A 57,145-nucleotide genomic window follows, 5' to 3' on the forward strand; every position below is an offset into this window, starting at 1 on the left:
GCGCCACCGCGCCAACGCCGCCCCGTCCTGCTCGAAGGCATACCCGAGCGCGAGACCCAGTGCTGTGGTGGCGACCCCGTGTCCCCGGTGCTCGGGGTGGACCGCGAAGCCGACCTCGACGCCGCCGTGACCGTCGGGGCGGTACTCCACGGTGCCGGCGCCCTGCCACCCGTCGTCGCCCGCGCGCGTCTCGACCACCCAGCGGCGCGGTGTCCACGGCCGCTGCTCCGCCCAGCCCTGCGACGAGACGGCCACCGCGGCGCGGGCCTGCGTCTCGTCACGGACGGGGACCGCGTCGCCCCACCGGCGCGCCAGCTCGTCCTGCCCGAGCCCGACGAGCATCCGGACGTGCTCCGGGCCGGGAGGCACCAGCCGGACCCCGTCCCCGTCGCGCACCGGCCCTGCCGTCGATGCGGCATCCTCAGCCATGCCCGTTAGCCTAGATGCGTGCCGAACCTCTTCGAGAAGATCCTGCGCGCCGGGGAGAAGTCCGCGCTGCGCCGGCTGGAGACCGTCGCCAAGCAGGTCAACGCGCTCGAGGAGGACTTCGAGAAGCTGACCGACGCCGAGCTGCGCGAGGAGACCGAGCGGTTCAAGGCGCGGCTGGCCGACGGCCAGACCCTCGACCAGCTCCTGCCCGAGGCCTTCGCCGCCGTCCGGGAGGCCAGCAAGCGGACGATCGGCAAGCGGCACTTCGACGTGCAGCTCATGGGCGGTGCCGCGATGCACCAGGGCAACGTCGCGGAGATGCGCACCGGTGAGGGCAAGACCCTCGTCGCGACGCTCCCGTCCTATCTCAACGCGCTCACCGGCAAGGGCGTGCACGTCATCACGACCAACGACTACCTCGCGCAGTACCAGTCCGAGCTGATGGGGCGGGTGCACCGGGCCCTCGGCCTCGAGACCGGCTGCATCCTGTCGTCCATGACGCCTGCGCAACGGCGCGAGCAGTACGCCATGGACATCACCTACGGCACCAACAACGAGTTCGGGTTCGACTACCTGCGCGACAACATGGCGACCGCCCTCAAGGACCTCGTCCAGCGGGAGCACCACTTCGCGATCGTCGACGAGGTCGACTCCATCCTCATCGACGAGGCGCGGACCCCGCTCATCATCTCGGGCCCGGCCGACCAGGCGACCAAGTGGTACACCGAGTTCTCCAAGGTGGTCCGACGGCTGGAGCGCGGAGAGGCCGCGGACCCGCTGCGCGGGATCGAGTCCACCGGCGACTACGAGGTGGACGAGAAGAAGAAGACGGTCGGCGTGCTCGAGCGCGGGATCGAGAAGGTCGAGGACTACCTCGGGATCGACAACCTCTACGAGTCCGCCAACACCCCGCTGATCGGCTACCTCAACAACGCCATCAAGGCGCGCGAGCTCTTCACCCGCGACAAGGACTACGTCGTCATGGACGGCTCGGTGATGATCGTCGACGAGCACACCGGTCGCATCCTGCCCGGGCGTCGCTACAACGAGGGCATGCACCAGGCGATCGAGGCCAAGGAGGGGGTGGAGATCAAGAACGAGAACCAGACCCTGGCCACGGTCACCCTGCAGAACTACTTCCGCATGTACGACAAGCTCGCCGGGATGACCGGGACGGCGCAGACCGAGGCCGCCGAGCTGCACCAGATCTACAAGGTGGGCGTCCTGTCGATCCCCACCAACATGCCGATGATCCGCGCGGACCGCTCGGACCTGGTCTACCGCACCGAGGAGGCGAAGTTCGCCGCGGTCGTCGACGACATCGTCGAGCGGCACCGCGCCGGGCAGCCCGTCCTGGTGGGCACGACCTCGGTGGCGAAGTCGGAGTACCTCTCCGACCAGCTCCGCCGGCGCGGCGTCAAGCACGAGGTGCTCAACGCCAAGCACCACGAGCGGGAGGCCTCGATCGTGGCCGAGGCCGGACGCAAGGGTGCGGTCACGGTGTCCACCAACATGGCCGGCCGCGGCACCGACATCATGCTCGGGGGCAACTCCGAGTTCCGTGCCGTCGCGGCGCTGCACGCGCGGGGCCTGGACCCGCACGACACGCCGGAGGACTACGAGGCGGCGTGGGACAGCACCCTGGAGCAGGCCGAGTCCTCGGTCCAGGCCGAGCACGAGGAGGTCGTCGGTCTGGGCGGGCTCTACGTGCTGGGCACGGAGCGGCACGAGTCCCGCCGGATCGACAACCAGCTGCGCGGGCGCGCCGGGCGGCAGGGCGACCCCGGCGAGTCCCGCTTCTACCTCTCGCTGCAGGACGACCTGATGCGCATGTTCAACGCCGGGATGGTCGACCGGGTTATGTCCACCTCGGGGATGCAGGACGACGTCCCGATCGAGTCCAGGATCGTCTCGAGGTCCATCGCCAGCGCCCAGAGCCAGGTAGAGGCCCAGCACTTCGAGACCCGCAAGAACGTCCTGAAGTACGACGACGTCCTCAACCGGCAGCGCGAGGTCATCTACGCCGAGCGGCGGCGGGTGCTGGAGGGGGAGGACCTGCACGAGCAGGTGCGCCACTTCGTCAACGACGTCGTCGCCGACTACGTCACCAGCGCCGGCGGCAGCGGTCTCGCGGACGGTCTCGACCTGGAGGGTCTCTGGTCCGAGCTGGGCCAGGTCTACCCGGTGGGGCTGACGATCGACGACGTCGTCGCCCGGGCCGGTGGCCGGGCCGCGGTGACCGCCGACCTGCTCGTCGAGGAGCTCACCAGCGATGCGCAGCACGCCTACGACGCCCGGGAGGCCGAGCTCGGCGAGGAGATGATGCGTGACCTGGAGCGGCGCGTGGTGCTCCAGGTGCTGGACCGCAAGTGGCGCGAGCACCTCTACGAGATGGACTACCTCAAGGAGGGGATCGGACTGCGGGCGATGGCTCAGCGCGAGCCCCTCGTGGAGTACCAGCGCGAGGGCTACCAGCTCTTCAGGCCGTCATGGAGGCGATCAAGGAGGAGTCCGTGCGCTACCTCTTCTTCGCCGAGGTCGCGGCCTCCGGGGACCAGCAGGCGCAGAAGCCGCAGTCGCTGACCTTCGTGGCCCCCACGGAGGACGGCGAGGCGCGCACGAGCAGCGTGCGCGCCGACGGCAGCCACCGGGACCAGGCGCCGGCCTCCGGGGCAGCGGCGGGCAATCGGGCCCAGCGGCGGCGTGCCGCCCAGGGCCAGCGCCGCTGACGCCGGACGGGGAGCCGGGCGTCACGTCATCGCCCGTGGTCTCGCGCTCACCCGAGCTCGAAGGCGGTGATCACCCACCGCCCGTCCACGCCGCTCATCCGCACCGCGAGAGCGCGCACCCGGCCGTCCAGGAGGATGACGGCCGACAGCTCGCAGACCCCGTCGGCGGGGTGGCAGGTCAGCAGGGTGCGGACGCGGGGCGGCCGGTGCCGCCCGGCCCGACGTCGGGCCAGCTGCCCTCGCCGGCCGATCCGGTCCCGGACGTCGGGTGACAGCCACCGCGACAGCTGCTCCACCGGACGGCTGCCGGCGCAGACCTCGAGCACGGCACGCAGCATCCGCTCCGCCCAGGCCGAGGCCTCGGGCAGGTCGGTGGTGGGCGTGGCCTGCGGCCCGAAGAAGCTGTCGTAGGCGTCGTGCCGGAAGTCGACGGCCAGTGCCCCCTGCACGTAGTCCTCGGCGGGCGCTGCCGTGCGTCGACCCGATCGCCAGTCGCCACCATCGGCACCCGGCTCGGGCGGCACGACGGGGGTGAGGTGCAGGACGCCGGGCACCGAGGTCGCGCGGCTCATCGCCCCGGTCCCGTCGTGCCGGGCACCACGAGCTCCTGCCCCGGCAGCAGCAGGTCCGGGTCCGGACCGATCACGCCGCGGTTGGCGGCATACCACCGCGGCCACTCCTGCGCGACCTGCACCGCCGTCGCGTCCGCACCGAGGTGTCGCTGTGCGAGGTCCCACAGGGTGTCACCGCGGCGCACCACGTGACGGTCGGGGAGGTCGTCCGCGACCCGGCCGCTGACCAGAGCCACGTCCGCGTGGGCCGGCTGCGTGGGGCCGGAGGTCGGCGTCCACCCGGGCGTCGGGACAGGTGCGGACGACGGCGTCCCCGAGGGCTGCTCGGCGTCCGAGGGGGTGTCCTCGGTCACCCCGGGCTGGAGCACCACCGGTGTCTGCGGCGGTGCGGCGAGCGCCGCTGCCCCGGTGGCCGCGGCGGCCGACGCCGAGATCGAGATGAGCAGCGCGCTCGCCAGGCGGACCGGGGCCGACGGCGTGGTGCGTCGCGTGGCGCCGGTGGTGCCGGGTCGCAGGTGCCAGGTCGCGGCGGCCAGGACCGCTCCGGTCGCCAGCAGCAGCCCGGCGGCGAGCAGGAGCATCGCGCTGAGCAGCGCAGGGCCGAGCGGGCCGGGACCGCCTCCCGGCCACGTGGTCACCGCCCGTCCGAGCAGGCCGGTCCCCGCGACCGTGGCCCCAACCGTGCCCACGAGTCCGCACCCGGCCGGCCCGGCCCCGCGCGTCCGCAGGTCGCTCCCCGACGGATCCATCTCCCCTCCCTCCGACCGTCGGCGACGGTCTGGTGCGTTCGTTTGCGGACGTTTGCGTCCACTGGTGGCACCATAGGTGGCTGGGAGCGGGGGAGTCAAGGGGTGTGGACGGCGCACGTGGCGGTCCGGCGGCGGTGGCACGATGACCTCATGCGGTGGGACCAGCTCTTCGAGGACCTCGAGGCGCAGCAGCACGAGTGGCTGCGCCGTGAGGTCGAGACCGAGGGGCGGATCACCCGGGCCGAGCGCGCCCGGGTCCATCTCGGCGACCGGCTGGCGGCCGACGTCGGACGGACGCTGCGGGTACGGGTCAGCGGGGTCGGCCCGGTCGTGGGGACCCTCGTGGACGTCGGGCCCGACTGGCTGCTGCTGCACGACCCGCAGCGGCGGGAGCAGCAGGAGAGCCTGGTGCTGACCGGTGCGCTCCGCTCGGTGGAGGGACTGACCGGACGCGTGGACGAGCGACCACGACGCCGGTCGCTGCGCCAGGCGCTGCGCGCCGTGAGCCGCGACCGGGCGCCGGTGCGGATCCACGACCGCGAGGGTGACCACCTGAGCGGGACGATCGACCGGGTGCTGGCCGACCACCTGGACCTGGCCCGGCACGCGGACGACGAGGCGCGCCGGTCCGCTGCCGTGCGGGGCACGGTGTCCGTGCCCTACGCCGCCGTGTCCATGCTCCGCCGCCTGTGACCGGACCCCCGCCGACCGGCGACGAAGGGTGTCAGCGAGGTTCCTCGCCCTGGTGCAACGACTCCCGCGTCTCGGCATACATCCGCTGGATGTAGGCCTCGAGCTCGGTGCTCTCCACCCGCCAGACGCCGCGCCCGCCGAGCTTGATGCCGGCCAGCTGTCCGGACCGGACCAGTGCTTTGACCTGCGACAGCGAGACGTTCAACGTGTCCGCCACGTCGGGTAGGGTCAGGAATCGTGGCCCCGGCACACCGGCCTCCTCTCGTCGGTCGTCCGGTCCGATCCTACGGTCGTCGCACCCGGTGCGTGAGGACGGTTGTGGACGACGGCTGCCCTCACCGGCCCGCCCCGGGTTATCGTGCGGGCGAGCCGCACGACGAAGGGGGTCGGGAGATGGGACCGACAGGGCAGGGCGAGCAACCGCGCACGGTGCGCCGGCTGCGTGCGCCCGGGTGGCGCGACCTGAGGCTGCTCGTGGGGCTGCTGCTGGTCGTGCTCTCGGTGGCCGGCGGAGCGCGCCTGGTCGCCGGGCTCGACGACACCCGCCCGGTCTATGCCGCGGCCCGGGACCTCGTGCCCGGACAGCCGCTGGAGGAGGGTGACCTCGTGCCCGTCCAGGTCCGGCTGGGCGAGGGGGCCTCGCACTACCTGGACGCCGGCACCCCGGTCTCCGAGGGCACCTACCTGCTGCGCGGGGTGATGGAGGGCGAGCTCGTGCCGGGCGCGGCGGTCGGCACCGAGCGCGAGGCGCTGGACAAGACGGTGAACGTGCCGGTGGACGCCCAGGCGGTCTCCGGGCTGACCTCGGGCACGCCGGTGGACGTCTGGGTGAGCCGCCGTGACACGGAGGCCGTCGGGGAGGCCTATCTCGACCCCGAGCTGCTGCTCGCGGGCGCGGTCGTCGACCGGGTGGCGGAGGAGTCCGGTGGTCTCGGCGCCCGGATCGGTGGCTCGTCGGTGTCGCTGGTGGTGCCGGCCGACCGCGTGGGCGATGTCATCGGGGCGGTCGACCAGGACTCCCGGCTGACCCTCGTGCCGGCCCCGCGGACGCAGGTGGGGTCGGACGGGTGAGCCGCCCGCTCGTCACCGCGGTGGCGCCCCGGTGGGAGAGCCAGGTCGCGACCCTCCTCGACGGATCGGGCCAGGCGCATCTGGTGCGTCGGTGCGCGGATCTCGCCGAGCTGCTCGGCGTGTGCCGTGCCGGGCTCGCGCAGGTGGCGCTGGTCTCCTGGGACGTGCGCGGGCTGGACCGGGAGATGGTGCACGCGCTCGTCGACGCCGGTGCGCAGGTCGTGGGGCTCCACCCGCAGGGCGACGACGAGGCGGCCCGGGTGCTGCTCCGCTGGGGAGCGCACGCGGCGCTGGCCATGGACGGCTCGACGTCCGACCTGGACGCCTCGCTCGCCGGGCTCGACGACGGTGGGGCCGCTGACAGGGTGGACGGCCTCGCGCCGGGGCAGGGGGTCGAGGAGAGCTCCCTGGAGGTCAGCCGCGCCGCCCAGCAGCACGCTGCCGACGCCCGGGCCGGGGGGCGGCCCACGGGTGGGCGGCTCGGCCGGTGGCGCGGCCGCTCCCGGGCAGGGTCGACACCGGTCACGGAGGCCGACGAGCACGACCTCGACGAGACGGCGGCGACGTCGCCGGACGAGCCTGACGCCCTCCACGACGACGAGCGCGAGGGGGAGGTGGTCGTCGTCTGGGGCCCGCACGGCAGCACCGGTCGGACCACGGTCGCGGTCAACCTCGCCGCCGAGCTCGCCGACCCCGTGCGCCCGGTCGTGCTCGTCGACGCCGACACCTACGGCGCCACGGTGGCGCAGGCGCTCGCGGTGCTGGACGAGTCGCCCGGGGTCGTCGCCGCCGCCACCCGGGCCGCGGACCAGGGGTCGCTGGACGAGACGGCCCTGCTCCGACTGGCCCCGCAGGTCCGTCCCGGGCTGCGGCTCCTCACCGGGTTGCCCCGGGCGGACCGCTGGACCGAGCTGCGGGAGGCGGCCCTGTCCGAGGTGCTGCAGCAGGCCCGGTCCGTCGCACGCTGGGTGGTGGTGGACGTGGCACCGACGGTCGAGCAGGACGAGGAGCTCTCCTTCGACACCGGAGCGCCCCGGCGCAACGGGGCAGCCCTGTGCGCGCTGCAGGAGGCCGACCGGGTCGTCGTGGTGGGCACCGGCGACCCGGTGGGCCTGCAGCGGCTCGTGCGGGCCCTGGACCAGCTGCCGACGCTGACGACGGCGCGGCACCAGGTCGTCGTGACCCGAGTACGGTCCGGACCGGTCGGGCCGGAGCCCGGGCGACGGATCACCGAGACGCTGCGCCGCTTCGCGCGGACCGACGAGGTGCGCCTCGTCCCCGAGGACCGGGAGACGCTGGACGCCGCGCTGCTGCACGGGCATACCCTCGCCGAGACGCGGCCGGGCAGTCCGGCCCGCACCTCGATCCAGCAGCTGGCCCGGGACCTGGACGGAGCCGGGAGCGCCCCGCCCCGTCGCTCTCGCTGGGCCGGGCTGCTGGGCGTCGGACGCTGAAGGTCCGGCGCCCGCGGCCCCGGACATGCTCGCGCACCGCGGATCTGACACCATGGCGGCGTCCGCACCCGGTCCGGTGCGCGACCAGGCCACCACCGGTGACGAGGAGGGCACAGATGACCACCGTGCGCTGCTACCTGCCGCTGAGCGCCGAGAGCCTGGTCCGCCTGCGGGACGAGCGTCGCCTGACCGGTCCGCTCCGCGCGACGGCGGTGACCGAGCAGGCTCGCGCCGCCGAGCCCACCGCTGACGAGGACGAGCTGGAGTATGCCGCGTCCCAGGCGGCGGCGGCCTCGCTCGCCGGCAGCGGCGCGCCCGTGGTCGTCGCGGCGGCGGACGTCCAGGACCGGGACGTCCGGGCGGACGGCGGCGGGTGGATCCACGTCGACGGGGTCCTCGAGCTCGCCCGGGTGGCCGCACTCCACCTCGGGGACGACGTCGTCGCCGGGAGGCGCGAGGCGCTGCCCGTGCCGGGGGAGGACCTCGAGCTGTCCTGGTTCGACACCACCGAGCTCGACCACGTGCTGGAGCTGACCGAGCGCCTCGCGCGCACCGACACCGCCGGCTGAGCCCGGCCACGACCGACAGGAGAGCTGTGCCGATGGATGGCATCGTCGACGTCCCCACCCCGCTGAACGAGCCGGTCCTGGACTACGCGCCGGGCAGCACCGAGCGCGCTGCCCTCGAGGTGGCGCTCGCCGAGATCGCGGCGACCCCCGTCGACCTGCCCCACGTCATCGGGGGCCGGGAGGTCTCCGGCGGCGGCAAGGCCATCGACGTCGTGCAGCCGCACGCCCACGCCGAGGTGCTGGGGACGATGCGGGACGGGACCAAGAAGGACGCCACCGCCGCCGTCGACGCCGCGCTGGCCGCCGGCGAGGGCTGGCGCGCGATGTCCTTCGAGGAGCGGGCCTCCATCTTCCTCAAGGCGGCGGACCTGCTGACCGGTCCCTGGCGGGCCCGGATGAACGCCGCCACCATGCTCGGGCAGAGCAAGACCCCGCTGCAGGCCGAGATCGAGGCCGCCTGCGAGCTGGCCGACTTCTGGCGGTTCAACGTGCACTTCGCCCGGCAGCTGCTCACCGAGCAGCCGCTGCGCAACCCGCGCGGGTCGTGGAACCGCATCGACCAGCGGCCGCTGGAAGGCTTCGTCTACGCGGTCACCCCCTTCAACTTCACCGCCATCGCCGGCAACCTGCCCACCGCGCCGGCACTCATGGGCAACACCGTGGTGTGGAAGCCGGCCACGACCCAGCAGCGCGCCGCCAGCGTGATCATGGAGCTGCTGCAGGAGGCCGGCCTGCCCGACGGCGTCGTCAACATGGTGACCGGCACCGGGCCGGCGATCTCCGAGGTCACCCTCGCCCACCCCGACCTCGCCGGGGTGCACTTCACCGGCTCCACGGCCGTCTTCAACTCGTTCTGGCACCAGATCGGCAGCAACCTGTCGACCTACCGCTCCTACCCGCGCATCGTGGGCGAGACCGGGGGCAAGGACTTCATCGTCGCCCACCCCAGCGCCGACCTGGACGTGCTGCGCACCGCGATGGTCCGCGGTGCCTTCGAGTTCCAGGGCCAGAAGTGCTCGGCCGCGTCGCGCGCCTACGTCCCCGCCTCCGTGTGGTCCCGGCTCAAGGACGACCTGGTGCAGACCACCGAGGGCATGCCCATGGGTGACGTCCGCGACCTGTCGAACTTCATGGGTGCGGTGATCGACGCCAAGGCCTTCGCCAAGCACAAGGACGTCATCGACCGTGCGCACGCCGACGACGGGGTCGAGGTCGTCGCCGGAGGCACCTACGACGACTCGGTGGGCTGGTTCGTCCGCCCGACCGTCGCTGTCGTGGACGACCCCAGCCACGAGATGATGACGACGGAGTACTTCGGGCCGATCCTCGCCGTGCACGTCTACCCGGACGACGGCTGGGACGCCATGATCGACCAGATGGAGTCGGCGACGCCCTACGCCCTCACCGGCGCGGTGGTCTCCCAGGACCGTGCGGCGGTGAACGAGGCGGTGCGGCGGCTGCGGTTCGCCGCCGGCAACTTCTACATCAACGACAAGCCCACCGGCGCCGTCGTGGGCCAGCAGCCGTTCGGCGGCGCCAGGGCCTCGGGCACCAACGACAAGGCGGGCTCGGCCGCCAACCTGCAGCGGTGGGTCAACACCCGGGTCATCAAGGAGACGTTCGTGCCGCCGACCGACTACCGCTACCCGCACATGGGGTGAGGCTGGGGCGCCGGAGGACTCAGTCGCGGGTCAGCCACTCGCGGGCGACGCCCTCCTCGAGCTGCACGAACTCCTTGACCCGTGCCGCCACCTCGCGCTCGATGCGGTGGCCGAGGAAGGGGATGCGGGCCTCGAGGTCGCCGTCCACGACGTGGTCGGTCGTGCCCTCCCCGGCGCGCCGCAGGTGGATGCCGCCGGTGAACGACACCGGCAGGCCCGGCAGCTCCAGGCTCATGGCCCCCTCCCGCTCGCCGTCCGCGTCCGGGGAGCCCCACCGCACCGTCTCGACGACGAGCAGCTGCGGACCCACGAGGGTCTTGGCGATGTCCGGTATGCCGTCGTTCGGGAGGTGCCGACGCGTGGTCACCGTGGTGCTGCCGTCCGCCGCGGGCTCGATCTGGATGGTCTGGTCCAGCGCTCCCGACCGCTCGCAGCGCAGCACCTGGTAGCCGTGGTCGGTCAGCATCTCGAAGGTGCGCTGCGGGTCCGCGGGGTGCGAGATCGTCTCGGTGATCCTCATGGGCTCACGGTACGACCTGAGGTCAGGGTGCGGGCAGCGCGGCGCGCAGGCGTCGCTGGCACCGGTGCAGCCGCCGGAGCACGACGCCCTTGTCGCCCGGCCCGAGCACGCCGCGTCGAGTCCGGTCCGCCACCTGGTCCAGCAGGGCCGCCACCTCGTCCAGCACGCCTGCGCGCGGTGGCGACCCAGGGGACCGGGTGGTCGCCCAGGGCGGGGGTGTGGGCTCGGAGCCGTGCCGCGGCAGCCCGGCAGCCGGCGTGGTCCGGGAGGCGGTCGGTGGCACCGATGGCGCCGACGACGAGCGGCTGGGACGGGGTGTGTCCCGACCGGACGCGGCATCGGCGAGCAGATGCGACACGGCGTCGAGCACCCCCTCCGTCAGTCCGCTGGCCTCGGCCCACCCGAGGTCCGGGGCCAGCCCGCTGATCTCCTCGGCGGCGCGCAGCAGCCGGCCGGGGTCGGCGTCGACCGGGGCCGGGGCCGTGACGTCCGCGGGGTCGGAGGGCCACCGGGGGACGGACATGAGACCACTCTAGGCAGCCGGCCGGGTCCCGTGCGGCGCTCGTCCCCAGACGGGTACCCTGACGGCAGGGGTGCACGCCGTGGTGCGCCCGTGGCCTGATGCCGCGACCTGAAGGAGTGCTCGCACCAGATGACGTCCACCGACACGCTCACCGACAGGTTCTTCCACCACCTGGCCCCGGCCGCGTTGGCCGGGCGGGACGAGGGGCAACGCTCGTCGATGGCAGGGGCGATGGCCCGGCTGTCCGGGGAACGGGCCCAGGGACGGGCCGCGGTGCGCGTCCGCAACCCCACCTTCGAGGACGGCGGCTGGACCAGCCGGCAGACGGTGGTCCAGGTCGTCACCGACGACATGCCCTTCCTCGTGGACTCGGTGCTCGGCGAGATCGCCCGCCACGGACTGGGGGTGCACCAGCTCCTGCACCCGCGCCTCGTCGTCGACGAGGGCTCCGGCGAGGTGCTGGACGTCGACACCGCGCAGGTGGGCGAGGGGCACCGGGTCGAGTCCTGGATCCACGTCGAGGTGGACCGTGTGCCGGACCCGGACCGGCGCGCGGCGCTGCAGCACGACCTCGAGCGGGTGCTCGCCGACGTGCGCCGCGCCTGTCAGGACTGGAAGGCCATGCGGCAGCGGGCCCGGGCCATCCTGGCCGAACTCGAGATCGGTCCACCCGGTCGGTGCCGTCGGACGAGGTCGGCTCCGTCGTCGACTTCCTCACCTGGATCGACGACCACCACTTCACCTACCTGGGATACCGCAGCTATGACCTGGTGACACCGACGACGGGCTCGCGCTCCAGGCGGTGCCCAGCAGCGGTCTGGGCATCCTGCGGGAGACCGGGGCCCAGCCGTCGCCGACGGTGCTGCGGCCCGTCGCGGCCCGGACGGCGCGGGAGCCGCAGCTGCTCACCGTGACCAAGGCCAACACCCGGGCCACCGTCCACCGGTCCGTCCCACTGGACTACCTGGGGATCCGCCGCTTCGACGAGCAGGGCGAGGTCGTCGGGGAGCACCGCTTCCTCGGGCTGTTCACCCAGAGCGCCTACGCCGAGTCGACCCAGCGGCTCCCGATCGTCGGCGCCAAGGTGCAGCAGGTGCTGGAGGAGTCCGGCTTCGCGCCCGACAGCCACAGCGGCAAGGACCTGCTGAGCATCCTGGAGGCCTACCCCCGGGACGAGCTCTTCCAGGCCTCGGTGGAGCACCTGGCGGCGACGGCCGGCGACGTGGTCCGGCTGCTGGAGCGTCCGGCGGCGAAGGTCTACGTCCGCCCCGACGAGTTCGGGCGATTCGTCAGCGCGCTGGTCTACCTGCCCCGGGACCGCTACAACACCGCCAACAGGCTCCGGGTGCAGCGGTTGCTGGAGGAGGCCTACGGCGGCGAGCTGGCGGACTACGCCACCCGGGTGGGCGACGGACCGCTGGCCCAGCTCCACTTCGTGATCTCGGTCCCCAAGGACGCCGACCTGCCGGAGGTGGACCAGGCCGAGCTGCAGGAGCGGCTGGCCGCGGTGACCCGGACGTGGGTGGAGGGCCTGTCGGACGCCGTCGCGGCGCACGTCGAGGACGAGGGGGCCACGGGCGACCTCGTGGCCCGCTACGCCGACGCCTTCCCGGAGGCCTACAAGGAGGACTTCGACGGCGAGGCCGCCTACCTGGACCTGCAGCGGATGGGTGAGCTCCACGGCAGCGAGGCCTCAGCGCGCCCGCACGTCTACCGCGGGGAGGGCGACGGCGCCACCGAGCGACGGCTCAAGGTCTACCGCTCCGACCCGATGTCGCTCACCCACGTCCTGCCGGTCTTTGCCGACCTCGGGCTCGAGGTGACCGTCCAGCGGCCCTACGAGCTCGACGGCAGTGACGACGACGGCTCCTCCGACTACATCTACGACTTCGGCCTGCGGGCGCGCGAGGAGTCGGTCTGGACCGGTGGCGAGCACCGGACGGAGGAGGAGGCGGCCCGCGCCTTCGAGGACGCCTTCACCGCGATCTGGGGCGGGGCCAGCGAGTCGGACACGCTCAACTCGCTCGTGCTCACGGCGGGACTGGACTGGCGGCGCGTCGTCATCCTGCGCACTCTGGTGCGTTACCTGCGCCAGGTCGGCACCTTCAGCCTGGACTACCTCGAGGAGGCGCTGGTCGCCAACCCGCGCATCGCACGGCTGCTCATCGACCTGTTCGCGGCGCGCTTCGACCCTGATGCCGAGGGGGGCGAGCAGGAGCGCGAGCAGCGGACCGCGGACGTCTCCGACGACCTCTACCGCGCGCTGGACGAGGTCGCGAGCCTGGACCAGGACCGCATCCTGCGCAGCCTCGCGGACGTCGTCCGCGCGACCCTGCGCACCAACTTCTACCAGCGCGGCGAGGACGGTGAGCCCAAGGCCTGGGTGAGCCTGAAGCTATGGCCGCGGGAGCTGGAGCTGTTGCCCGAGCCGCGCCCCGCCTTCGAGATCTGGGTGTATGCCCCGCGCGTGGAGGGTAGCCACCTGCGCTTCGGGCCGGTGGCCCGAGGCGGGCTGCGCTGGAGCGACCGGCGCGAGGACTTCCGCACCGAGGTGCTGGGCCTGGTCAAGGCGCAGATGGTCAAGAACGCCGTCATCGTCCCGACCGGGTCCAAGGGTGCCTTCTTCCCCAAGCAGCTGCCCGACCCGGCGGCGGACCGCGAGGCCTGGATGGAGGAGGGCAGGGCCGCCTACCGCACCTTCATCAGCGGGATGCTCGACATCACCGACAACCGGCGCGGCGGCGAGGTGCAGCCGCCCGAACGGGTCGTGCGTCACGACGGCGACGATCCCTACCTCGTCGTCGCGGCGGACAAGGGCACCGCCACCTTCTCCGACATCGCCAACGGGGTCGCGCGGGACTACGGCTTCTGGCTGGACGACGCCTTCGCCTCGGGAGGTTCGGCAGGCTACGACCACAAGGGCATGGGGATCACGGCGCGCGGTGCCTGGGAGTCGGTCAAGCGGCACTTCCGGGAGCTGGGTCTGGACACCCAGTCCGAGGAGTTCACCGTCGTCGGCATCGGCGACATGAGCGGCGACGTCTTCGGCAACGGCATGCTGCTGTCCGAGCACATCCTGCTGGTGGCGGCGTTCGACCACCGGCACATCTTCCTCGACCCGGACCCGGACGCGGCGACCTCCTTCGCCGAGCGTCGACGGCTCTTCGAGCTGCCCCGGTCGAGCTGGGAGGACTACGACACCTCGCTCATCAGCGAAGGGGGCGGGGTCTACCCCCGGAGCCAGAAGTCGCTCCCGGTGAGTGGCCAGGTCCGGGCGCGCCTCGGGCTCCCCGACGAGGTGACCTCGATGACGCCGCACGAGATGCTGCGCGCCATCCTGAGCGCCCCGGTGGACCTGCTGTGGAACGGCGGGATCGGCACCTACGTCAAGGCCTCCACCGAGACCGACGCCCAGATCGGCGACCGCGCCAACGACCCGATCCGGGTGGACGGCCAGGACCTGCGGGTCCGGGTCGTCGGCGAGGGCGGCAACCTCGGGCTCTCGCAGCGTGGCCGCATCGAGGCGGCCGAGCACGGGGTGCACGTCAACACCGACGCCATCGACAACTCCGCCGGGGTCGACACCTCCGACCACGAGGTCAACATCAAGATCGCCGTGACCCCGCTGGTCCAGGACGGCACGATGTCGATGGCCGAGCGCGACGAGCTGCTCGCCTCGATGACCGACGAGGTGGCGGACAAGGTGCTGCGGCACAACTACGACCAGAACGTCCTCATCGGCAACGGCCGCCACCAGCGCGAGGTCATGGTGACCGTCCACCAGCGGCTCATCCGCTACCTGAGCGAGCACGCAGGGCTCGACCCCGAGCTGGAGTTCCTGCCCGACGACGCCGAGTGGGAGCGTCGCGACAGCGAGGGACAGGGCCTGACGAGCCCCGAGTTCTCCGTGCTCGTGGCCTACGCCAAGCTGGGCCTGAAGGATGCGCTCATCGAGACCGAGCTGCCGGACGACCCGGCGCTCGCGGAGTCGCTGCTCACCTACTTCCCGGAACCGCTGCGGGAGGTCGCCGCGGAGCAGATCACCGAGCACCCGCTGCGCCGGCAGATCGTGGTCAACGAGATCGCGAACGCCATGGTCAACCGCGGCGGGGTGTCCTTCGCCTTCCGGGCCGTGGAGGAGACCGGCGCCACGCTCGCGCAGATCACCCGCGCGTTCCACGTCGTCCGCTCCGTCTTCGGGTTGGCCGACTTCACCGCCGCCGTGGAGCGGCTGGACGACACCGTCCCGACCGATGTCCAGACCGAGCTCTACCTCGAGTTCCGCCGGCTGCTGGACCGCGCGACCCGGTGGTTCCTCAACAACCGGTCGCTCTCCACCGGGATGGACGCCGAGATCCAGCGCTTCACGGAGCCGGTGCGACGCATGGTCCCCGCACTGCCGGAGCTGCTGCAGGGCAGCGAGCGGGAGCGTTGGCAGGAGCGCGCGGAGTGGGCCCGTGCCAACGACATCCCGGACGACCTCGCCGCGGTCTTCGCCTCGCTGCTCGACAGCTACTCCTTGCTGGACGTGGTGGAGCTGGCCCAGGACATGGGCCGGGACGTCGACGAGGTGGCGCAGGTCTACTTCGGGGTGTCCGAGGCCTTCCGGATCGATGACCTGCTCACCCACGTCTCGCACCTGCCGCGCGAGGACCGCTGGTCCTCCCTGGCCCGGGGCGCGCTGCGGGACGACCTCTACGGCGTCATGCGGGGCCTCACCCGCACCGTGGTCGAGCGGACCGACTCAGGCGCCTCGGCGCAGGCGCTGGAGCGGGTCCGGGAGTGGATGGCGGAGAACCGGGAGGCGTTGGTGCGGACCAGCCAGGTGCTGCGCACGGTCAGCGCGATGGACCAGCCTGACCTCGCCCCGCTCTCGGTGGCGCTGCGCACCCTGCGCGGTCTGGTCCGGCAGGGCTCGGCCGACTGACCTCTGCGACACTCGCCTCGTGGCTGTTCTGCGGGAGACCCTGTCGCGTTCCTCGATGTCCGGCGCGGACGTCGACTGGGTGCACCGGTTGGTGGGTGACTGGCAGATGCTGGCCGACCTGGCCTTCGCCGACCTGACGCTGTGGTTGCCGGTGCAGCGGGACGACGCCGCGGACCCGCACGTCTCCCCGTGGTTCCTCGCGGCGCACGCCCGTCCTTCGACGGGACCCAACTTCTACCACGACGACGTCATCGGGCAGACGCCCGGCGAGGGCCGGCAGCGGCTCCTGACGCAGGTCATGGACAGCGGCCTGCCGATGACCCCCGACGAGGTCGGCTTCGTCCGGGAGCAGTACGTCCCCGTCGTGCGCACCGGGCGGCCCATCGCCGTCCTGGTCCGGCACACCGACCTGCAGAACATGCGTCAGCAGGGCGGCCTGGAGGTCAACTACCTCCAGATCAGCCAGCAGCTGTTCTCGATGATCGCCGAGGGCGCCTTCCCCATGGACCACACCGCGACCGGGGTGGGCCGTGGCACGCCCCGCGTGGGTGACGGGGTGCTGCGGCTCACGGCGGAGGGGATCATCGACTACGCCAGCCCCAACGCGGTCTCGGCGTTGCGACGGCTCGGGCACACCGACCACGTCAACGGCGCGGACCTGGCGCAGATCGTCTCGGCCCGGCTGATGCCCGGCTCCAGCGTCGACGAGACCGTCCCGCTGGTGCTCACCGGTCGGGCGCCGTGGGGGACCGAGATCGAGACCGGCGCCATGAACCTCACGCTGCGGTCGGTGCCGCTCACCCGGGGCGGCGAGCGGGTCGGGGCGCTGCTGCTCCTGCGGGACGTCAGCGAGATCCGTCGGCGGGAGCGTGAGCTGCTGAGCAAGGAGGCGACGATCCGGGAGATCCACCACCGGGTCAAGAACAACCTGCAGACCGTGGCGGCGCTGCTGCGGCTGCAGTCCCGGCGGCTGGACGACCCGAAGGCGCAGGAGGCGCTCGCCGAGGCGGGACGTCGGCTGTCGACGGTGGCCCTCGTGCACGACACCCTCAGCCAGGGCTTCAGCGAGCGGGTCGACTTCGACGACGTCGCCACCCGCATGCTGCGGGCCACGGTGGAGGTCGCCTCGACCCAGGCCGTGGTGGAGCCGGTGCTCGAGGGGTCCTTCGGCTGGCTGCCCCCGGACGACGCGACGCACCTGGCGATGATCCTGGCCGAGCTCGTCCACAACGCGGTCGAGCACGGCTTCGAGGAGGGGGAGGAGCGTGGCGGGGGCTACCGGGTCGTGGTGAGCGCGCACCGGCACCGGGACAACGAGGCCGGTGAGGACCTCCTCGAGGTGCGCGTCGCGGACAACGGCACGGGGTATGCGCCCTCCGGCGCCGAGCGTCACGGCCTGGGTACGCAGATCGTCGAGGCCCTCATCAGCGACCTGCGGGGACAGATCAGCTGGGAGACGGCGAAGCCGCACGGGACCGTCGTGCGGTTCACCGTGCGGCTTCGCGGGTCCGTCACCGCCTGAGGGTCACGGCCTCGGGCGGGGACGGGGGTCGGTGCGCCTCAGCTGGCGCGGCGGGCGCGTGCCTTGCGTCGCTTGAGGGCGCGGCGCTCGTCCTCGGAGAGCCCTCCCCACACGCCGGCGTCCTGGCCGGTCTCGAGCGCCCACTTCAGGCAGGTGTCGATCACCGGGCAGGTGCGGCAGACGGCCTTGGCCTCCTCGATCTGCTGCAGCGCCGGCCCGGTGTTGCCGATCGGGAAGAAGAGCTCGGGGTCTTCCTCGAGGCACGCCGCGCGGTTGCGCCAGTCCATCAGTGTCTGCTCCTTGGTCGGTGCCCCGGTCGGGGCGGGTCGTCGTGGTCGCCGCCCGCAACCGGATCAGCGGTGCACACCGGGCGGCGACGACACCTCGTTGTCCGTCTTCGAGAGCGGTGCCAGGTCGGGGGTCGGCACCGCGGTCACTGCCTGTGCCAACGCCGGGGCCAAGGTCAGTGTTCCCATCTTCCCATCGCGACACGCCGTAGCACAAGGGTCAACTCGCGCCACCTGGCCGGTCCGGGTGAGGCGTCAATCACACTCGAGACCGCCTGCGTAGGGTGGGTCGGACGTCATCCACCGAGCAGAGGAGTCCCTGTCGTGAGCAGCAGCAGCCCGAGCCTGGCCGTCGTCGGCGCCCGCGTCGTTCCCGTCGAGGGCGAGGTGATCGAGGACGGGACGGTGCTCGTGCGCGAGGGCCGCATCGCGGCGGTCGGTCCGCGCACGGAGGTGGACCTCCCCGACGGCGTCGAGGTCGTCGACGCCGCCGGTGGGTGGCTCCTGCCCGGCCTCATCGACGCGCACGTCCACCTCGGCGTCTGGGAGGAGGGCGAGGGCTGGGCCGGCGTCGACGGCAACGAGGCGACCGACCCGGTCATGGCCGCGGCGCGGGCCATCGATGCCATCAACCCGCGGGAGCAGGGCTTCGACGACGCGCTCGGAGCCGGGGTCACGACGGTCAACGTCAACCCCGGTTCGGCCAACCCCATCGGGGGTCAGGCGGTGGCGCTCAAGACCTACGGTCGCTACGTCGACGAGATGGTGCTCCGCAACCCCTCGGGCGTCAAGGCAGCCCTGGGGGAGAACCCGAAGCGGGTCTACGGCGACCAGCAGAAGACGCCGTCGACCCGGCTCGGTGTCGCGCTGGTGCTGCGCAAGGCCTTCGCCGCCGCCCGCAGCTACCAGGCCAGGCAGGCCGCGTCGGAGACCCCGGTCGACACGGACCTGGTCAGCGAGATCCTGGTGCAGGTGCTCGAGCGCGAGATCCCCTGGCGTCAGCACTGCCACCGCGCCGACGACATCGCGACGGCGATCCGGCTCTCCGAGGAGTTCGGCTACCGCCTGGTGCTGGACCACGGGACCGAGGCCTATCTGCTCGCCGACGTCGTCGCCGAGCACGACATCCCGGTCCTCTACGGCCCGATGATCGTGAGCCGGTCCAAGGTCGAGGTCCGGAACCGCACCCCGCGGGCCCCGGGCATCCTGGACCGGGCCGGCGTGGCGGTCTCGATCATCACCGACCACCCGGTCGTGCCGATCGACCACCTCATCACCCAGGTCGCCCTGGCCGTGCGCGAGGGGATGGACCGTGACGCCGCTCTGCGCTCGGTCACCATCAACCCGGCGCGGGTGCTCGGGGTCGAGGAGCGGGTCGGCTCGCTGGCGGTCGGCAAGGACGCGGACCTGGCGTGGTGGTCGGGGGACCCGCTGGACCTCCAGTCCCGCGTGCTGCGCACCTGGATCGATGGCGTCGAGGTCTACACCTACGACCAGGAAGCGGGCACGGGCAGCGTCCGGCCCCGCTGAGGGCCCCGCCGGGGGTCGACCCACGGGAGGCCCTCGACGTGGACTCGACTCAGTGGCCCGGCGTCACCAGGTCGGGGCGGCGCTCGGCGCGCACGCAGTCGGGGCAGAGCCCATGGCCCGGCAGCCGGTCGAACAGGCAGCAGCCGCGGCGCAGGAAGGCCTCCTCGGGCTGCTGCATGGCCCCGCCGGTGCCCTCGGGCAGCCCGGCCCGCTCGACCACGCGTCCCCCGGGCGCGAGCCCGGGGTGTCCCAACAGCGCCCGCGCCAGCGCCCAGGCGGAGGTGGCGGCAGCCGGTCGCAGGGCGCTGAGCACCCGGGCCGCCCCGACCAGGCTCGACGCCGAGTTGGACCGCAGCACCTGCGCCGACACCGGCCCCACCCGGGCGCAGCCGGCGTCGAGCGCGGCCAGGCCGTCCTCCAGCACGACCTCGCCCACGACGCGCGTCGCCTCGTCGGTGCCGCGGACGGCATACCCCCGGTCCGGGTCCCGCAGCCCGAGCGGGACGGGTCCGCGGTGCCCGGGGCTCGCCACGAGGTTCTCGGCGGCAAGGTCGGGGACCCAGTCGTGCAGCACGGCGCCGGCCATCGTCACCGACCACAGTCGGGAGGCGAGGCCGACCTGCAGCGCCGACATCGCGACCTTGGGATCGACGTCCTCCAGAGGTATGCCGCTGGAGGCGGCGATCGCCGCCCGCACGTCCGCGGCGCGCGCCGCCAGCCGCTCGTGGCTGAGCACCTCCACCCAGGGCAGGGCGTCCCCGTGCTCCCCGGCCGGGTCGGCGAGGGCGAAGAAGCCGCCGAGGTCCTGCAGGCTCGGCAGCAGCCCGGCCGGGGCCGTCGCGGGCATACGGTCGTCCTCAGCCGTCGGTGCGCACCTCGGCGCCCTCCCGCTGGCTCAGCACGGCGCGGGCGGCCGAGAAGCGCGCGATGGGCACGCGGTAGGGCGAGCAGGAGACGTAGCTCAGACCGAGCTCCTCGAAGAGTCCGATCGAGGCCGGGTCGCCGCCGTGCTCGCCGCAGACGCCGAGCTTGAGCTCGGGCTTCGTGCTGCGGCCGCGCTCGGCGCCGATCCGGACCAGCCCGCCGACGCCGTCCCGGTCGATCGACTCGAACGGGTTGTGCGGGATGACCTCGTCGCGCACGTAGGCGCCGAGGAAGCCGCCCTCGGCGTCGTCCCGGGAGATGCCGATGCCGGTCTGGGTGAGGTCGTTGGTGCCGAAGGAGAAGAAGTCGGCGTGCTCGGCGATCTGGTCGGCGACCACGGCGGCCCGCGGCAGCTCGATCATCGTGCCGACGGTGACGTCCAGCTGGGCGCCGGCGCCCTCCAGCTCCTCGGCGACCGCGCGCTCGACCACCTCGCGCTGGGCCTTCAGCTCGGCGGCGTAGGCGACGAGCGGGATCATGATCTCCACGCCGGCCGTCTCGCCCTCGCGCTCGCGCACGGCCAGGGCGGCGCGCACGATGGCGCGGGTCTGCATCTCCGGGATCTCGGGGTAGAGCATGGCGAGCCGGCAGCCGCGGGTGCCCAGCATGGGGTTCTGCTCGTGCAGCCTCTTGACCTGGGCGAGCAGCGTCCGGGCGGAGGCCAGCTCCTCGGCGTCGCCGTCGGTGAGCTCGAGCCGCTGGACGAGCAGCGACTGTTCGACGAGGTCGGGGAGGAACTCGTGCAGCGGCGGGTCGAGCAGGCGCACCGTCACCGGCAGCCCCGTCATCGCCGTGAAGATGGCCTCGAAGTCCTCCTGCTGCATCGGCAGGATCTCCTCCAGGGCCGCGGCCCGCTCCTCCTCGGTGTCGGCGAGGATCATCCGCCGGACGGCCGGCAGCCGGTCGCTGGCCATGAACATGTGCTCGGTGCGGCACAGCCCGATGCCCTCCGCGCCGAGCTCGCGGGCCTTCGCCGCGTCCTCGCCGGTGTCGGCGTTGGCGCGCACCCCGAGCCGGCGCACCTCGTCGGCCCAGGTGACGATCGCCTCGAAGTCCTCGTTGATCTGCGGCGGCACCAGCTCCAGCGCCTCGCCGTAGACCTCGCCGGTGGAGCCGTCCAGCGTGATCTGGTCGCCCTCGGAGAAGGTCCGGTCGCCGACGGACAGCGTCTTCTCGGCCGTGTTGATGCGGATGCCGCTCGCGCCGGCGACGCAGGGCTTGCCCATGCCGCGGGCGACGACGGCGGCGTGCGAGGTCATCCCGCCGTGGGCGGTGAGGACGCCCTGGGCGACGATGACGCCGTGGATGTCGTCCGGCGTCGTCTCGTAGCGCACGAGGACGACCGGGTCGCCGGCGCCGCCGCGCTGCGCCGCGGTGTCGGCGTCGAAGACGATCTCGCCGACGGCCGCGCCGGGAGAGGCGGGCAGGCCCTTGACCAGCGGCTCCTTGCCGTGCTCGGGGTCGATGGCCGGGTGGAGCAGCTGGTCCAGCTGGCTCGGCTCGACCCGCTCCAGCGCCTCCTCCTGCGTCAGCACGCCCTCGGAGACCATGTCGCGCGCGACGCGCAGGGCCGCCGCGGCGGTGCGCTTGCCGTTGCGGGTCTGGAGCAGGTAGAGCGTGCCGTCCTCGACGGTGAACTCGATGTCCTGCATGTCCTTGTAGTGCGCCTCGAGGTCGCGCATGGTCTGCAGCAGCTGCTCGTAGGCCTCGGGCAGCACCTGCTCCATCTCGGCCAGCGACTTGGGCGTGCGGATGCCGGCGACGACGTCCTCGCCCTGGGCGTTGAGCAGGAACTCGCCGTAGAGCTCCTTGCCGCCGGTGGAGGGGTTGCGGGTGAAGCACACGCCGGTGGCCGAGGTGTCGCCACGGTTGCCGAAGACCATCTGCATGACGTTGACCGCGGTGCCGAGGTCGTCGGGGATGTCGTTGGCGCGCCGGTAGACGCGAGCCCGCGGGGTGTCCCACGAGTCGAAGACAGCGGAGATCGCGCCCTTGAGCTGGTCGCGGGGGTCGGTCGGCAGGTCCCGGCCGAGCTCGCGGCGGGAGACGTCCTTGAACGTCTCGACGAGCTCGCGCAGGTCCTCGGTGGTCAGCTCGGTGTCCTGCTCCACACCGCGGCGCGACTTCAGCGCGGTGAGCTCGTCCTCGTAGGCGTGCGGGGCGACCCCCTCGACGACCTCGCCGTACATCTGTAGGAAGCGGCGGTAGGAGTCCCAGGCGAAGCGGGGGTTGTCGGCCTCGGCGGCGAGCGCCTCGACCGTGTCGTCGCCGATCCCGAGGTTGAGGATGGTGTCCATCATCCCGGGCATCGAGACGACGGCACCGGAGCGGACCGACAGGAGCAGCGGGTTGCGTCCCTCGGCATCGCCCCCGAGCGAGCGGCCGGTGCGCTCCTCCAGCCGCTCCAGCGAGGACAGCACGTCCTCCCAGAGGTTCTCGGGCCACTCGCCGCCGGACTCCATCGTGGCGATGCAGGCGGCGGTGCTCACGGTGAAGCCGTCCGGGACGGGGATGCCCAGGCGCTTCATCTCCGCCAGGTTGGCGCCCTTGCCGCCGAGGAGGGAGCGCATCTGCGCGTCGCCCTCGGACATGTCGTAGAGGTAGGTCTGTTCCTGCCCGGCCATCATCGATCGGTCTCCTCGCGGTCTCGGCGGGGCCGCGCTGCCCCGGAGCTTGGTGTCTCGGAGCCTACCGCCCTCCGCGGCCCCCGCCGGAGGCAGCCTCACGGCGACGCTGCACCACCTCGATGACGCGCCCCCGCCTCCTCCAGCGCCAGGTCGGTCGTCTCGATCACCGGGCAGCCCAGGCTCCGCTGGAGCTGGGCGACCTCGTCCAGCTCGTCGAAGATCCTCACCAGGTCGGTGTAGCCGTCGCGATGGCCCTGGGTGCTGCCCATGGCCCGCACCCGGCGGCCCCGAATCTGCTGCAGCCGCTCGGGGTCGATGGTCAGCCCGACGATCTTCCACCGCTGGACGTCGAAGAGCTGCTCGGGCGGCGCGATGCCGGGGACGAGCGCGATGTTGGCGGTGCGGTAGCCCAGGTAGCCGAGATACATCGACAGCGGCGTCTTGCCGGTGCGGCTCACCCCGATGAGCACGATGTCGGCCTCGCGCAGGTGGTTGGACAGGTTGCCGTCGTCGTTGGCGATGGCGAACTCCATCGCCGCGACCCGCTTGAAGTAGTCCTCGCCCACCCCCACCGGGCGCACCACCCGCTCCGGGTCCTGCCCGGTGACCGCGGTGAGCGCCGTCACGGCGGGCTCGAGCAGGTCGGCGTGCGGCACCCCATGCTCCTCGCAGAGCTGGGTCACCCGCAGCCGCAGGGCCTCGTCGACGACGGTGGAGAAGACGACGGTGCGCACCTGGTCCGGACGCATGCGGGCGAAGGAGTCGTGCAGCCCGTCCAACGACGTCTGCCGTGGGTGGCGCACGATGCGGATGTCGTGGTCGTGGAACTGTGCCGCGGCCGCGCGGGCCACGCGGGCGGCGGTGTCGCCGGTGGAGTCGGCGATGATGTGCAGCTCGATCGGGGGGCGCGCCATGGCCCGAGGGTATGCCGTCGGCTCAGACCGGCTCGTTGCGGTCGCCCGGGGCGGGCTCGGTCGCGATCCCCTCGACGTCACCGGCGAGCGCTCGGTCGGCCACCGGGTCGGCCGCCGGCTCGGGCTCCTTAGCCGACGCCTGGGCGTCGGCGAGGTCACCCTGGCCCTGGGGCTCGTCCTCGACGGGCACGCCGGCCTGGGTGTCCTCGTCGGAGTCGATGCTGCCGCCGACGAAGGTGCCCTGCTCGGGTCCTTGCGCATCCTTCGGTTGCTGGCTCATGACGTCAGCCTGCACCGCGCCGCACCCGGCGGCAACCGGGGCGGTCAGAGGCGACCGCGGTGGTGCACGTCCTCGGAGAGCCGGATGACCGCGTAGTAGAGCTCCAGGCTCATCCGGGCGAAGGCGAGGTAGACCAGGCCGATGATCGGCGAGGCGATGATGAGGAGCAGGCCGAGGATGATCCCGGCGCCGCCCTGGAACATCGAGCTGATCCCGGTGATGGCGATGCCGACCGTGAGGATCACCACGAGGACGGTCACGATCATGTAGACGATCTTGACGATGACCGGTGTGACGAAGGTGTCGAAGTTGAAGTCGAAGAGGGCGCTGAGACCCGCTGCGGTGTTCGGGCGCTGGGGCTGGTCCGGGGTGCCGTCCGGCTGCTGGGAGGTCATGGATCCAGCCTAGCGGGGGAGGTGCCGCCACATCACCGTCCCACGCTGCCAGACTTGCGGGTATGCCGGACCAGCCCGCCGACCGGGACCCCGACGCGCCGCCCGTGGTGGCGGTGGTGGGTCCGACGGCGACCGGGAAGTCGGACCTGGGGGTGCGGCTGGCGCTCGCGCTGGACGGCGAGGTCGTCTCGGCCGACGCCTCGCAGCTCTACCGGGAGATGGACCTCGGCACCGCCAAGCTCACGCTGCCCGAGCGGCAGGGGGTGCCGCACCACCAGCTCGACGTGCTCGACGCGCGCGAGGAGGCGAGCGTGGCGGCATACCAGCAGGCGGCCCGCGCCGACCTGGCCGCGATCCGGGCGCGCGGGCGGGTGCCCGTGGTCGTCGGCGGGTCCGGGCTCTACGTGCGGGCGCTGCTGGACCGGCTCGAGATCCCCCCGACCGATCCGCGCGTCCGGGCGGCCTGGGAGGGCGAGCTGGAGGCGAGGGGCGCCGAGGCGCTGCACGCGCTGCTGGCCGGGCGCGACCCGGCGGCGGCCGCACGGATCGAGCCGCGCAACGGCCGGCGGGTGGTGCGGGCGCTGGAGGTGATCGAGCTCACCGGGCGACCGTTCAGCGCCACCCTGCCGACGCGCGAGCTGGTCGAGCCGACGGTGATTCTCGGGCTGCGGGCGGACCGGGACGTCCTGGACGCGAGGATCGCGCGCCGCGCGGCGCGGATGTGGGAGGACGGGCTGCTCAAGGAGGTGCGCGGTCTCGAGCGGGAGGGGCTGCGGGAGGGGCGGACCGCCTCGCGGGCGGTGGGGTATGCCCAGGCGCTGCGCCAGCTCGACGGCGAGCTCGGAGAGGCCGAGGCGGTCGAGGACACCGCGGCCGCGACCCGCCGGCTGGCCCGCCGGCAGCAGTCGTGGTTCGGCCCCGACCCGAGGGTGACGTGGCTCGAGCACGACGCGCCGGACCTGCTCGACCGGGCGCTCGCGGTGGTCGCCGCCGGGTGAGACGGCGGGTCAGGCGCGGGCGACGCGCAGCACCCGGAAGCCCTTGCTGCTCGCCTCCCGGGTGACCTGCACCGGGCCCATCGCCGGAGGGAGGCTGGTCTGCAGCCAGGTCTGCAGCGAGTCGGCGCCGAGGTTCTTCTGGACGACGAGGTAGGCCGCCGCGTCGTCGTGCTCGGCGAGCCGGGGCAGCCAGGTGAGCAGCAACTCGTGCAGCGCCTGCTTGCCGACCCGGATCGGGGGGTTGGACCAGATGAGGTCGAGGCGGGTCTGCGGGTCGACGTCGTCGGGGCGGTCGACCCGGACCTCGCCGCAGTCGAGGGAGGCGGCGTTACGCCGGGCGAGGTCGAGGGCCCGCTCATTGACGTCCACGGCGTGCACCCGGGCGTCGGGCGACTCCAGCGCCAGGGTGAGGGCGAGCGGCCCCCAGCCGCAGCCGAGGTCGAGGAAGGTGCCGGCGGCCGGCGGGGCGGGCGCCTGGTCGAGCAGCACGCGGGTGCCCTTGTCGATCCCGTCGGGGGAGAAGATGCCGGCGGCCGTCACCACCTCGACATCGCGGCCCGCCAGGCGGGTCCGCACGTGCCGCAGGCCGTCGTCGGAGGCCGGCTGGGCGGAGAAGTAGTGGTCGGTCGGCATCGCCGCCAGTCTCCCACCTCGCCCCACGGGTCGTCCCCACCCCTGCGGGTCGCCCCCACCCCCGCGGGGCGCCACCACCCCCGCGGATCCTCGCTCGGCCCCCGCCTACGACGGCGGGGATCGCGACGAAGCGTGGGGCCGCCCACGAAGAGTGTGGCTGGTGACCTCAGCGACGACCCGCATAACCAGACTGCTGCCCGGCTCGGGGATGGCGACGCTCGTCGTGCACACCGTCAGCCTGCGGACCCGGTTCGTGTCCGTCGACCTGGAGCTTATGGACCGGGCTCCGGCCACGGTGCAGGAGGCACGGGCGATCGCCTCGCGCCACCTCAGCGGTGACGCCCTGGAGGCCAATCTGCAGTTCGCCGAGGACCATCTCGGGGAGGAGGAACGCTTCACCTTCACGCCGACGCGCTACCGCTTCGCGGACCTGAGGATGCGAGCACCGCGGGTTCGCGGGCAACAAATCTCTGGCTCCTGGCGTTGCACCAGTGAGAGGCTGCGGTGAGACCACCCAGCCGGGACGACGTGAGCCGGGGCGCGGGCATACCTGCGAGCACCGGACCAGAAGGAGATCATGGCCCAGCCGCACGACGACACCACAGCCCAGCGCCGCCAGCTGCTCGACCGCCGTGCCGAGGCGCTCGGCGAGGACAGTGACATCGACCTGCGCGAGGTGGACTGGGGGTCCTGGGGGGAGGAGACCGCGCGGGACGGTGACCAGCTCGACCGCGAGGAGCGCGCCGCGCTGCGCCGCGTCGCCGGGCTGTCCACCGAGCTCGAGGACGTCACCGAGGTCGAGTATCGCCAGCTGCGGCTGGAACGCGTCGTGCTCGCCTCCGTCTGGGAGGACAACGGGCAGACCACGCTGGCCGACGCGGAGAACTCACTGCGCGAGCTCGCGGCCCTCGCCGAGACCGCGGGGTCGACCGTCCTCGAGGGCGTGATCCAGCGACGGCAGAAGCCGGACCCGGCGACCTACCTCGGCAGCGGCAAGGCCGCCGAGCTGCGGGAGATCGTCGCCGCCGAGGGCGCCGACACCGTCGTCTGCGACGGCGAGCTCGGGCCCTCCCAGCGGCGTGCCCTGGAGGACGTCGTCAAGGTCAAGGTCATCGACCGCACCGCGCTGATCCTCGACATCTTCGCCCAGCACGCGAAGAGCAAGGAGGGCCGGGCCCAGGTCGAGCTGGCGCAGCTGCAGTACCTCCTGCCGCGGCTGCGCGGGTGGGGTGACTCGATGTCACGGCAGGCCGGTGGCCGGGTCGCCGGCGGTGAGGGCATCGGCTCCCGCGGCCCCGGTGAGACCAAGATCGAGCTGGACCGGCGCCGCATCAACACCCGCATCGCCAAGCTGCGTCGCGACATCACCGGCATGAAGACGGTGCGCGACACCAAGCGCTCCTCCCGCCGCACCAACAAGGTGCCCAGCGTCGCGATCGTCGGCTACACCAACGCCGGCAAGTCCTCGCTGCTCAACCGGCTCACCGGGGCGGGCGTGCTGGTGCAGAACCAGCTCTTCGCCACGCTGGACCCGACTGTCCGGCGCACCGAGAGCGAGGAGGGCCGGGCCTACACGCTCTCCGACACCGTCGGCTTCGTGAAGCGGCTGCCGCACCAGCTGGTCGAGGCCTTCCGCTCCACGCTGGAGGAGGCGGCCGACGCCGACGTGCTCCTGCACGTCGTCGACGGCGCGCACCCGGACCCGGAGGGCCAGGTCGACGCGGTGCACGCCGTGCTCGCCGAGATCGACGAGGGTGCCGCCCTGAAGATCCCCGAGGTCGTGGCGGTCAACAAGGCCGACCTCGCGGACCCGGAGGTGCTCGACCGGCTGCGGCGGGCCTACCCGCGGTGGTCGTCGTCTCGGCGAAGACCGGTGACGGGGTGCAGGAGCTGCTGGAGGCGGTCGAGGCGGCGCTGCCGCGCCCGGAGATCCTCGTCGACGTCCTGCTGCCCTACGACCGAGGCGACCTCGTCGCCCGGCTCTACGACGAGGGCGAGATCCTGCGCGAGGAGCACACGGCCGAGGGCACCCGGGTCGAGGCCAAGGTCGACGCCGACCTGCACGGGCAGCTCGGCGCCTACGCCGTCTGAGCCTCCCCGCCCTCTCGGGAGTGACCACGGCAGAGCACAAGCCTCATCGGGATGTTCGCCGATCGAGGTCGTGCTACCCCGACGTCGGTCCGGGGTCCGCCGGGGGTTCGGGCACCCTCTGCCGGGGCTTACACGGTCCGGGTATGCCGCCAACCGTCCGGTTGCTCATCCGGCGAGCTCCACGACTTCGGCGGCACAGCCCCAGCTGAGGGTCACGCCGGCGCCGCCGTGGCCGTAGCAGTGGATGACGTCACCCACCCGCTCGACCCGCACCTGCGGGCGCACCGGTCGCAGGCCGACGGCGTGCCGCAGCACCCGCGCCCCGGCGAGGGCGGGCACCAGCGCGGCGGCGCGCGCGAGGATGTTCTCGGCGGTGGCGGGATCGGGCTCGCGGTCCCGCTCGCCGGGCTGGTCGGTGCCGCCCAGCACGATGTCGTCGCGGGGGGGACGACGTAGGTCGGGCCGCCGGGCGCACCCGGGTCGAGCCACCACTGCTCCAGCCCCACCTGCTCGACGACCACCACCTGGCCACGGACCGGTGACAGGGTCGGGTCGGCGACGAGCCGCTCGGCGCCGAGCCCGGAGGCGTTGACGACCACGTCGACGCCCTCGTCCTCGCTCTCGGGCAGCCGGTCCAGGTAGGCCCGGGTCAGGGTGCCGCCGAGCTGCTCCAGACGCGCCGCCAGCCATCTCAGGTGCGTCCCCATCTCCGCCACGGGCGCCGTGAACCGCCAGCCACCGGCATACCCGGGCACGTCGGTGACGTGGGTGAGGTCGGGGACCGCGTCGGCCCACCACGGGTCGGGCTGTCGCGTGCGAAGCAGCTCGGTGCCGGAGCGCATCGCGACGCCGGTCGCCGGGTCCTGCGCCAGGTCGGCGAGGACGCCGTAGGTCGTGGCGGACCAGGCGGTGACCCGGTCCTGCGGGAGCGCGCGGTAGGGGTACCACAGAGCGGCGGCCACCGCGGAGGTCGTGGCCGGCGGCGGGTCGGCGGCCACGACGTCGACCCGGTGACCGGCCTCCAGCAGCCGGATGGCGCAGGTCAGCCCGACCACCCCGGCCCCGACCACCAGCACCGCTCGCATCGGCGCAGTGTGGCACAGCCCGACCGGTCCGGGCGGGGGAGCGGGAGGACCTGGGCTGGTCAGCCGCCGAAGTCGTCCGAGGCGACCTCGGAGTCGTCCTCGGCGATCGCGCGCACCACCCGCCGGGCGACCTCGTCCGGCTCGAGCCCGTCGGGAAGCTTCGGTGCCTCGCCGTGGATGGCGCGGTCGACCAGCCCGGTCTCGGTGTGCGGCGGCCGCACGTCGATGACCCGCACCTTCGCGCGCCGCAGCTCGGTCGCCAGCGCTCGGTCGAGGGCGGTGAGCGCGCCCTTGCTCGCGGAGTAGGCGCCCATGCCGGCCATCGGCCGCTCGGCGAGGATGGCGCTGAGGTTGACGACGAAGCCCTGCGACTCCTGGACCAGCGGCAGCAGTCGGCGCAGCAGGAAGGCGGGGCCGATGACGTTGGTGGCGAAGACCTCCTCGATCACCTCGTCGGGGGTGTCGACGAGCGCGCCGAAGGCGGCCACGCCGGCGGCGTTGACGACGCCGTCGAGCCCACCGAGGTGCTCCCGGGCGGCCTCGGCGACCAGGTCGCCCGCGCCCGCGTCCACCAGGTCGGCCACCACCACGGGGGCGTCCAGGCCGGTGTCGCGGAGCCGTTGCTCGTCGCGGCCCACGAGCAGCAGGCTGGCACCGTGGTCGGCGAGGTGCTGGGCGATGCGTGAGCCGAGGGCGCCGCTGGCACCCACGACGGCGACGCGCTGGCCGGAGAGGTCACGTGCAGGCATACCTCCACGCTAGACGCGCGGGCGTGGGCCGTCCTGCCGGGGCCTCACCGTGTGGGCTGACGACGGCGCGCGTGTGGCACGCTGGCGGCCGTGAGCACCGCTGAGCACGACCGCCTCGCCGACTCCGACGACTCGCGCGCCGCCTGGCGGCACTGGGGGCCCTACGTCTCGGCCCGGCAGTGGGGGACGGTCCGGGAGGACTACTCCGCCGACGGCAACGCCTGGGAGCACCTTCCCTTCGACCACGCCCACCTGCGCGCCTACCGCTGGGGCGAGGACGGCCTGGCCGGGCTGTGCGACGTCGACGGCTTCCTCAACCTGGGGCTCGCGCTGTGGAACGGCCGGGACGACCGGCTCAAGGAGCGGCTCTTCGGCCTGACCAACCCGCAGGGCAACCACGGCGAGGACGTCAAGGAGTACTGGTGGGCGCTGGAGGGGACGCCGACCCACAGCTACGCGTCGTGGCTCTACCGCTACCCGCAGGCGGCCTTCCCCTACGAGGAGCTGGTCCGCGTCAACGGCGAGCGAGCGCGGCGTGGCCGACGAGGAGTACGAGCTCGCCGACACCCAGGTGCTCGACGAGGACCGCTTCTTCGACGTCCAGGTCACGCACGCCAAGGCCAGCCCGAGCGACATCTGCGTCGAGATCACCGCCACCAACCACGGGCCGGATCCCGCTGCGCTGCACCTGGTCCCGCAGCTGTGGTTCCGCAACACGTGGAGCTGGGGGCTCGACGAACGTCGTCCGCGGCTGTGGGCGGGCGACCCGCGCGAGGGGTATGACGTCGCGATCGTCGGCGAGCACCACGAGCTGGGTCGGGTGCGGCTCTCGGGGTCGGCGGGCCCGGGCGCCGAGGGTGCGCAAGCCCGACTTCTCTTCTGCGACAACGAGACCAACGTCGCCGCGCTCTACGGCGAGGGCGCCGTCCGGGAGGGGACGACGGCCTACCCCAAGGACGCGATCAACAGGGCCGTCGTCCACGGGCACGCCGACGCCACCAACCCGGACCAGGAGGGCACCAAGGCGGCCCTGTGGTGGGCCTTTGAACAGGTCGCGCCGGGTGCGAGCGTGACGGTCCGGCTACGGCTGACCGATCTGGACGGGGAGCCTTCTCCCGCAGCGGGATTCGAGGACGTCCTCGCCGCTCGCCGCCGGGAGTGCGACGCGTTCTACGCCGCGGTGATCCCCGCCGGCACCAGCGAGGAAGACACCCTGATCGCGCGCCGCGCCTTCGCGGGGTTGCAGTGGGGCAAGCAGCTCTACCTCTACGACCTGCGTCGCTGGATCGAGGGAGACCCGGCGCAGCCGCCGCCCCCACCGCAGCGGCATACCCGACAGTCCGGCCGCAACACCCGCTGGCGGCACGTCAACCTCGCCGAGGTCATCTCGATGCCCGACGAGTGGGAGTACCCCTGGTTCGCCACCTGGGACCTCGCCTTCCACTGCGTCGCCCTCGCCCACGTCGACCCGTTCTTCGCCAAGTGGCAGCTGCTGCTCATGTGCCGCGAGTGGGTCATGCACCCCAACGGTCAGCTGGCGGCCTACGAGTGGAACTTCTCCGACGTGAACCCGCCCGTGCACCCCTGGGCCGCGTGGCAGGTCTACAGCATCGACGGCGGGCGGGACCGCGACTTCCTGCAGCGGATCGTGCTCAAGATGCTGCTCAACTTCCCGTGGTGGGTGAACCGCAAGGACTCCGAGGGCTCCAACGTCTTCGAGGGCGGCTTCCTCGGCATGGACAACGTCGGGCTCTTCGACCGCAGCGAGGCGCTGCCGGGCGGGCAGCGGCTGGAGCAGGCCGACGCCACGGCCTGGATGGGGATGTTCTGCCTCAAGATGCTGCGGATGTCGGCCGAGTTGGCGCGCGAGGACGACGCGTGGGACGAGGTGTCCACCAAGTTCCTCGTGCACTTCCTTGCGATCGCCGAGGCGCTGGACGACTTCGGCACGCACCACACCTCGCTGTGGGACGCCGAGGACGAGTTCTTCCACGACGTGCTCGTCGCTGACGACGGCACCGCGCACCGGATGCCGGTGCGCTCGATGGTCGGGCTGCTGCCGCTCACCGGCATCTCGATCGTCCCGAACTGGGTGGCGACCGAGCTGCCGGACCTCACCGACTTCTTCCAGGGATGGACCGAACGGCGCCCCGAGCTCGCCGACGCGCTCATCCACACCAACCACCGCGGGTATGCGCTGCGCACCCTGTCGCTCATCTCCCGGGACCAGTGGCAGGCGCTGCTGGCGCCGCTGCTCGACGAGGGCGAGTTCCTCGGGCCGCACGGGATCCGCTCGCTGTCCGCGGCGCACCGCGACGGGGTCGAGGTCGCCATCGCGGGGCACCACCTGTCGCTGCGCTACGTGCCCGGCGAGTCCGACTCGGGGATGTTCGGCGGCAACTCCAACTGGCGCGGACCGGTCTGGCTGCCGGTCAACGCGCTGCTGCTGGACGCCCTGCGGATCTACGGCCGCGGTGCCGGGGCCGGGGTCGAGGTGGAGTACCCCACCGGGTCAGGGCGCCGGATGGGGATGGAGCAGGTCGCGCACCAGGTCGAGGAGCGGCTGGTCTCGCTCTTCCGCCCCGGGCCGGACGGGCGGCGGCCCAGTACGCCGCGGCACCACCCGACCGGGCCGTTGTGGGACGCCCACCCGACCTTCAGCGAGTACTTCCACGGCGACGACGGTCGCGGCCTCGGTGCCTCGCACCAGACCGGCTGGACCGCGCTCGTGGCGCACTTCATCTGCGCGCCGGACGGCATACCGAACCGCTGACGCGTGGCGCTCAGGGTGAGCGGTAGGCGGTGACCGAGTGGTCCTGGGAGACGACCCGCAGCTCGGTGCCGTCCACCTCCACCTCGGCGCCGACGTGCATGGCCAGCGGCCAGGTGACGGTGTCCGAGCCGTCGGGCGTGCTGGGGTCGACGACGCCCACTCGGCTGACGCTGCGGCGCTCGCCGAGGGTCAGCACGTCGACCGAACCGGCGCCGTCGTCCCAGGTGACCAGGTCCTCCGGCGCCGGGCTCGCCTCGCCGGTCTCCAGGTCCACGACGAGCGCGTCCTCGCCGGTGCCGACCACGGCGGTGCCCTCGGTCCCGGGGAGCACGACGGGGCGCCAGCCGTCGAGCTGTCCCTCCGCGTCACCCAGCGGGAGCTGCCAGAGCGTCTCGCCCGAGCGCGGGTCCAGGCGGACGAGCTCCACGTCGAGGTCCTCCGCCTCCACGTCGCCGTCCCCGGCCACCACGGTGCCGGAGTTCCACCGGCACGCGAGCAGCGGCTCGTCCGCCGGCTCGCGGTCCGGCACGGCGATGTCGCAGAAGGCGTCCGTGCTCTCCTCCTTCCAGACGAGGGTCCCGTCGGCGGGATCGAGGGCGAAGGCGGCGTAGTCGGTCACGTCGATGGTCACGGTGTCGCCGGACCACGCGTCGCGGGTGCCCACCGAGGCCACGATCACTTCCTCGTCGAGGACGTCCTGGAAGGTCCATCCCGTGTTGGTCGAGGCCCCTTGGGCGATCACCTCGCCCAGGTCGAGGTCCCACAGCAGCTCACCGTCCACCACCCGGCCGATGTGCTGCCCGGTCTCGCGGGCCATCCCGAGCGAGCCGATGTCCTGCCAGCCGGGGAGGCCCTCGGCGGGGGCGTCCTGGAGCGTGCCGTCGTCGGTCAGCCGGACGTCCACGGACGGGCCGCCGCGGTAGACCTGGGCACACACGCGGTCCTCGTCCGCGGCGCACCGCTCCGGCAGGTCGGCGAACTCCTGCGGGTCGGTCCGCACGAGCACGTCACCGGACTCTGGGTCACGGACCTCGAGTCGTGCGAGGCGTGACGAGCCACCCTCGGCCGGGCTGAGCAGGACCACCTGCCCGTCGACGACCCGCACGCGCGCCCCGACTCCGGTGACGGCCGAGGACATCGTCGCCGGGGCCCGCCAGCGGACCTCCCCGTCGGCCGCGCCGACCGCGACGAGCTGCATCGCCTCGGCGACGAAGGCGTAGTAGAGCACCGTCGAGCCCTCCACCACCGGTGCGGACATCGGCTGCGTGACGATCTGCCACTGCTGCTCGGCGGGCTCGGCCACGGGTGGGCCGGAGGTGGTCGTGGCGGCGGGGTCGTCGGGGGCGCGCGAGGTCGACGCCGCGTCGTCGCGGGTCGGCTCGGTGGAGGTGGTGGCGTCGGTCTCGCCGGGGCTGCCGGTGCAGGCGGCGAGCACGACGGCGAGCAGGGCTGCTGCGGTCAGTGGCGTGCGGTTCCCCATGGCGACAGCCCAGCACAGGTCGGGCGCCGGTCGCAGAAGTTGTCCACAGTGATGCTGTTGGTGCCGTCGTTACGCTCGATGGAAGTCCCGCCCGGCTGACCCTGTTGTCCACCGGCTTGGTGCCTTTGGCCTGATCTGTCGCCGGACGGGGCGCACGCACCAGCCAGACGGATCGTGACCTGATAGGAGCCTGGCGTAGGCCTCGTCACTGTGCTGTCCGCCCGACCGGTGGTGCGTGTCCAACCAACTGGATCAGAGTCGGAAGGACGCCAATCATGGTGACATCTACCGTCATCGGCGGGGTCGACACCCACGCCGACACGCACACCCTGGCCGCGCTCGACGCCCAGGGCCGGCTGCTGGGCACCAGGAGTGTCCCGGCGACCGCGGCGGGTAACAGGCGAGCCCTGGGATGGCTGAGCTCGCACGGGCAGGTCGACCGCGTCGGGGTCGAGGGCACCGGGTCCTACGGTGCCCAGCTCGCCCGCTACCTCACAGCCCAGGACGTGGACGTGGTCGAGGTCGACCGCGCGGATCGCAAGCAGCGTCGTCAGCGGGGCAAGAGCGACCCGCTGGACGCCGAGGCCGCAGCCCGGGCCGTGCTGGCCAGGACGGCCACGACGACACCCAAGACGCGCACCGGGCCGGTGGAGTCGCTGCGCGCGCTGAAGGCGACCAAGAGGGCCGCGATGAAGGCGATGGTCGCTGCCCGCTCCGCCCTGGTGCAGCTGGTCATCACCGCGCCGCACTCGGTCCGCGAGCAGCTGCACGGACTCAGCGGCACCACCCGCGTCGAGGCGTGTGCGCGGCTGCGCCCGGACCGCGACCGCCTGCATGAGCCTGAGCAGGCGGTCAAGCTCGCGCTGCGCCGGACCGCTCGCCGCTGCCTGGTCCTGGCCGAGGAGATCGCCGAGGCCGACGCCGACCTCGACGCCCTGGTCAAGCACACCGCCCCCGGACTGCTGGACCACTTCGGTGTCGGCCCCGATACCGCCTCTCAGCTGCTCATCACCGCTGGTGACAACCCCGACCGCATCCGGTCCGAGGCCTCCTTCGCCGCACTGTGCGGGGTCAGCCCACTGCCCGCATCCTCCGGACGCACCGACCGCCACAGGCTCAACCGCGGCGGTGACAGGCACGCCAACGAAGCCCTCTGGCGGATCATCATGGTCCGTCTCGGCCACGACGACAGGACCAAGGCCTACCGGGCCCGACGCAGCGAGCAGAACCTGAGCAAACCCGAGATCATCCGCTGCCTCAAGCGCTACCTCGTCCGCGAGCTCCTGCCCACCATCCGCGCCGAACTCGCCCACGACACAGCCCCACCGCAAGCACCATCAACCCTCGATCCAGCCGCTTGACAGGTCATAGGAGCATCAGGGTCGGCATACCTGCGGGCGAGGAGGTGGCTCAGGCGTCCGGGGTCTGTGCGGTGGGCGGCGGCGCGGACCGTTAGCGTGGAGCCATGGCGAGGGTCACCCAGCGCAGGCGGGTGCGGCGGCTGCTCGCGGACGGGACGCAGCGCGACCGGGCCGACGTCGTGGCGGGGGAGGAGCCGCTGGAGATCCGGGTCGGCGGCCGGTCGTTCTCGGTGACGATGCGCACCCCCGGTGACGACTTCGACCTCGCCGTGGGCTTCCTGCACGGCGAGGGGGTCGTGGGGTCCTGGGCGGACGTCGCCCAGATCGACTACCGCTCGGGCATCGGCGCCGACGGGCTGCGGGACTACAACGTCGTCGACGTGCAGCTCGCCGAGGGCGTCGCGCCACCGGACCCGTCCCTGGAGCGGCACGTCTACACCTCCTCCTCGTGCGGCGTGTGCGGCACCGCCTCGATCGAGGCGGTGCGCCGCACCGGGACGCACGACCTCCGGGCCGACACGACGGCATACCCGCTGGCGGAGCTGTTGGCCCTGCCGGAGCGGTTGCGGGAGGCGCAGACCGTCTTCGACCGGACCGGTGGGGTGCACGCCGCGGGGTTGTTCCTACCCGGCGACGACGGCGAGCTGGGCCTGGCCTGCCTGCGCGAGGACGTCGGGCGGCACAACGCCGTCGACAAGGTCGTGGGGTGGGCCCTGCGCGACCGGGGTATGCCGCTGCGCGGCGCGGTCCTGCAGGTGTCCGGACGGGCGTCCTTCGAGCTGGTGCAGAAGGCGGCGCTGGCCGGCATACCGATGCTGTCGGCGGTCTCCGCCCCCTCCTCGCTCGCCGTCGAGCTCGCCGAGGAGACCGGGATGACGCTCGTCGGCTTCAACCGCGGCGAGAGCCTCAACGTCTACACCGGCGCCGGGCGCGTCCTGGCCGTCGGGGCCTGAGCAGGGCGGGGGCAGGCGAGGGCAGCTCCGTGGCCCCCGCACCCCAGCTGAGCAGAGAAGGGTGCCCGAGACAGGTGCAGCAACCCCTGCGCCGAGCGTGCTTCTCTGCTCAGGCGCCGTGGGCAGGGGCACCGACCGGGGCGCTCGGCCCGGCCTGTGGACGGTGGCGCCGGGCGTGGGCGCCACGGCATACCCTGGCTCCATGCCCGCGACCGACGACCTCGACGCCCTGATCCGGGCGGCCGTCGGGGGCGTCGGCGGCAGCGACCGACCGGGACAGCTGCAGATGGCGAGGGCGGTCGAGCGCGCGGTCGAGCGGGAGGAGCACCTGCTCGTCCAGGCCGGTACCGGCACCGGCAAGTCGCTGGCCTACCTCGTGCCCGCCATCGCGCACGCCGTCCGCACCGGCAAGCCCGCCGTGATCGCCACTGCCACGCTCGCGCTGCAGGCGCAGATCGTCGACCGGGACCTGCCCCGGATCGCGGAGGCCCTCGAGCCGCTGCTCGGGCGACGGCCGACGTTCGGGCTGGTCAAGGGCCGCTCCAACTACCTGTGCCAGCACAAGCTCGTCGGCGGCTTCCCGGACGACGACGAGGACGCGCTGCTCGCGATGGGCCAGGTGGACCGGGAGCGGTCCCGGCTCGGCGACGAGGTGACCCGGCTGCGTGAGTGGTCGGAGGTCACCGAGTCCGGAGACCGGGACGAGCTGGTGCCGGGCGTGACCAACCGGGCGTGGCGGCAGGTGTCGGTGACCGCGCACGAGTGCCTCGGCAGCCGCTGCCCCGTGGTCGCCGAGTGCTTCGTCGAGCGCTCCCGGGCGGCTGCCGCCGAGGTGGACGTCATCGTCACCAACCACAGCTTCATGGCGATCGACGCCTTCGAGGGGCGGTTCATGCTGCCCGAGCACGACCTGCTCGTCATCGACGAGGCGCACGAGCTGACCGACCGGGTCACCTCGACGATCACCGACGAGCTCGCCTCCTCCACCGTGTCGGCGGCGGCCAGACGGGCCGGCAAGAACGACGCCGCCGAGCGGCTGGCCGAGACCGCCGAGCTGCTCGAGGCCGCCCTCGCCGACACGCCCGAGGGCACGCTGGGCCAGCTGCCCGAGCGGCTGGTCACCGCGCTGCAGCTCGTCCGCGACGCCGCCCGCGCGACCCTGACCGAGCTGAAGCCGGAGAAGGGTGCCGAGCCGGACGGCGGCACCCAGGTCGCGCTCGCGGCGGTGCAGGACGTCTTCGACACCAGCGAGCGGGTGCTCGGCGAGGCCGAGCTCGACGTCGTGTGGATCAGCCACGACCAGCGGCGGGGAAGCGTGCTGCGGGTCGCACCGATGAGCGTGGCGATGATGGTGCGCGACAAGATCTTCGACGAGCGCACCGTGGTCCTCACCTCGGCCACCCTGGAGCTCGGGGGCACCTTCGACGCCGTCGCCGGGACCATCGGGCTGCGGGGAGTGGGCGCGCCGGCGTGGGAGGGGCTCGACGTCGGCTCCCCGTTCGACTACCCCCAGCAGGCGATCGCGTACGTCGCCCAGCACCTCCCGCCGCCAGGCCGGGACGGCGCGGGCACCGTCGTCTTCGACGAGATCGAGGCGCTCGTGCGCGCGGCCGGCGGGCGCACGCTGGGGCTCTTCAGCTCCCGGCGCGCGGCCGAGGCCGCGGCTGAGGAGATGCGGGGCCGGCTCGCGGACACCGACATCACGGTGCGCTGCCAGGGCGAGGACCAGCTGCCGACGCTGGTGCGCGAGTTCGCCGGTGAGGCGAGCACCTGCCTGTTCGGGACGCTCTCGCTGTGGCAGGGGGTCGACGTGCCCGGGTCGGCCTGCCAGCTCGTCCTCGTCGACCGCATCCCGTTCCCCCGCCCCGACGACCCGCTGACCTCGGCGCGCACCGAGGCCATCGGTCGGATGGGCGGCAACGGCTTCATGGCGGTCTCCGCCACGCACGCGGCGCTGCGCCTGGCCCAGGGGGCCGGCCGGCTCATCCGACGGGGCGACGACCGGGGGGTCGTCGCCTTCCTCGACTCACGGATGATGACCGCGCGGTATGCCGGCTTCCTGCAGCGCTCGCTGCCGCCGTTCTGGCCCACCACCGACACCAAGCTGGTCCTGGGTGCGCTGCGGCGGCTCGACGAGACGGCGCCCGAGCCGGTCCCCGTGGCCGAGCCCGGCGCACGGGGCCTCGGTGGGGCGCCGCTGGTGGGGAGCGGCACTGCGGTGCCGGTCGCACGCTCCCCGAGGACGGCCGTGACCGGTGGGCATGCGTGGAGCACCGAGCAGGACGAGGAGCTGCGCGACGGCGTGGACTCGGGCGTCGAGCTGGTCGAGCTCGCCGAGCACCTCGGGCTGGCCCCGGACCAGGTGGCCGCGCGCCTCAACCAGCTCGGGCTGGAGCTGGAGGGTGCGGACGCCGGCGGCCGCTGATCGGTCCTCCCGCCGGAGGATCGGAAGGACCCCCGTCACTGGTGGGCCTCCGGCGGGAAGACCGGGTCTGATGGGCGACGCGCCAGGACATACGACGGGCGACTCGGTCGCGTTCACGGCGACTTCTGTGCCGGCCTCTGCCACGGTGAGGAGACGCAGGGCGCACCGGCGTGGCGCTCGAGGCGGAGGGTGCGCCGCCCGGGTCCGAGGTCAAGCCTGAGCGTGATCGCCCACCCGTGGGGCACCGAGACCGTCCTCGTCATCGCCGGCGCCGAGCCCGGTGCGGCGTACGACGGCGTGCTCGTCACGGCCGCGGGAGATCAGGTCGTCTCGGGCAGCTTCCTCGGCACCGAGGAGCCGCTGGACTGCGAGATGAACGCCGCGGTCCGGCGCGCGGACGTCGCCGAGATCCTGCTGGTCGAGACGCGTGGGTCGACGTGGGCACGGGCCACGCTCCCGCCCGTGGACTGAGGTGTCGGTGGGCCGTGCCAGGCTGTGACCCATGACGGCAGACGCCCACGTCCCCGCCCTCGTGCTCGTGACGGGCCCCGAGGAGCTGCGGGCCGAGCGCGCGGTCGACTCGGTGCTCGTGACGGTCCGCGCGCAGGAGGCGGACGCGGAGGTGGTCCGGATCCACCCGGGGAGCTACCAGCCCGGCGAGCTCATGGTGCAGGCGAGCCCCAGCCTGTTCGGCGGCTGGAGCGTCATCGTGGTGCACGACCTGGACGAGGCCGACGACGCCCTGGTGCTGGACCTCGCGGGCTATCTGGACCAGCCCGCCGACGGCGTGACGCTCGTGGTGCTGCACAAGTCCGGCAACCGGGGCAAGCGGGTCCTCGACGCGCTCAAGAAGGGTGGCGCGCGGGTCATCGAGGCCCGGGCGGTCAAGACCGAGCGCGACAAGCACGACTTCGTCACCGAGGAGTTCCGGACGGCCCGGCGCAAGATCGCCCCCGACGCGGTGGGCGCGCTCGTGCTGGCCGTGGGCAAGGACCTGCGCGAGCTGGCCTCGGCCTGCGAGCAGCTCATCCGGGACGTGGACGGGCTCGTCGAGACCGAGGACGTCACCACCTACTACGGGGAGAAGGTCGAGACGACCGGCTTCCGAGTGGCCGAGGCAGCCCTGACCGGCGACGAGGCCGCCGCCATGGCGCTGCTCCGGCACGCGATGCTCGGAGGGCTCGACCCGGTGCCGATCGTGGCCGTGCTGGCCCTGCAGCTGCGCCAGGTGGGCAAGGTCGCGACCGCCGGCCGCGGCTCCTCGGCACAGCTGGCCCGCGACCTCGGGATGGCGCCCTGGCAGGTGGACGCTGCTCGGCGCACCAGCCAGGGCTGGGACGGCGAGCGGCTGGGCGCGGCGATCCAGGCGGTCGCGCGGGCCGATGTCGACGTCAAGGGAGGGTTGCGGACCGAGGCCGCCGTGCGCAGCCCCGAGCACGCGGTCGAGCGGGTCGTGCTGACCGTGTGCCGGCTGCGCAACCGCTGAGGAGCCGACTTGGGCGTGGCGCCGGCCGCTGCTAGCCTTGACCGTTGCGTGCGCGCTCGGTCGTGCGCGTTCGTGGATCTCTCGTGGACCTCACGCGAGATCACCGCACCACCCCCGTGCGCCGGACATCGCCAGGCATCCCCACGCCAGTTCGCCGGAGCGCGGGTGTCGCCCTCACGACAGCAGACCAACGACTGACCAGGAAGTTCTCAGTGGCAAACATCAAGAGCCAGATCAAGCGCGTCAAGACCAACGCCGCGCGCACCGCGAGCGCAACCGCGCCTACAAGTCCGAGCTGCGCACGTTCGTCCGCCGCTTCCGCGAGGCCGCGGACCGTGGCGAGGCCGGCGCTGCCGAGCAGGCCCTCCAGGCCGCCTCGCGCAAGCTGGACAAGGCCGTCTCCAAGGGCGTCATCCACAAGAACCAGGCCGCCAACAAGAAGTCGGCCATGGCCAAGCGCTTCAACTCGCTCGGCGCCTGAGCGCGACCGCCAGCGAGACGCAGCGGGCGTCCACCCCGACCGGGTGGGCGCCCGCTGCGCTATCATGAGGCGCACCATGGCGACCCGCTGCGAGCTTCTCCTGACCGGGCCGCGCTGAGCAGACGGCATACCTGCGAGCGCGGCCAGCCCCTCCTGCGTGAGGGGCTTTCGTCTGCACCGATCACGAGCGCCACCCCGCAGCGAGAACGAGACGAGAGACAGGCATGAGCGAGCGCATCCCGCAGCACCGCTACACCGCCGAGCTGGCCGGCCAGATCGAGCGCCGCTGGCAAGACCGCTGGGAGAGCGAGGACACCTTCGCCTCGGCCAACCCGGCCGGCCCCTGGGCCGACCCGGACGACCCCCGCCTGTCCGCCGGTCGTGAGCACCGCGTCGTCATGGACATGTTCCCCTACCCCTCCGGCTCCGGGATGCACGTCGGGCACCCCCTCGGCTACGTCGCCACCGACGTCTACGCCCGCTTCCTGCGCACCACCGGCACCAACGTCATGTACGCCATGGGTTTCGACGCCTTCGGGCTGCCCGCCGAGCACTACGCCGTGCAGACGGGTCAGCACCCGCGGGTGACGACCGAGGAGGCGATGGCGACCTACCGGCGGCAGATGCGGATGATCGGGCTCTCGCACGAGCCGCGCCGCACCTTCGCCACCATCGACCCGGACTACGTCCGCTGGACCCAGTGGATCTTCCAGCGGATCCACGACTCGTGGTACGACCCCGACGCGCCACCGCGGGAGGGGTCCGGCCAGTCGGGTCCCGGGCGGGCGAGGCCGATCGCCGAGCTGGTGGAGCAGCTCGCCTCCGGGGAGCGGCAGCTGCCCGGTGAGCGCCCCTGGGCGGAGCTGAGCGCGGCGGAGCAGGCCGAGGTCCTCGACAGCTACCGCTTGGCCTACGTCTCCTCGGCGCCGGTCAACTGGTGCCCCGGGCTGGGCACGGTGCTGGCCAACGAGGAGGTCATCGACGGCAAGTCCGAGCGTGGCGACTTCCCCGTCTTCCGGCGCAGCCTGTCACAGTGGATGATGCGGATCACGGCGTATGCCGACCGCCTCACCGACGACCTGGACCGGCTGGACTGGCCGGAGAAGGTGCGGCTGATGCAGCGGCACTGGATCGGGCGCTCCACCGGCGCCGAAGTCGATTTCCCGGTGCCGACGACCGCCGGCGGCACCGAGCCGGTGACGGTCTTCACCACCCGCCCGGACACGCTCTTCGGCGCCACCTTCATGGTGCTCGCCCCGGAGCACCCGCTCGTGGAGCAGATCACGCCCGACACCTGGCCGGCCGGCACGCAGGGGGCCTGGACCGGCGGTGCCGCCACCCCGCGCGACGCGGTGACGGCATACCAGCGGCAGGCCTCGAGCAAGAGCGACGTGGAGCGGCAGACCGAGGGGAAGACCAAGACGGGTGTCTTCACCGGGGCGTTCGCGACCAATCCCGCGACCGGGCGACCGATCCCGGTCTTCGTCGCCGACTACGTGCTCATGGGCTACGGCACCGGCGCGGTCATGGGTGTGCCGGGGCAGGACCAGCGGGACTGGGACTTCGCGCGTGCCCTCGACCTGCCGATCGTCCGCACCGTCGAGCCGACGCAGGGCCACCCCGAGGACGAGGCCTTCACCGGCGAGGGGCCCGCGATCAACTCCGCCAACGACGAGGTCAGCCTCGACGGGCTGGACGTCGCGCAGGCCAAGGAGCGCATGATCGCCTGGCTGGAGCGGGTCGGGAGCGGTCGTCCGACGGTGACCTACCGGCTGCGCGACTGGCTCTTTAGCCGGCAGCGCTACTGGGGCGAGCCCTTCCCGGTCGTCTGGGACGAGGACGGCGTCGCGCACGCCGGTGCCCGACGACCAGCTGCCGGTCACGCTGCCGGAGGTGCCGGACTACACGCCGCGGACCTTCGAGCCGGACGACGCCGACAGCCAGCCGGAGGCGCCGCTGGCGCGCGCCGGTGACTGGGTGCACACGACGATGGACCTCGGCGACGGGCGCGGCCCGGTGCCGGTCCGACGCGAGACCAACACGATGCCCAACTGGGCCGGGTCGTGCTGGTACTACCTGCGCTACTTGGACCCGGCCAACGCCGCGGCACCGGTCGACCCGGCGGTGGAGGAGTACTGGATCGGGCCGCGCGAGGAGACCGTCGCGGGAGCGCCCGCGGGCGCGGTGGACCCCGGCGGCGTCGACCTCTACGTCGGCGGTGTCGAGCACGCCGTCCTGCACCTGCTCTACGCCCGCTTCTGGCACAAGGTGCTCTTCGACCTGGGCTTCGTCAGCTCGGAGGAGCCGTTCCGTCGGCTCATCAACCAGGGGATGATCGAGGCCTACGTCTACCGCGACGAGCGGGGCTTCCCGGTGCCCGCGGCGGAGGTGGAGGAGCACCCCTCCGCCGACGGGGGAGCACCGGCATACACCTGGAACGGCGCGCCGGTCACCCAGGAGCAGGGCAAGATGGGCAAGTCCCTCAAGAACGTCGTGACCCCGGACGACATGGTGCAGCAGTACGGCGCGGACACCTTCCGCGTCTACGAGATGAGCATGGGGCCGCTGGAGCAGTACCGGCCCTGGGAGACCCGCGCGGTCGTCGGGAGCCAGCGGTTCCTGCAGCGGCTGTGGCGCAACGTCATCGACGAGGAGACCGGCGAGGTCACGGTCAGCGACGACGCCGACGCACTCACCCCCGAGGTGGAGAAGGCGCTGCACCGGACGATCGACGCCGTGGCGACCGACTACGCCGCGCTGCGCACCAACACCGCGATCGCGCGGATGATCGAGCTCAACAACCTGCTGACCAAGCTGGATCGCGTGCCCCGGGCGGTGGTCGAGCCGCTGGTGCAGATGGTCGCGCCGGTGGCGCCGCACCTGGCGGCCGAGCTGTGGGAGCGCCTCGGTCACGACGACCTGACCTACGCCGCCTTCCCCGAGGCGGACCCGGCGCTGCTCGTGGAGGACGCGGTCACCGCGGTGGTGCAGGTCAAGGGCAAGGTGCGCGACCGGCTGGAGGTCGCGGCCGACATCAGCGAGGCGGACCTGGAGCAGCTGGCGCTGGGCAGTGAGAAGGTGCAGCGCTTCCTCGACGGTATGCCGGTGCGCAAGGTGATCGTCCGGGCACCGAGCCTGGTCAACATCGTCGTCTGAGCACGCCGACCCTGGCCCGATGGACGTCGCCCTCCTCACCGACAGCGCGAGCTGTCTGCCGCCCGGTCCGCAGGACGGCGTGCCGCTGCACGTGCTGCCGCTGCACGTCATGGTGGAGGGGCGCCGCGGGGACTCGCGCGAGGTCACGCAGGCCGAGGTCGTCGACGTGCTGCGCGCCGGACGCGAGCGGGTCACGACCAGCCGGGTGTCGCCGGGGGAGTTCGTCACCGGTTACCGCGCACTGGTGGCGGCCACCGGCTGCCGCCGGGTCGTGTCGGTGCACCTCTCGGGCCGGCTGAGCGGGACGGCCGAGGCCGCCGGGCTGGCGGCCCAGGAGCTGGCCGATGAGGTGGAGGTCCGGGTGGTCGACGCGCGCACCGTCGGGCTGCCGCTGGGCTGGGCCGCGCTGGACGCCGCGAGCCTGGCGCGCGAGGGAGGGAGCCTGGAGGAGGTGGAGCGCCTGGCCCGGGAGCGGGCCTCCGGGGCGCGGGCGTGGTTCTACGTCGACAGCCTGGAGCACCTGCGCCGGGGTGGCCGGCTGGGTCGGGCGCAGGCGGTCCTGGGCTCGGCCCTGGCGATCAAGCCGTTGCTGGGGGTGGACGACGGGGAGGTGGTGCTCGCCGAGCGCGTGCGCACCCGGGGCCGCGCCTTGGCCCGGCTCGGCGACCTCGCCGCGCAGGCGGCCGAGCGGGTGCGCGAGGACGGCGGGCGCCCCCGGCTCGGTGTGCACGAGCTGGGGGCCGAGGAGGCTGCGGGCGACCTCGCGGCCGCGCTGGCCCGGCGGGTCGGGGTCGAGCCGCAGATGGCACCGCTGGACCCCGGGGTGGGCGTGCACACCGGCCCGGGGACGCTGGGTGTGGTCGTGGCCCACGGCGGCTGAGCCGTCGTCCACACCCTGGGGCGCCCGACGCTTCCGTCCACAGATCTGACGCGCCCTCTCCCGAGCCGGGCCCGGGACTCCTAGCGTGCGGCGTATGGGGGACGACGACGCGCACACCGGGCGGCACCGGACGGGACGAGGGGTGGCGGTCCCGGACGCCGGCGACGTGGACGTCGGGCCATCGGCGCCGGGCCGGGTGTCGGTGGCGGACGGGATGACTCGCACCACCCCCGGAGACGGGGCGCGGGGTCGGGGCCGGGACCCAGACCCGGACCCAGAACCGCACCTGGAGGCGGACCCAGCCGCGCACGGCGTGCTCGTGGCGGTGCCCGGCGCGGGTCACATGGCCCAGATCGGGGTCGGCGCCCGCGCGGTCGGCGGGATGGTCCTGGTCGTGGTCCTGGTGCTCGGTGTCCTCGGCGGTCGCTGGTGGTGGGTCGAGCAGCGCGCGACAGCGGTGCCCGCCACGGCCGGGTGGGCCGAGGACGGCTCCGCCGGCGCCCAGGAGGGTCCCGGGCCGGACGCGGGCGGGGAGGCCGCTGTGCAGCCGACCGCGATGCCGCCGGGCGGGTCCTCGCCCGCCGGATCGACGCCGGCCGGTGCGGCACCGGGTGGCCAGGCGGCGACCGCTGCCGAGACCGCCCCGGGCCCGCTGCTGGTCCACGTCATCGGACAGGTGGCCGCCCCCGGTGTGGTCGAGCTCGAGGCAGGAGCCCGGGTGGTGGACGCCGTCGACGCGGTGGGCGGGCTCACGAGTGAGGCCGATGCCGGGTCGGTCAACCTCGCCCGTGCCGTCGTCGACGGCGAGCAGGTGTGGGTGGGTGCTCCGGGGGAGGACCCGCCGCCGGGCTGGGTGGCGGGGGCGCCAGCGACCGGGCCGGGGCCCGACGGTGACCCGGGATCGCAGGGGGCAGGGTCGGCCTCGGCGCAGGCACCGACGGAGCTGCTCGACCTCAACACCGCGACCCAGGCCGACCTCGAGGAGCTGCCGGACGTCGGCCCGGTGACCGCCGGCCGCATCCTGCAGTGGCGCGAGGAGCACGGCGCCTTCACCGCGGTCGCCGAGCTGCTGGAGGTGAGCGGGATCGGGGAGCGGACGCTAGAGCAGCTCGAGCCACTCGTCACCGTCGCTGGATGAGCGCCCGCGACGCGCAACAGGCGGCGGTGCACGACGTCCGGCTCCTGCTGCCGGCGCTCACCGCCTGGGCCGTCCTGGTGGCGGTGCTCGGCGGACCACGATGGGTCTCCTCCCTCGTCGCCTCGGTGGCCCTGGTCGCCTCGCTGGCCCTGGTCGTCCCGCGGTGGCCGAGCGGCCGGTCGCGCCGACACGTGGTCCGGGCGCGACCAGGGGCTGGGCGTGGCACCTCTCACCACCGGCGAGGTGCCTCGACGCGGGGTTGGCGCCGCGTGCTGGCCCTCTGCGCCGCGGCGACCGCGCTCGTGGTGGGAGCGGCGAGCCTGCACCTGGCCGCCGCGCGGGCCGGGCCGGTGCCGGGCTGGGCGGGGGAGGGAGCGGTGACGACCGCTCAGGTGCTCGTCACCACCGAGCCCCGGCTCGTCTCCCGGGCCGACGAGCGCGACCCGCTGGTCGTCCTCGAGGGGCGGGTGGTGCGCGCCAGCGCCCGCGGCGAGACGACGCGACCGGCGACGCCGGTGGTCGTCATGGCGACGGCGGGGCAGGGGTGGGCGGACGGGGCCGTGGCGTGGCGCAGCGTCGTCGAGGTGTCGGGCCGGTGGTCACCGGCTCGACCCGGCGAGCGCGCCGTCGCCGTGCTCGTGCCCCGCGGGCCGCCCACGGTCGTCCAGCGACCGCCGGCGCTGCTGCGGGGTGTCGACCACGTGCGCGCGAGCTTCCGCGAAGCGGTCGACCCGCTGCCGACCGACGCCCGGGCGCTGGTCCCGGGGCTCGTCGTCGGGGACACCTCGCTGACCCCGCCGGACCTCACCCAGGTGATGCGCGACACCGGCATGACCCACCTCAGCGCGGTCAGCGGCAGCAACGTCGCGATCGTCGTCGGCGGCGTGGCCCTGGTTGTCGCCCGTGCGGGGGCGCCGCGTCGGTGGCGCCTGCCGCTGGTGCTGGCCGGGCTGGTCGGCTTCGTGCTGCTGTGCCGCCCCGAGCCCTCGGTGCTCCGGGCCGGGGTGATGGGCGGTGTCGCGCTGGTGGCCCTCGCCCACGGCCGGCGCCGGGCCAGCCTGCCGCTGCTCGGTGGTGCGGTCGTCGTGCTGCTGTGCGTCGACCCGTGGCTCGCGCGCTCCTTCGGCTTCGCCCTCTCCACCCTGGCCACCCTGGGTCTCGTGCTGTGGGCCCGGCCCTGGGGTCTCGTGATGGCGGGAGTGCTCCCGCGGTGGGCCGGCCTGCCGGCCCGGGCCGCGGCGGTGCCCCTGGCCGCGCAGGTGATCTGCGCCCCGGTCATCGTGCTGCTGCAGGGCGACATCACGACCGTGGCCGTGCTGGCCAACCTGCTGGCGGCACCGTTGGTGCCGCCCACCACGATCCTCGGTCTGCTCGCGGCGCTGCTGGCCCCGCTGTCCACCCCGGCTGCCTCGGTGCTGGCCTGGGCGGCGGCCGTGCCCGCGTGGGCGATCGGGCGGATCGCGCGGCTCGGCGCCCGCGCCCCGCTGGGCAGCATCGAGTGGTGGGACGGCGCCCTGGGAGCGTGGACGCTCGCCGTCCTCACCGTCGTCCTGCTGGCCACCGGCCCCCGCCTGCTCCGGCTCGGCCTGCGGCACCCCTGGAGTGGTGCCGCCGTCGTCTGCGCCCTGCTGGCCTCGGCCCTGCCGGTGCCCGGTCTGCGCGGTTGGCCCCCGCCGGGCTGGGTGGTCGCCGGGTGCGACGTCGGCCAGGGGGACGCCTTCGTCGTGCGCACCGCCCCCGGTCGCGCCCTGGTGGTGGACGTGGGCCCCGAGCCCGACGCCGTCGCGGCCTGCCTGCGCGACCTGGGTGTGCGGCAGGTCGACCTCCTGGTGCTCACCCACTTCCACACCGACCACGTCGCCGGCCTCCCCGGTGTGCTGCGCGAGGCGCGCGTGCGGGACGCGGTCGTGACCCCGGTGCGTGACCCCCCGCAGGTGGCCGAGGCGACGCTGACCGCGCTGGCGGAGGAGGGCATACCCGTCCGTCCGGCCCGGGTCGGTGACCGATGGGAGGTCGGCGACGTGCGCGCGACCGTGCTCTGGCCGTCCTCGACGCCACCGGTGGCGGGTTCGGCGGCCAACAACGCCAGCGTCGTGCTGGACGTCGACGTCGGCGGGACCGCGGTGCTCCTCACCGGCGACCTGGAGCCGGAGAGCGCGCGGCAGCTGCGGGCCGCGACCCAGGGGCGCGACTACGACGTGCTCAAGGTCGCGCACCACGGGTCGGCGGCGCAGGACGAGCGGCTGGTCCTGGCGGCCGACCCGGAGATCGCCCTCGTCGGGGTGGGGGAGGACAACGACTTCGGGCACCCGGCGCCCGGCGTGCTGAGCCTGCTCTCGGACGCCGGGGCGGTGGTCCTGCGGACCGACCTGCACGGCGACGTCGCGGTCGTCCGTGACGCCCGGGGACGGCTGGTGCCGCACGCGCGGGAGTGAGGTCCCGAGGGCGTCGTGGGCAGCGGGCTCAGGCGTGGGTGGTGACGTGCGCGCAGGGCGAACCGCCCAGGTCGCGCGCGCTGTGGCACAGCGCGTCGAGGGTCGCCGCCACGGCGGGGACCCGCTGCAGGTCCGGGGTGGTGACGACCTGGACGGTCCGCCGCGACGGCGGGGACACCGGCCGGACGACGACGTCCGGGTGCGAGACGGTCGAGAGGATCAGCTGCGGCACGAGCGCGACCCCGAGCCCGGCCGCGACCAGGCCGAGGACGGCGACGTAGTCCTCGGTCTCGAAGGTGACGTCGGGGTCGAAGCCGGCCTCGTCGGCGAGGGTGAGCAGGTGGCCACGGCAGCGCGGGCAGCCCGCGATCCACCGGTCGGCCGACAGGTCGCCCAGGTCCACCTCGTCCTGCCCTGCCAGCGGGTGGTCACCGGGCAGGACGAGCATCACCGGGTCGTCCAGGACGTCCATGACGACCAGCCCGTCGAGGTCGTCCTCGCCGCGTCCGGCGTCGGTCCCCTCGTAGGCGAAGGCGACCGCGAGGTCCACGGCACCGGCGCGGACCGCCGCCAGCGACTCCGGCGGCTCGGCCTCACTGAACTGCACGGTGACGGCGGGGTGGCTGCGGCGCAGCTCGGCCAGGGCGCGCGGCACGAGGGTCGCCGAGGAGGAGGGGAAGGCCATGAGCCGCACCCGGCCGGCCTTGAGCCCGGCGATGGCGATGACCTCGGCCTCGGCCTCGTCGATGCGGTCCAGGATCTCGCCGGCACGGGTCGCGAGCAGCTGCCCGGCCTCGGTGAGCCGCACGGTCCGGCCGATGCGCTCCACCAGGGCGGTGCCGGCACGCTGCTCCAGGCGGCGGACCATCTGGGAGACCGCGGGCTGGGTGTAGCCGAGGGAGGCCGCGGCCGCCGTGAAGGACCCCTCGTCGGCGATGGCCCGCATCACGCGCAGCCCTGCGGCGTCGAACATACCCCGATCATAGGCGGCAGCAGGTCGTCACCTGCCCGACGCCGACACCCGCCGCGTCGTTCACGCCGGCGTCACCCGGTGCCGGTCTGCTGGAGGCGTGCTCCCCGCGTCAGCGCACCAGTCCCCGTTCCACGGACCTCCGCCCGCCGACCCGGTGCTCGCCCAGCTGGAGGCCGCCCGGGCCACGGCTCATCACGGGCCGTCGGCACGCCGACCGAGGCGGGGCAGCGCCCTGTGCCTGTCCGGGGGCGGCTTCCGTGCCGCCCTGTTCCACCTCGGTGCCGTGCGGCGCCTCGATGAGCTCGGCGTCCTGGGCTCCCTGCGCAGCCTCAGCGCGGTCTCCGGCGGGGCCGTGCTGGCCACCCTGCTGCTGCACCCTGACCTGGAGTGGCCCGACGCCGACGGCGGCACCGGACCCGGCGGCGGACGCGTCGGCGGGCTGGAGGAGCTCGTCGCAGCACCGCTGCTCGCCCTCACCCGCCGCAACCTGCGCACCCCGGCGCTGCTGTCGCGGGTCAGCCCCCGCGGCTGGGGTCGACCGGACCCGAGCGTGCAGGTGCTGGCTGACGAGCTCGAGCGCGCGGTCCCGTGGTGGGGCACCGACCTGCGCGAGCACCGCCGCCGAGGTGGCCCCGTGGTGCTCACCGGGGTGACCGAGATCGGCTACGGCGTCTCCTGGCTCTTCGCCGACCCCCGGTCGGCGGGACCGCGCGGCCGGATCGGCGACCACCGCCTCGGGCACGCCGCCCCGCCGCCGGGGCTGCGGCTGGTCGACTCCGTGGCCGCCTCCTGCGCCTACCCGCCGTTCTTCGGCCCGCTGGAGCTGGACGGTGCCGACCTCGGGCTCACCGGCGGTGCGGCCGACCCGGACGAGCCGGAGGCGGTGCGTGAGGCGATCCGACGCCGCATCCAACTGGTGGACGGCGGGGTCTACGACAACCTCGCCCTGGAGCCGGTGTGGTCCGACCACGCGACGGTGCTGGTCAGCGATGGTGGAGCGGTCTTCGGAGGGCGACCGGCAGGGTCGGTGCTCAGCCGTCTCGGGCGGCTGCTGTCCATCGCCTCCAGCGGCGGGCAGACCGCGAGGCTGCGATGGTTGCGGGCAGGCTTCGCCGCCGGCACGCTCGCGGGGGCGACGTGGTCGCTGGACTCGCCCGCCGACCTGCGGCGCGGGTCCGGTCCCGGCTCGCCGGGACCGCTGCTCGACGGGTATGACCCCGAGGTCGTCGGGGCGATCCACCGGGTGCGGACCGACCTGGACGCCTTCAGCCCCGAGGAGCAGATGGTCCTGTGCCGGTACGGCTACCTCGTGGCGGACGCCTCGATCCGGCGGCACAGCCCGCAGGTGGTGCGCCGCGACGCGGCGCTGCTGCCGCCCCACCCGCAGGTCGCCGCGGGCGCCGACGCCCTGTCCGCGCTGCGCGACTCCGGTCGGATCACCGCCCTCGGGCGGCGCTGAGCGACGGGGTGTGCCGCACAGCGGGCGCACAGCAACCACCTAGACGCCGCACGGGGTGGCAGGATGAACTTCCACCATGACGCCAGCCGCAGCCCCCGCCCTCACCCGCCTCGACGGGACCCCCGTGCGCGTCCTCGTCGTCGACGACGAGGCGCACCTGACCGAGCTGCTGTCGATGGCGCTGCGCTACGAGGGCTGGGAGGTGCGCGCCGCGGGCACCGGGATGGACGCGGTGCGGGTGGCCCGCGAGTTCTCCCCGGACGCCGTGGTGCTGGACATGATGCTGCCCGACTTCGACGGCCTCGAGGTGTTGCGCCGGATGCGGGCCGGTGAGCCGGACGTCCCGGTGCTCTTCCTCACCGCCAAGGATGCCGTGGAGGACCGGGTCGCCGGGCTGACGGCGGGCGGTGACGACTACGTCACCAAGCCGTTCAGCCTCGAGGAGGTCGTCGCCCGGGTGCGAGCCCTCATGCGGCGCACCGCCGTGGTCGCCCAGGAGTCCGGCTCGGTGCTCGTCGTCGGTGACCTGACGCTGGACGAGGACAGCCACGAGGTGGCGCGCGCCGGGACCGAGATCACGCTCACCGCCACGGAGTTCGAGCTGCTGCGCTTCCTCATGCGCAACCCGCGTCGCGTGCTGTCCAAGGCGCAGATCCTGGACCGGGTGTGGAACTACGACTTCGGGGGCCAGGCCAACATCGTCGAGCTCTACATCTCCTACCTGCGCAAGAAGATCGACCTCGACCGCGAGCCCATGATCCACACGATGCGTGGGGCCGGCTACGTCCTCAAGCCAGCCGCGGGATCCTGAGCGTGGCCCGTCGGCCCAGGTCGCTGCGCGTCAAGATCGTCACCTCCGTGGTGGCGATCTTCGCGTGCGTGCTCCTCGTCTCCGGGGTCGCCACCGTCCTCGCGCTGCGGCACACCCTCGTCGGGCAGCTCGACGAGGACCTGCGCCTGTCCAGCGAGCGGGTGGGGGACGAGGTCGGGGGCGGCTTCGACCAGCCGCCACCGGCCGGGCCGGGGGAGGACCTCGACGAGCGCGGTCCCGCCCGCCCGCCAGGAGGCGGCGACCGCTCGCTCGCCGTCGTGCTGCGCGACGGCGAGGCGGTGGTGAACTCCGTGGTCACGACGGACAACCGGCTGGGCTCGCTGGACGACGCCCAGCTGGCCCTGCTGGAGCAGGCGGCGCAGGACGCCGCCGGGTCGCCCACGGGGTCCGAGCCGTTCTCCGTGGACCTCGGCGCCGGGGTGGGGGACTATCGGGTGGTGGTGGAGGACGGTGCCCAGGGCGACACGCTGCTGACCGGGCTGCCCCTGGCGGGGGTCACGGACACGACGCGCCAGGTCGTGCTCATCCTGCTGCCGGCGGCGCTGCTGTCGCTCCTCGCGGCGGGTGCGGGCTCGGCGTGGCTGGTGCGGCGGGACCTGGCACCCCTGGACCGGGTCGCGGCGACCGCGCGGCGGGTCTCCCAGCAACGGCTGGAGCGGGGCGAGGTGGCGGTCGAGGACCGGGTGCCGGCGTCGGCCACGGAGGCGGGGACCGAGGTGGGGCAGGTCGGGCAGGCGCTCAACGAGCTCCTGGACACCATGGAGTCCGCGCTGTCGGTGCGTCATGCCAGCGAGCAGCGGGTGCGCCAGTTCGTCGCGGACGCCTCGCACGAGCTGCGGACGCCGCTCGCCTCGATCCGCGGGTATGCCGAGCTCTCCCGCCGGGAGAGCCAGCCGGTGCCCCCGGGAGTCCGGCACGCCCTGGACCGGGTGGAGGCCGAGTCGCTGCGCATGCAGGGCCTGGTCGAGGACCTGCTGCTGCTGGCGCGGCTCGACGCGGGTCGGCCGCTGGAGCGGGAGCCGGTCGACCTCACCCTCGTCTGCCTGGACACCGTCAGCGATGCCCGCGCCGCCGGGCAGGACCACACCTGGGTGCTCGACCTGCCCGAGGACCCGGTGGAGCTCGTCGGCGACGAGGCGCGGCTGCGGCAGGTGCTGGTCAACCTGCTCGCGAACGCCCGCACCCACACCCCGCCCGGGACGACCGTGACGACCGGGCTCCGGGCCACCGCCGACGCGGTCGAGGTGGTCGTCGAGGACGACGGACCAGGCATACCCGAGCGGCTGCAGGAGACCGTCTTCGAGCGCTTCGCCCGCGGCGAGGACTCCCGCTCCCGGGCCGCCGGGAGCACGGGGCTCGGGCTCTCGATCGTCGCCGCGGTGGCCCGGGCGCACGACGGCCACGTCAGGGTGGAGTCCCGACCGGGCCAGACCCGCTTCGTCTTGACGCTGCCGCGCGAGGGGGCGCGGTGAGCGCGGTCGGGCCGCTCGACAGCGCGCTCACGCTGCCCGCGCAGACGTCGGTGGAGCCGGGGAGGTATGCCCGGCTCCGGGAGCTGGTGAGGGCCGGTGGGGTGGTGGCGCTCACCGGGGCGGGGATGTCGACGGCCAGCGGCATCCCGGACTACCGCGGACCGGACGGGACCCGTCGGGTGCAACCGATGCAGCACGGGGAGTTCGTCGGGTCGGCGGACGTGCGACGGCGCTACTGGGCCCGGGCCTACGTCGGCTGGACCCGCTTCGCGGCCGCACGGCCCAACGCCGCGCACCGCGCGGTCGCCGACCTGGAGCGGCTTGGCCTGGTCCGTCACGTCATCACGCAGAACGTCGACGGGCTGCACCAGCAGGCCGGCAGCCGACGGGTCCTGGAGCTGCACGGCACCCTCTCCAGCGTGGTGTGCCTGGACTGCGGGGAGGTGACGACCCGCGCCCAGGTGCAGGACTGGCTCGCCGAGGCCAACCCCGGGTTCCTGGCCGTGGTCGACGCCACCTCGCCGGTGCGCCCGGACGGCGACGTCGCGCTGCCCGAGGCCCAGGTGGAACGCTTCCGCACGCCCCGGTGCCTGGTCTGCGGGCAGGACCGGCTCAAGCCCGACGTCGTCTTCTTCGGCGGCTCGGTGGACAAGGAGGTCGTGGCGCGGGCCTACACCTTCGTCGAGCAGGCCCGCACCCTGCTCGTGCTCGGCTCCTCGCTGCAGGTGATGAGCGGCTACCGGTTCGTCCGACGAGCGGCGCGCGAGGGCATACCCGTCGCCGTGGTCACCCGGGGCGGCACGCGGGGCGACGCCGAGACGACGGTAGGGGTCGATGCCCTGGTCGGTGACGTGCTGCCGGCGCTGGTCGCCGACCTCGGTGGTTAGGCTGGGCGAGGACGGTCCGGACGGGCCGCCGGCGAGGAGGTCGCTGTGGTCACCTACGAGCAGCTGGGTGAGATGTACGACGCCGAGGTCGTCGACCAGGACGGGCACAAGGTCGGCGGGATGTGCCAGGTCTACCTCGACAACGGCACGGGGAGCCCGGCGTGGGTGTCGGTCCGGACCGGGTGGTTCGGCGGGCGCAAGGTCTTCTGCCCGGTGTCCAACGCCACGATCCAGCGCGGCCGCATCCAGGTGCCCTACCCCCTCGCGATGATCAAGGACGCACCGGACATCCCGTGCGACGGGCACCTGACCGAGGACGAGGAGGAGCAGCTCTACGACTACTACTCCGTGGACGAGGGGCCGGCCCCCTCGGGCTGAGCGCAGGAGTTGCGGCGTCGGCCCCGGAGAGGATGGAGGGGCCGGGGACCGACGCCGCGGTCGGGGTCGTCGGTGCAGTGGCACCCGGGGTCGCGTCGGGGAGGTGGCCTCAGACCCGACGCAGGACCGCGGTGACCTTGCCGAGGATCACGGCGTGATCGCCGTCGATCGGCTCGTAGGAAGGGTTGTGGGGGATGAGCCAGGTCTTGCCGTCCCGGTGGCGGTAGGTCTTGACGGTGGCCTCGTTGTCGAGCATCGCGGCGACGATCTCCCCGTTGACCGCCGTGGGCTGGCGGCGCACGACGACCCAGTCGCCGTCGCAGATCGCGGCGTCGATCATGGAGTCGCCCACGACCTTGAGCAGGAACAGCTCCCCGTCGCCCACGATCTGCCGCGGGAGCGGGAAGACGTCCTCGACGGCCTCCTCGGCGAGGATCGGGCCGCCCGCCGCGATGCGGCCGACCATGGGGACGTAGGACGGCTGGGGGCGGGCGTCACCGATGCCGGTCTCGTCGTGGACCTCGGTGGGTGTCGGGCCGGCCTCGGCGTCGCGGCGCCGGTATCCCGAGCCCTCGCTGCCCGGGTGCACGACCTCGATCGCCCGCGGGCGGTGCGGGTCGCGGCGCAGGTAGCCCTTGCGCTCGAGCGTCTTGAGCTGGTGGGCCACCGAGCTGGGTGAGGTGAGGCCGACGGCGTCACCGATCTCCCGCAGGCTCGGCGGGTAACCCCGGTGGTCGACCGAGTCGCGGATGACGTCGAGGACCCGGCGCTGACGGTTGGTCAGCGCGGCGCCACCGTCGCGATCCGGCATCTCGTGGATTGTGGCCATGATCTCCATCCCCTCGTGCGGGCCCCACCCTCGTCGCGCCGCGGCTGCTGTGGTGCTGTGCCCCGGCGTCTCGGCATCATGCCTGGTCAGAGGGTATGTCAGTGGTGGGTGCTTGAGTTCCTGACATGAGCACAGGCTACGCCCGGCGCCAGGCCAAGGCAAACACCTGTTCGGGTGGCGTGTCGACAGCGTCGGACGCATGTGCTATCAATGAAACAGACGTGCGATCGGACACGCGTCCGACCCGCACCGCCACGAGGAAGGTGAACAGCATGAGCACCGCCATCGCGCACGACATCCTGAGCCCGCTGCCGGTCCCGCGTCCGCGTGGGGCGGCCCGAGGTCACTTGCGGCTGGTGCCGACGCCGTCGGCCCGCGGCCGCTCCGGCGACGGGTCGCAGTTCCGGAGTGCACGGGCACGGCGTGTGGAGCCGGCTCGACACCTGCGGCTGACGCGGCGGGGCCGGCTGGCGCTGACTACGACGACGAGCCTCGTGGTCGCGCTCGTGGCATGGTCCATGCTCGGGCTGCTCGGACCGGCCGGCGCCAGCTCCTCGATCGTGGTGGAGGAGGGCAGCACGCTGTCCGAGATCGCGGCGCAGGAGTTGCCGGAGGTGCCGCTGAGCCAGGCGATCACCAGCATCCAGCGGGCCAACAGCCTGAGCACCACGTCGGTGGCGGCGGGTCAGCAGCTCGTCATCCCCGGGCGCTGACCGGAGGGGAGACCGGCGCGAGCTGTGGTGAGCCTGCGGCTCAGTCGGTCTGCGGGCCGGCCTCGTGCACGGCGTCCCAGACGATGCCGAGCTGGTCGGTCGGCATGAAGTAGCCCGACAGGTGCGGGTCGAACATCAGGCCCGCGATGCCGGCGTCCTGGTAGGCCCGCGCGGTGTCCACGAGCTCCTGCGGAGTCAGGGCGATCGCCCGGAGGTCCTCTTCCGGCGCGACCATCTCGTTCTGCACGGCGAAGTGCCGGGCGCGCTCGGCGCTGGTGAAGGTCAGCAGCATCATCTGGCCATCGATCTGCGCGGCGGCGGGGGACTCGGACCCGGCGTCGCCGACGGCCACGAACCACCAGTGCGGCAGGTCCATGGTGGCGCGCCAGAGGCGGGTCATGCCCCCGTGGTCCTCCGGCCCGGTGACCCGGGCGGCGAGCACGTCGGTCTCCGTCTCCTCGGGCTCGGACAGCTGGCCGAGGCGGGTGGTGCCTGGGGTCGATCCGCCATTGGTCGCCTGCGGGTCGTCCTGCCGAGGTGCCGGATCGGCACCGCCACGGTCCGCTCGGTTCTCCACCGGTCGCTCACCCTCGTAGACGGACTCCGGCCGACGCTCGTCGTCCTGGAAGGGGAGGTCGGTGGGCTCACTCATGTCCGGTAGTCGACCACACCCCGGGCTGCAGGGCCAATCCCGCGACGGCGCCGACGGCCCGGGACTGCCATAATGGACCGGTGACGGACAGCATCTCGGGACCCAAGGTGGCCATCGTCGGAGCGGGCTCGGTCGGTTCGACCCTCGCCTACGCGCTCCTCCTGAGGGGGGTCGCCCGGCACGTCGTCCTGCACGACATCGACGCGGAGAAGGTCCGGGCGGAGACGCTCGACCTGCGACAGGGCCTGCAGTTCATGCCGGCGGCGCACGTCGACGGGTCAGAGGACGTCTCGGTGTGCGCCGGCGCCGACGTCGTGGCCGTGACCGCCGGCGCCAAGCAGCAGCCCGGCCAGAGCCGGCTCGACCTGGCCGCCTCCACGACCCGGCTCATGGTCGATCTCATGCCGCGCCTGGTGGAGGCGGCACCGGATGCGACCTTCGTCATGGTGA

46 protein-coding genes and 5 pseudogenes (2 of these 51 running past the window's edge) are annotated in these 57,145 nt (G+C 73.4%); 32 read left to right on the top strand and 19 right to left on the bottom strand.

The window, feature by feature from the left end; translation table 11 throughout:
• Positions 1 to 429, bottom strand: the start of a protein-coding gene (locus tag FU792_RS04405) for a GNAT family N-acetyltransferase (RefSeq protein WP_084485079.1). It extends 1,386 nt beyond the left edge of the window; only the first 429 of its 1,815 coding nucleotides appear in the window; it begins with the start codon at positions 427 to 429; its stop codon lies beyond the left edge, outside the window.
• An 18-nt stretch (positions 430 to 447) separates the two neighbouring features.
• Between FU792_RS04405 and secA the strand changes: the two are divergent.
• Positions 448 to 3,158: pseudogene (gene secA, locus FU792_RS04410) on the top strand (preprotein translocase subunit SecA).
• A 47-nt stretch (positions 3,159 to 3,205) separates the two neighbouring features.
• Here secA and FU792_RS04415 read toward each other — a convergent pair.
• A complete protein-coding gene (locus tag FU792_RS04415) occupies positions 3,206 to 3,730 on the bottom strand; it encodes an Rv3235 family protein (RefSeq protein ID WP_022924165.1) in 525 nt (174 codons plus the stop codon).
• Entirely contained in the window at positions 3,727 to 4,479 is a 753-nt protein-coding gene (locus FU792_RS04420) for a LysM peptidoglycan-binding domain-containing protein (protein ID WP_022924164.1), read from the bottom strand. The genes FU792_RS04415 and FU792_RS04420 overlap by 4 nt, the downstream gene beginning before the upstream one ends.
• A 150-nt stretch (positions 4,480 to 4,629) precedes the next feature.
• On the opposite strand from FU792_RS04420, the gene FU792_RS16980 reads away from it, so the two are divergent.
• Positions 4,630 to 5,172 carry a hypothetical protein gene (locus FU792_RS16980; RefSeq protein WP_168714877.1) on the top strand — a complete coding sequence of 181 codons (543 nt, stop codon included), beginning with the start codon at positions 4,630 to 4,632 and terminating at the stop codon, positions 5,170 to 5,172.
• Positions 5,173 to 5,203: 31 nt separating this feature from the next.
• Here the strand turns inward: FU792_RS16980 and FU792_RS04430 are convergent, their stop codons facing one another.
• Entirely contained in the window at positions 5,204 to 5,422 is a 219-nt protein-coding gene (locus tag FU792_RS04430; RefSeq protein ID WP_022924162.1) for a helix-turn-helix transcriptional regulator, read from the bottom strand.
• A gap of 143 nt (positions 5,423 to 5,565) precedes the next feature.
• On the opposite strand from FU792_RS04430, the gene FU792_RS04435 reads away from it, so the two are divergent.
• From FU792_RS04435 to pruA, 4 genes are all read left to right on the top strand, one after another.
• Positions 5,566 to 6,243 carry a CpaB family protein gene (locus FU792_RS04435; RefSeq protein WP_022924161.1) on the top strand — a complete coding sequence of 226 codons (678 nt, stop codon included), beginning with the start codon at positions 5,566 to 5,568 and terminating at the stop codon, positions 6,241 to 6,243.
• The gene (locus FU792_RS04440) at positions 6,240 to 7,697 is read left to right on the top strand and encodes a CpaE/TadZ family protein (RefSeq protein ID WP_149814567.1); all 1,458 of its coding nucleotides are present in this window, start codon (positions 6,240 to 6,242) and stop codon (positions 7,695 to 7,697) included. The genes FU792_RS04435 and FU792_RS04440 overlap by 4 nt, the downstream gene beginning before the upstream one ends.
• Positions 7,698 to 7,813: 116 nt before the next feature.
• Entirely contained in the window at positions 7,814 to 8,266 is a 453-nt protein-coding gene (locus FU792_RS04445; protein ID WP_022924159.1) for a DUF6912 family protein, read from the top strand.
• Positions 8,267 to 8,298: 32 nt separating this feature from the next.
• Complete coding sequence (gene pruA, locus FU792_RS04450; protein WP_022924158.1) at positions 8,299 to 9,927, top strand: L-glutamate gamma-semialdehyde dehydrogenase; 1,629 nt, start codon at positions 8,299 to 8,301, stop codon at positions 9,925 to 9,927.
• A 19-nt stretch (positions 9,928 to 9,946) separates the two neighbouring features.
• Here the strand turns inward: pruA and FU792_RS16635 are convergent, their stop codons facing one another.
• Complete coding sequence (locus FU792_RS16635; RefSeq protein WP_022924157.1) at positions 9,947 to 10,447, bottom strand: DUF2505 domain-containing protein; 501 nt, start codon at positions 10,445 to 10,447, stop codon at positions 9,947 to 9,949.
• 22 nt (positions 10,448 to 10,469) lie between these two features.
• Entirely contained in the window at positions 10,470 to 10,970 is a 501-nt protein-coding gene (locus tag FU792_RS16640; protein ID WP_161600196.1) for a hypothetical protein, read from the bottom strand.
• A 129-nt stretch (positions 10,971 to 11,099) separates the two neighbouring features.
• Between FU792_RS16640 and FU792_RS18380 the strand changes: the two genes are divergently transcribed.
• From FU792_RS18380 to FU792_RS04470, 3 genes are read left to right on the top strand one after another with little or no spacing between them, the layout of a single operon-like run.
• Positions 11,100 to 11,744: an NAD-glutamate dehydrogenase domain-containing protein gene (locus FU792_RS18380; protein ID WP_149814569.1), complete on the top strand. Its 645-nt coding sequence runs from the start codon at positions 11,100 to 11,102 to the stop codon at positions 11,742 to 11,744.
• Positions 11,745 to 11,772: 28 nt separating this feature from the next.
• Entirely contained in the window at positions 11,773 to 15,897 is a 4,125-nt protein-coding gene (locus tag FU792_RS04465) for an NAD-glutamate dehydrogenase (protein ID WP_149814570.1), read from the top strand.
• Between the two features lie 19 nt (positions 15,898 to 15,916).
• Entirely contained in the window at positions 15,917 to 17,419 is a 1,503-nt protein-coding gene (locus FU792_RS04470; protein ID WP_028130857.1) for a sensor histidine kinase, read from the top strand.
• A gap of 38 nt (positions 17,420 to 17,457) precedes the next feature.
• Here the strand turns inward: FU792_RS04470 and FU792_RS04475 are convergent, their stop codons facing one another.
• A complete protein-coding gene (locus FU792_RS04475; RefSeq protein ID WP_010148753.1) occupies positions 17,458 to 17,706 on the bottom strand; it encodes a WhiB family transcriptional regulator in 249 nt (82 codons plus the stop codon).
• A gap of 324 nt (positions 17,707 to 18,030) precedes the next feature.
• Here FU792_RS04475 and FU792_RS04480 point away from each other — a divergent pair, with 324 nt between their 5' ends.
• A complete protein-coding gene (locus FU792_RS04480) occupies positions 18,031 to 19,236 on the top strand; it encodes an amidohydrolase (protein WP_022924153.1) in 1,206 nt (401 codons plus the stop codon).
• A gap of 49 nt (positions 19,237 to 19,285) precedes the next feature.
• Here FU792_RS04480 and FU792_RS04485 read toward each other — a convergent pair whose 3' ends face one another.
• From FU792_RS04485 to FU792_RS04505, 5 genes are all read right to left on the bottom strand, one after another.
• Positions 19,286 to 20,083, bottom strand: coding sequence for a (2Fe-2S)-binding protein (locus FU792_RS04485; RefSeq protein ID WP_022924152.1), 798 nt, complete (start codon positions 20,081 to 20,083; stop codon positions 19,286 to 19,288).
• A gap of 10 nt (positions 20,084 to 20,093) precedes the next feature.
• The gene (gene ppdK / locus FU792_RS04490; protein WP_028130856.1) at positions 20,094 to 22,784 is read right to left on the bottom strand and encodes a pyruvate, phosphate dikinase; all 2,691 of its coding nucleotides are present in this window, start codon (positions 22,782 to 22,784) and stop codon (positions 20,094 to 20,096) included.
• 98 nt (positions 22,785 to 22,882) lie between these two features.
• Positions 22,883 to 23,701, bottom strand: a complete 819-nt coding sequence (locus tag FU792_RS04495) for a pyruvate, water dikinase regulatory protein (RefSeq protein WP_238706043.1) — start codon at positions 23,699 to 23,701, stop codon at positions 22,883 to 22,885.
• Between the two features lie 22 nt (positions 23,702 to 23,723).
• On the bottom strand, positions 23,724 to 23,981 hold the full coding sequence (locus FU792_RS04500; RefSeq protein WP_143554145.1) for a hypothetical protein: 258 nt from the start codon (positions 23,979 to 23,981) through the stop codon (positions 23,724 to 23,726).
• 44 nt (positions 23,982 to 24,025) lie between these two features.
• Positions 24,026 to 24,376, bottom strand: a complete 351-nt coding sequence (locus FU792_RS04505) for a DUF4282 domain-containing protein (protein ID WP_022924148.1) — start codon at positions 24,374 to 24,376, stop codon at positions 24,026 to 24,028.
• Positions 24,377 to 24,438: 62 nt separating this feature from the next.
• On the opposite strand from FU792_RS04505, the gene miaA reads away from it, so the two are divergent.
• Positions 24,439 to 25,374: a tRNA (adenosine(37)-N6)-dimethylallyltransferase MiaA gene (gene miaA, locus FU792_RS04510; protein ID WP_022924147.1), complete on the top strand. Its 936-nt coding sequence runs from the start codon at positions 24,439 to 24,441 to the stop codon at positions 25,372 to 25,374.
• Between the two features lie 9 nt (positions 25,375 to 25,383).
• Here miaA and FU792_RS04515 read toward each other — a convergent pair whose 3' ends face one another.
• The gene (locus tag FU792_RS04515) at positions 25,384 to 26,007 is read right to left on the bottom strand and encodes a class I SAM-dependent methyltransferase (RefSeq protein WP_022924146.1); all 624 of its coding nucleotides are present in this window, start codon (positions 26,005 to 26,007) and stop codon (positions 25,384 to 25,386) included.
• A gap of 208 nt (positions 26,008 to 26,215) precedes the next feature.
• Here FU792_RS04515 and FU792_RS04520 point away from each other — a divergent pair, with 208 nt between their 5' ends.
• Both FU792_RS04520 and hflX read left to right on the top strand, forming a co-directional pair.
• Positions 26,216 to 26,515: a hypothetical protein gene (locus tag FU792_RS04520; protein ID WP_022924145.1), complete on the top strand. Its 300-nt coding sequence runs from the start codon at positions 26,216 to 26,218 to the stop codon at positions 26,513 to 26,515.
• Positions 26,516 to 26,584: 69 nt separating this feature from the next.
• Positions 26,585 to 28,098, top strand: a pseudogene (hflX, locus tag FU792_RS04525) (GTPase HflX).
• Between the two features lie 165 nt (positions 28,099 to 28,263).
• Here the strand turns inward: hflX and FU792_RS04530 are convergent.
• Positions 28,264 to 29,183 (bottom strand): annotated as a pseudogene (locus FU792_RS04530) (FAD-dependent oxidoreductase).
• A 59-nt stretch (positions 29,184 to 29,242) separates the two neighbouring features.
• Positions 29,243 to 29,932, bottom strand: a complete 690-nt coding sequence (locus tag FU792_RS04535) for an SDR family NAD(P)-dependent oxidoreductase (RefSeq protein WP_022924142.1) — start codon at positions 29,930 to 29,932, stop codon at positions 29,243 to 29,245.
• Between the two features lie 90 nt (positions 29,933 to 30,022).
• Here FU792_RS04535 and FU792_RS19115 point away from each other — a divergent pair, with 90 nt between their 5' ends.
• Positions 30,023 to 30,715 carry a hypothetical protein gene (locus tag FU792_RS19115; protein WP_420876859.1) on the top strand — a complete coding sequence of 231 codons (693 nt, stop codon included), beginning with the start codon at positions 30,023 to 30,025 and terminating at the stop codon, positions 30,713 to 30,715.
• A gap of 607 nt (positions 30,716 to 31,322) precedes the next feature.
• On the top strand, positions 31,323 to 32,705 hold the full coding sequence (locus FU792_RS19120; protein ID WP_420876870.1) for an MGH1-like glycoside hydrolase domain-containing protein: 1,383 nt from the start codon (positions 31,323 to 31,325) through the stop codon (positions 32,703 to 32,705).
• Between the two features lie 10 nt (positions 32,706 to 32,715).
• Here the strand turns inward: FU792_RS19120 and FU792_RS04545 are convergent, their stop codons facing one another.
• Positions 32,716 to 34,185, bottom strand: coding sequence for a PQQ-binding-like beta-propeller repeat protein (locus tag FU792_RS04545; RefSeq protein WP_022924140.1), 1,470 nt, complete (start codon positions 34,183 to 34,185; stop codon positions 32,716 to 32,718).
• Between the two features lie 275 nt (positions 34,186 to 34,460).
• Here FU792_RS04545 and FU792_RS04550 point away from each other — a divergent pair, with 275 nt between their 5' ends.
• The 10 genes and pseudogenes from FU792_RS04550 to FU792_RS04595 all read left to right on the top strand — a co-directional run bounded on the left by FU792_RS04550 (position 34,461) and on the right by FU792_RS04595 (position 48,500).
• Positions 34,461 to 35,546, top strand: a complete 1,086-nt coding sequence (locus tag FU792_RS04550) for an IS110 family RNA-guided transposase (RefSeq protein ID WP_149814571.1) — start codon at positions 34,461 to 34,463, stop codon at positions 35,544 to 35,546.
• 104 nt (positions 35,547 to 35,650) lie between these two features.
• Positions 35,651 to 36,499, top strand: coding sequence for a formate dehydrogenase accessory sulfurtransferase FdhD (gene fdhD, locus FU792_RS04555; RefSeq protein ID WP_022926214.1), 849 nt, complete (start codon positions 35,651 to 35,653; stop codon positions 36,497 to 36,499).
• Positions 36,500 to 36,701: 202 nt separating this feature from the next.
• Positions 36,702 to 38,924 carry an ATP-dependent DNA helicase gene (locus tag FU792_RS04560; protein ID WP_028131244.1) on the top strand — a complete coding sequence of 741 codons (2,223 nt, stop codon included), beginning with the start codon at positions 36,702 to 36,704 and terminating at the stop codon, positions 38,922 to 38,924.
• Between the two features lie 222 nt (positions 38,925 to 39,146).
• Positions 39,147 to 39,395, top strand: a complete 249-nt coding sequence (locus FU792_RS04565; protein ID WP_022926212.1) for a hypothetical protein — start codon at positions 39,147 to 39,149, stop codon at positions 39,393 to 39,395.
• A gap of 31 nt (positions 39,396 to 39,426) precedes the next feature.
• Positions 39,427 to 40,410 (top strand): DNA polymerase III subunit delta, encoded by a 984-nt coding sequence (gene holA / locus FU792_RS04570; protein WP_022926211.1) that lies wholly within the window; start codon positions 39,427 to 39,429, stop codon positions 40,408 to 40,410.
• A gap of 212 nt (positions 40,411 to 40,622) precedes the next feature.
• Positions 40,623 to 40,891: pseudogene (rpsT, locus tag FU792_RS04575) on the top strand (30S ribosomal protein S20).
• Positions 40,892 to 41,115: 224 nt separating this feature from the next.
• A pseudogene (leuS, locus tag FU792_RS04580) lies at positions 41,116 to 44,047 on the top strand (leucine--tRNA ligase).
• Positions 44,048 to 44,066: 19 nt separating this feature from the next.
• Positions 44,067 to 44,927, top strand: coding sequence for a DegV family protein (locus tag FU792_RS04585; RefSeq protein ID WP_028131243.1), 861 nt, complete (start codon positions 44,067 to 44,069; stop codon positions 44,925 to 44,927).
• A 94-nt stretch (positions 44,928 to 45,021) separates the two neighbouring features.
• Positions 45,022 to 46,065: a ComEA family DNA-binding protein gene (locus FU792_RS17705; RefSeq protein ID WP_022926208.1), complete on the top strand. Its 1,044-nt coding sequence runs from the start codon at positions 45,022 to 45,024 to the stop codon at positions 46,063 to 46,065.
• Positions 46,062 to 48,500, top strand: coding sequence for a ComEC/Rec2 family competence protein (locus FU792_RS04595; protein ID WP_149814572.1), 2,439 nt, complete (start codon positions 46,062 to 46,064; stop codon positions 48,498 to 48,500). Before FU792_RS17705 ends, FU792_RS04595 begins: the two co-directional genes overlap by 4 nt.
• A gap of 28 nt (positions 48,501 to 48,528) precedes the next feature.
• Here FU792_RS04595 and FU792_RS04600 read toward each other — a convergent pair whose 3' ends face one another.
• Positions 48,529 to 49,473 (bottom strand): LysR family transcriptional regulator, encoded by a 945-nt coding sequence (locus tag FU792_RS04600; RefSeq protein WP_022926206.1) that lies wholly within the window; start codon positions 49,471 to 49,473, stop codon positions 48,529 to 48,531.
• Positions 49,474 to 49,570: 97 nt separating this feature from the next.
• Between FU792_RS04600 and FU792_RS04605 the strand changes: the two genes are divergently transcribed.
• From FU792_RS04605 to FU792_RS04625, 5 genes are all read left to right on the top strand, one after another.
• Positions 49,571 to 50,932 carry a patatin-like phospholipase family protein gene (locus tag FU792_RS04605; protein ID WP_022926205.1) on the top strand — a complete coding sequence of 454 codons (1,362 nt, stop codon included), beginning with the start codon at positions 49,571 to 49,573 and terminating at the stop codon, positions 50,930 to 50,932.
• 76 nt (positions 50,933 to 51,008) lie between these two features.
• Positions 51,009 to 51,743 (top strand): response regulator transcription factor, encoded by a 735-nt coding sequence (locus tag FU792_RS04610; RefSeq protein ID WP_022926204.1) that lies wholly within the window; start codon positions 51,009 to 51,011, stop codon positions 51,741 to 51,743.
• 2 nt (positions 51,744 to 51,745) lie between these two features.
• The gene (locus FU792_RS04615) at positions 51,746 to 53,236 is read left to right on the top strand and encodes a sensor histidine kinase (protein ID WP_022926203.1); all 1,491 of its coding nucleotides are present in this window, start codon (positions 51,746 to 51,748) and stop codon (positions 53,234 to 53,236) included.
• Positions 53,233 to 54,123 carry an NAD-dependent protein deacetylase gene (locus FU792_RS04620; RefSeq protein ID WP_022926202.1) on the top strand — a complete coding sequence of 297 codons (891 nt, stop codon included), beginning with the start codon at positions 53,233 to 53,235 and terminating at the stop codon, positions 54,121 to 54,123. The genes FU792_RS04615 and FU792_RS04620 overlap by 4 nt, the downstream gene beginning before the upstream one ends.
• A 45-nt stretch (positions 54,124 to 54,168) precedes the next feature.
• The gene (locus tag FU792_RS04625; protein ID WP_022926201.1) at positions 54,169 to 54,501 is read left to right on the top strand and encodes a PRC-barrel domain-containing protein; all 333 of its coding nucleotides are present in this window, start codon (positions 54,169 to 54,171) and stop codon (positions 54,499 to 54,501) included.
• A gap of 109 nt (positions 54,502 to 54,610) precedes the next feature.
• Here FU792_RS04625 and lexA read toward each other — a convergent pair whose 3' ends face one another.
• Entirely contained in the window at positions 54,611 to 55,330 is a 720-nt protein-coding gene (lexA, locus tag FU792_RS04630) for a transcriptional repressor LexA (protein ID WP_028131240.1), read from the bottom strand.
• Between the two features lie 272 nt (positions 55,331 to 55,602).
• Between lexA and FU792_RS04635 the strand changes: the two genes are divergently transcribed.
• On the top strand, positions 55,603 to 56,043 hold the full coding sequence (locus FU792_RS04635; protein ID WP_022926199.1) for a LysM peptidoglycan-binding domain-containing protein: 441 nt from the start codon (positions 55,603 to 55,605) through the stop codon (positions 56,041 to 56,043).
• Between the two features lie 40 nt (positions 56,044 to 56,083).
• Here the strand turns inward: FU792_RS04635 and FU792_RS04640 are convergent, their stop codons facing one another.
• A complete protein-coding gene (locus FU792_RS04640; RefSeq protein ID WP_022926198.1) occupies positions 56,084 to 56,695 on the bottom strand; it encodes a hypothetical protein in 612 nt (203 codons plus the stop codon).
• A gap of 80 nt (positions 56,696 to 56,775) precedes the next feature.
• On the opposite strand from FU792_RS04640, the gene FU792_RS04645 reads away from it, so the two are divergent.
• Positions 56,776 to 57,145, top strand: partial view of an L-lactate dehydrogenase gene (locus FU792_RS04645; protein ID WP_022926197.1) — the 5' end (the start) only. 566 nt of this gene lie beyond the right edge of the window; 370 of the gene's 936 nt are visible here — the first part of the coding sequence; the start codon lies at positions 56,776 to 56,778; its stop codon lies beyond the right edge, outside the window.

Source organism: Serinicoccus marinus DSM 15273 (assembly GCF_008386315.1).
GTDB lineage: Bacteria > Actinomycetota > Actinomycetes > Actinomycetales > Dermatophilaceae > Ornithinicoccus > Ornithinicoccus marinus.

Excerpts from the sequence above, each read along its gene's own strand:
- FU792_RS04415 (WP_022924165.1), bottom strand. The coding sequence starts at position 3,730 with ATGAGCCGCGCGACCTCGGTGCCCGGCGTCCTGCACCTCACCCCCGTC.
- FU792_RS04420 (WP_022924164.1), bottom strand. The coding sequence starts at position 4,479 with ATGGATCCGTCGGGGAGCGACCTGCGGACGCGCGGGGCCGGGCCGGCC.
- FU792_RS16980 (WP_168714877.1), top strand. The coding sequence starts at position 4,630 with ATGCGGTGGGACCAGCTCTTCGAGGACCTCGAGGCGCAGCAGCACGAG.
- FU792_RS04435 (WP_022924161.1), top strand. The coding sequence starts at position 5,566 with ATGGGACCGACAGGGCAGGGCGAGCAACCGCGCACGGTGCGCCGGCTG.
- FU792_RS04445 (WP_022924159.1), top strand. The coding sequence starts at position 7,814 with ATGACCACCGTGCGCTGCTACCTGCCGCTGAGCGCCGAGAGCCTGGTC.
- pruA (WP_022924158.1), top strand. The coding sequence starts at position 8,299 with ATGGATGGCATCGTCGACGTCCCCACCCCGCTGAACGAGCCGGTCCTG.
- FU792_RS16635 (WP_022924157.1), bottom strand. The coding sequence starts at position 10,447 with ATGAGGATCACCGAGACGATCTCGCACCCCGCGGACCCGCAGCGCACC.
- FU792_RS16640 (WP_161600196.1), bottom strand. The coding sequence starts at position 10,970 with ATGTCCGTCCCCCGGTGGCCCTCCGACCCCGCGGACGTCACGGCCCCG.
- FU792_RS18380 (WP_149814569.1), top strand. The coding sequence starts at position 11,100 with ATGACGTCCACCGACACGCTCACCGACAGGTTCTTCCACCACCTGGCC.
- FU792_RS04475 (WP_010148753.1), bottom strand. The coding sequence starts at position 17,706 with ATGGACTGGCGCAACCGCGCGGCGTGCCTCGAGGAAGACCCCGAGCTC.
- FU792_RS04485 (WP_022924152.1), bottom strand. The coding sequence starts at position 20,083 with ATGCCCGCGACGGCCCCGGCCGGGCTGCTGCCGAGCCTGCAGGACCTC.
- ppdK (WP_028130856.1), bottom strand. The coding sequence starts at position 22,784 with ATGGCCGGGCAGGAACAGACCTACCTCTACGACATGTCCGAGGGCGAC.
- FU792_RS04495 (WP_238706043.1), bottom strand. The coding sequence starts at position 23,701 with ATGGCGCGCCCCCCGATCGAGCTGCACATCATCGCCGACTCCACCGGC.
- FU792_RS04500 (WP_143554145.1), bottom strand. The coding sequence starts at position 23,981 with ATGAGCCAGCAACCGAAGGATGCGCAAGGACCCGAGCAGGGCACCTTC.
- FU792_RS04505 (WP_022924148.1), bottom strand. The coding sequence starts at position 24,376 with ATGACCTCCCAGCAGCCGGACGGCACCCCGGACCAGCCCCAGCGCCCG.
- miaA (WP_022924147.1), top strand. The coding sequence starts at position 24,439 with ATGCCGGACCAGCCCGCCGACCGGGACCCCGACGCGCCGCCCGTGGTG.
- FU792_RS04515 (WP_022924146.1), bottom strand. The coding sequence starts at position 26,007 with ATGCCGACCGACCACTACTTCTCCGCCCAGCCGGCCTCCGACGACGGC.
- FU792_RS04520 (WP_022924145.1), top strand. The coding sequence starts at position 26,216 with ATGGCGACGCTCGTCGTGCACACCGTCAGCCTGCGGACCCGGTTCGTG.
- FU792_RS04535 (WP_022924142.1), bottom strand. The coding sequence starts at position 29,932 with ATGCCTGCACGTGACCTCTCCGGCCAGCGCGTCGCCGTCGTGGGTGCC.
- FU792_RS19120 (WP_420876870.1), top strand. The coding sequence starts at position 31,323 with ATGCCCGACGAGTGGGAGTACCCCTGGTTCGCCACCTGGGACCTCGCC.
- FU792_RS04545 (WP_022924140.1), bottom strand. The coding sequence starts at position 34,185 with ATGGGGAACCGCACGCCACTGACCGCAGCAGCCCTGCTCGCCGTCGTG.
- FU792_RS04550 (WP_149814571.1), top strand. The coding sequence starts at position 34,461 with ATGGTGACATCTACCGTCATCGGCGGGGTCGACACCCACGCCGACACG.
- fdhD (WP_022926214.1), top strand. The coding sequence starts at position 35,651 with ATGGCGAGGGTCACCCAGCGCAGGCGGGTGCGGCGGCTGCTCGCGGAC.
- FU792_RS04560 (WP_028131244.1), top strand. The coding sequence starts at position 36,702 with ATGCCCGCGACCGACGACCTCGACGCCCTGATCCGGGCGGCCGTCGGG.
- holA (WP_022926211.1), top strand. The coding sequence starts at position 39,427 with ATGACGGCAGACGCCCACGTCCCCGCCCTCGTGCTCGTGACGGGCCCC.
- FU792_RS04585 (WP_028131243.1), top strand. The coding sequence starts at position 44,067 with ATGGACGTCGCCCTCCTCACCGACAGCGCGAGCTGTCTGCCGCCCGGT.
- FU792_RS17705 (WP_022926208.1), top strand. The coding sequence starts at position 45,022 with ATGGGGGACGACGACGCGCACACCGGGCGGCACCGGACGGGACGAGGG.
- FU792_RS04595 (WP_149814572.1), top strand. The coding sequence starts at position 46,062 with ATGAGCGCCCGCGACGCGCAACAGGCGGCGGTGCACGACGTCCGGCTC.
- FU792_RS04600 (WP_022926206.1), bottom strand. The coding sequence starts at position 49,473 with ATGTTCGACGCCGCAGGGCTGCGCGTGATGCGGGCCATCGCCGACGAG.
- FU792_RS04610 (WP_022926204.1), top strand. The coding sequence starts at position 51,009 with ATGACGCCAGCCGCAGCCCCCGCCCTCACCCGCCTCGACGGGACCCCC.
- lexA (WP_028131240.1), bottom strand. The coding sequence starts at position 55,330 with ATGGCCACAATCCACGAGATGCCGGATCGCGACGGTGGCGCCGCGCTG.
- FU792_RS04635 (WP_022926199.1), top strand. The coding sequence starts at position 55,603 with ATGAGCACCGCCATCGCGCACGACATCCTGAGCCCGCTGCCGGTCCCG.
- FU792_RS04640 (WP_022926198.1), bottom strand. The coding sequence starts at position 56,695 with ATGAGTGAGCCCACCGACCTCCCCTTCCAGGACGACGAGCGTCGGCCG.